The 55,917-nt window shown below is 68.6% G+C and carries 47 protein-coding genes and 9 pseudogenes (2 of these 56 cut by a window edge); 26 read left to right on the top strand and 30 right to left on the bottom strand.

Annotated elements, in window-relative coordinates:
- Together AAFF41_RS02765 and AAFF41_RS02760 are read right to left on the bottom strand one after the other, a co-directional pair.
- On the bottom strand, nucleotides 1-500 hold the 5' portion of the coding sequence (locus AAFF41_RS02765) for a TOPRIM nucleotidyl transferase/hydrolase domain-containing protein (protein WP_319752146.1). 118 nt of this gene lie to the left of the window's left edge; 500 of the gene's 618 nt are visible here — the first part of the coding sequence; it begins with the start codon at nucleotides 498-500; the stop codon falls past the left edge of the window.
- Nucleotides 501-822: 322 nt separating this feature from the next.
- The gene (locus tag AAFF41_RS02760; RefSeq protein WP_319752147.1) at nucleotides 823-1,842 is read right to left on the bottom strand and encodes a GlxA family transcriptional regulator; all 1,020 of its coding nucleotides are present in this window, start codon (nucleotides 1,840-1,842) and stop codon (nucleotides 823-825) included.
- Nucleotides 1,843-2,549: 707 nt separating this feature from the next.
- Between AAFF41_RS02760 and AAFF41_RS02755 the strand changes: the two are divergent.
- Together AAFF41_RS02755 and AAFF41_RS02750 are read left to right on the top strand one after the other, a co-directional pair.
- Nucleotides 2,550-2,772: pseudogene (locus tag AAFF41_RS02755) on the top strand (IS701 family transposase); the annotation flags it as partial.
- A gap of 460 nt (nucleotides 2,773-3,232) precedes the next feature.
- Nucleotides 3,233-4,315 (top strand): annotated as a pseudogene (locus AAFF41_RS02750) (right-handed parallel beta-helix repeat-containing protein); the annotation flags it as partial.
- 194 nt (nucleotides 4,316-4,509) lie between these two features.
- Here AAFF41_RS02750 and AAFF41_RS02745 read toward each other — a convergent pair.
- Nucleotides 4,510-5,529 carry a sigma-70 family RNA polymerase sigma factor gene (locus tag AAFF41_RS02745; protein ID WP_319752148.1) on the bottom strand — a complete coding sequence of 340 codons (1,020 nt, stop codon included), beginning with the start codon at nucleotides 5,527-5,529 and terminating at the stop codon, nucleotides 4,510-4,512.
- A 147-nt stretch (nucleotides 5,530-5,676) separates the two neighbouring features.
- Here AAFF41_RS02745 and AAFF41_RS02740 point away from each other — a divergent pair, with 147 nt between their 5' ends.
- On the top strand, nucleotides 5,677-6,270 hold the full coding sequence (locus tag AAFF41_RS02740) for a dihydrofolate reductase family protein (protein WP_319752149.1): 594 nt from the start codon (nucleotides 5,677-5,679) through the stop codon (nucleotides 6,268-6,270).
- A 237-nt stretch (nucleotides 6,271-6,507) separates the two neighbouring features.
- Here AAFF41_RS02740 and AAFF41_RS02735 read toward each other — a convergent pair whose 3' ends face one another.
- On the bottom strand, nucleotides 6,508-7,740 hold the full coding sequence (locus AAFF41_RS02735) for an NADH:flavin oxidoreductase/NADH oxidase family protein (protein WP_343323390.1): 1,233 nt from the start codon (nucleotides 7,738-7,740) through the stop codon (nucleotides 6,508-6,510).
- A gap of 89 nt (nucleotides 7,741-7,829) precedes the next feature.
- On the opposite strand from AAFF41_RS02735, the gene AAFF41_RS02730 reads away from it, so the two are divergent.
- Both AAFF41_RS02730 and AAFF41_RS02725 read left to right on the top strand, forming a co-directional pair.
- Nucleotides 7,830-8,453, top strand: a complete 624-nt coding sequence (locus tag AAFF41_RS02730) for a TetR/AcrR family transcriptional regulator (RefSeq protein ID WP_319752150.1) — start codon at nucleotides 7,830-7,832, stop codon at nucleotides 8,451-8,453.
- A gap of 655 nt (nucleotides 8,454-9,108) precedes the next feature.
- Nucleotides 9,109-9,234 (top strand): hypothetical protein, encoded by a 126-nt coding sequence (locus AAFF41_RS02725; protein ID WP_319752151.1) that lies wholly within the window; start codon nucleotides 9,109-9,111, stop codon nucleotides 9,232-9,234.
- Nucleotides 9,235-9,256: 22 nt separating this feature from the next.
- On the opposite strand, the gene AAFF41_RS02720 is transcribed toward AAFF41_RS02725, so the two are convergent.
- From AAFF41_RS02720 to AAFF41_RS02700, 5 genes are all read right to left on the bottom strand, one after another.
- On the bottom strand, nucleotides 9,257-10,195 hold the full coding sequence (locus AAFF41_RS02720; protein ID WP_319752224.1) for a L,D-transpeptidase: 939 nt from the start codon (nucleotides 10,193-10,195) through the stop codon (nucleotides 9,257-9,259).
- A 723-nt stretch (nucleotides 10,196-10,918) separates the two neighbouring features.
- The gene (locus AAFF41_RS02715; protein ID WP_319752152.1) at nucleotides 10,919-11,365 is read right to left on the bottom strand and encodes a class I SAM-dependent methyltransferase; all 447 of its coding nucleotides are present in this window, start codon (nucleotides 11,363-11,365) and stop codon (nucleotides 10,919-10,921) included.
- Between the two features lie 46 nt (nucleotides 11,366-11,411).
- Complete coding sequence (locus tag AAFF41_RS02710; RefSeq protein ID WP_319752153.1) at nucleotides 11,412-12,242, bottom strand: oxidoreductase; 831 nt, start codon at nucleotides 12,240-12,242, stop codon at nucleotides 11,412-11,414.
- Between the two features lie 15 nt (nucleotides 12,243-12,257).
- Nucleotides 12,258-13,133: an NmrA family NAD(P)-binding protein gene (locus AAFF41_RS02705; protein WP_343323389.1), complete on the bottom strand. Its 876-nt coding sequence runs from the start codon at nucleotides 13,131-13,133 to the stop codon at nucleotides 12,258-12,260.
- A 154-nt stretch (nucleotides 13,134-13,287) separates the two neighbouring features.
- Entirely contained in the window at nucleotides 13,288-14,709 is a 1,422-nt protein-coding gene (locus tag AAFF41_RS02700) for an MFS transporter (RefSeq protein WP_343323388.1), read from the bottom strand.
- Between the two features lie 110 nt (nucleotides 14,710-14,819).
- Between AAFF41_RS02700 and AAFF41_RS02695 the strand changes: the two genes are divergently transcribed.
- Nucleotides 14,820-15,446, top strand: coding sequence for a TetR/AcrR family transcriptional regulator (locus tag AAFF41_RS02695; protein ID WP_319752156.1), 627 nt, complete (start codon nucleotides 14,820-14,822; stop codon nucleotides 15,444-15,446).
- Between the two features lie 30 nt (nucleotides 15,447-15,476).
- Here AAFF41_RS02695 and AAFF41_RS51375 read toward each other — a convergent pair whose 3' ends face one another.
- On the bottom strand, nucleotides 15,477-15,713 hold the full coding sequence (locus tag AAFF41_RS51375; protein ID WP_415925978.1) for a hypothetical protein: 237 nt from the start codon (nucleotides 15,711-15,713) through the stop codon (nucleotides 15,477-15,479).
- A gap of 291 nt (nucleotides 15,714-16,004) precedes the next feature.
- On the opposite strand from AAFF41_RS51375, the gene AAFF41_RS02685 reads away from it, so the two are divergent.
- Complete coding sequence (locus AAFF41_RS02685; protein ID WP_319752158.1) at nucleotides 16,005-16,850, top strand: MFS transporter; 846 nt, start codon at nucleotides 16,005-16,007, stop codon at nucleotides 16,848-16,850.
- Between the two features lie 251 nt (nucleotides 16,851-17,101).
- The gene (locus AAFF41_RS02680; RefSeq protein WP_343323387.1) at nucleotides 17,102-17,722 is read left to right on the top strand and encodes a DUF2269 family protein; all 621 of its coding nucleotides are present in this window, start codon (nucleotides 17,102-17,104) and stop codon (nucleotides 17,720-17,722) included.
- A 282-nt stretch (nucleotides 17,723-18,004) separates the two neighbouring features.
- Here the strand turns inward: AAFF41_RS02680 and AAFF41_RS02675 are convergent, their stop codons facing one another.
- The 3 genes from AAFF41_RS02675 to AAFF41_RS02665 are packed head-to-tail and all read right to left on the bottom strand — an operon-like array spanning nucleotide 18,005 to nucleotide 22,238.
- Nucleotides 18,005-19,828: an RICIN domain-containing protein gene (locus AAFF41_RS02675; protein WP_319752160.1), complete on the bottom strand. Its 1,824-nt coding sequence runs from the start codon at nucleotides 19,826-19,828 to the stop codon at nucleotides 18,005-18,007.
- Between the two features lie 42 nt (nucleotides 19,829-19,870).
- Nucleotides 19,871-20,620 carry a carbohydrate-binding protein gene (locus tag AAFF41_RS02670; protein WP_343323386.1) on the bottom strand — a complete coding sequence of 250 codons (750 nt, stop codon included), beginning with the start codon at nucleotides 20,618-20,620 and terminating at the stop codon, nucleotides 19,871-19,873.
- On the bottom strand, nucleotides 20,562-22,238 hold the full coding sequence (locus AAFF41_RS02665) for a hypothetical protein (protein WP_343323385.1): 1,677 nt from the start codon (nucleotides 22,236-22,238) through the stop codon (nucleotides 20,562-20,564). Before AAFF41_RS02665 ends, AAFF41_RS02670 begins: the two co-directional genes overlap by 59 nt.
- A gap of 314 nt (nucleotides 22,239-22,552) precedes the next feature.
- Between AAFF41_RS02665 and AAFF41_RS02660 the strand changes: the two genes are divergently transcribed.
- From AAFF41_RS02660 to AAFF41_RS02640, 5 genes are all read left to right on the top strand, one after another.
- Complete coding sequence (locus AAFF41_RS02660) at nucleotides 22,553-23,593, top strand: LacI family DNA-binding transcriptional regulator (protein WP_343323384.1); 1,041 nt, start codon at nucleotides 22,553-22,555, stop codon at nucleotides 23,591-23,593.
- A 119-nt stretch (nucleotides 23,594-23,712) separates the two neighbouring features.
- Complete coding sequence (locus AAFF41_RS02655) at nucleotides 23,713-24,954, top strand: sugar ABC transporter substrate-binding protein (RefSeq protein WP_343323383.1); 1,242 nt, start codon at nucleotides 23,713-23,715, stop codon at nucleotides 24,952-24,954.
- A gap of 20 nt (nucleotides 24,955-24,974) precedes the next feature.
- Nucleotides 24,975-25,955 carry a carbohydrate ABC transporter permease gene (locus AAFF41_RS02650; protein WP_319752163.1) on the top strand — a complete coding sequence of 327 codons (981 nt, stop codon included), beginning with the start codon at nucleotides 24,975-24,977 and terminating at the stop codon, nucleotides 25,953-25,955.
- Nucleotides 25,952-26,803, top strand: a complete 852-nt coding sequence (locus tag AAFF41_RS02645; protein WP_319752164.1) for a carbohydrate ABC transporter permease — start codon at nucleotides 25,952-25,954, stop codon at nucleotides 26,801-26,803. The genes AAFF41_RS02650 and AAFF41_RS02645 overlap by 4 nt, the downstream gene beginning before the upstream one ends.
- A 50-nt stretch (nucleotides 26,804-26,853) precedes the next feature.
- Complete coding sequence (locus AAFF41_RS02640) at nucleotides 26,854-28,608, top strand: amylo-alpha-1,6-glucosidase (RefSeq protein WP_343323382.1); 1,755 nt, start codon at nucleotides 26,854-26,856, stop codon at nucleotides 28,606-28,608.
- Between the two features lie 740 nt (nucleotides 28,609-29,348).
- On the opposite strand, the gene AAFF41_RS02635 is transcribed toward AAFF41_RS02640, so the two are convergent.
- Nucleotides 29,349-31,520 carry a TerD family protein gene (locus AAFF41_RS02635; protein WP_343323381.1) on the bottom strand — a complete coding sequence of 724 codons (2,172 nt, stop codon included), beginning with the start codon at nucleotides 31,518-31,520 and terminating at the stop codon, nucleotides 29,349-29,351.
- 274 nt (nucleotides 31,521-31,794) lie between these two features.
- On the bottom strand, nucleotides 31,795-32,655 hold the full coding sequence (locus AAFF41_RS02630; protein WP_456302941.1) for a helix-turn-helix transcriptional regulator: 861 nt from the start codon (nucleotides 32,653-32,655) through the stop codon (nucleotides 31,795-31,797).
- A 161-nt stretch (nucleotides 32,656-32,816) separates the two neighbouring features.
- On the opposite strand from AAFF41_RS02630, the gene AAFF41_RS02625 reads away from it, so the two are divergent.
- Complete coding sequence (locus AAFF41_RS02625; RefSeq protein WP_343323380.1) at nucleotides 32,817-33,686, top strand: SDR family NAD(P)-dependent oxidoreductase; 870 nt, start codon at nucleotides 32,817-32,819, stop codon at nucleotides 33,684-33,686.
- Nucleotides 33,683-33,898, top strand: coding sequence for a hypothetical protein (locus tag AAFF41_RS02620; protein WP_319752170.1), 216 nt, complete (start codon nucleotides 33,683-33,685; stop codon nucleotides 33,896-33,898). The genes AAFF41_RS02625 and AAFF41_RS02620 overlap by 4 nt, the downstream gene beginning before the upstream one ends.
- A gap of 151 nt (nucleotides 33,899-34,049) precedes the next feature.
- On the opposite strand, the gene AAFF41_RS02610 is transcribed toward AAFF41_RS02620, so the two are convergent.
- The 3 genes from AAFF41_RS02610 to AAFF41_RS02600 form a co-directional block, all read right to left on the bottom strand.
- Entirely contained in the window at nucleotides 34,050-34,502 is a 453-nt protein-coding gene (locus tag AAFF41_RS02610; RefSeq protein WP_319752171.1) for a hypothetical protein, read from the bottom strand.
- 252 nt (nucleotides 34,503-34,754) lie between these two features.
- A complete protein-coding gene (locus AAFF41_RS02605; protein WP_343323379.1) occupies nucleotides 34,755-35,027 on the bottom strand; it encodes a VOC family protein in 273 nt (90 codons plus the stop codon).
- An 85-nt stretch (nucleotides 35,028-35,112) separates the two neighbouring features.
- The gene (locus tag AAFF41_RS02600; RefSeq protein WP_343323378.1) at nucleotides 35,113-35,583 is read right to left on the bottom strand and encodes a hypothetical protein; all 471 of its coding nucleotides are present in this window, start codon (nucleotides 35,581-35,583) and stop codon (nucleotides 35,113-35,115) included.
- Between the two features lie 484 nt (nucleotides 35,584-36,067).
- On the opposite strand from AAFF41_RS02600, the pseudogene AAFF41_RS02595 reads away from it, so the two are divergent.
- Nucleotides 36,068-36,664, top strand: a pseudogene (locus tag AAFF41_RS02595) (RNA-guided endonuclease InsQ/TnpB family protein); the annotation flags it as partial.
- Nucleotides 36,665-36,703: 39 nt separating this feature from the next.
- On the opposite strand, the gene AAFF41_RS02590 reads toward AAFF41_RS02595, so the two are convergent.
- The gene (locus AAFF41_RS02590) at nucleotides 36,704-36,952 is read right to left on the bottom strand and encodes a Rossmann-fold NAD(P)-binding domain-containing protein (RefSeq protein WP_319752174.1); all 249 of its coding nucleotides are present in this window, start codon (nucleotides 36,950-36,952) and stop codon (nucleotides 36,704-36,706) included.
- A gap of 171 nt (nucleotides 36,953-37,123) precedes the next feature.
- Between AAFF41_RS02590 and AAFF41_RS02585 the strand changes: the two are divergent.
- A pseudogene (locus tag AAFF41_RS02585) lies at nucleotides 37,124-37,641 on the top strand (TetR/AcrR family transcriptional regulator); the annotation flags it as partial.
- Between the two features lie 335 nt (nucleotides 37,642-37,976).
- Here AAFF41_RS02585 and AAFF41_RS02580 read toward each other — a convergent pair.
- Nucleotides 37,977-38,441, bottom strand: a complete 465-nt coding sequence (locus AAFF41_RS02580; RefSeq protein ID WP_319752175.1) for an SRPBCC family protein — start codon at nucleotides 38,439-38,441, stop codon at nucleotides 37,977-37,979.
- A gap of 121 nt (nucleotides 38,442-38,562) precedes the next feature.
- On the opposite strand from AAFF41_RS02580, the gene AAFF41_RS02575 reads away from it, so the two are divergent.
- Nucleotides 38,563-39,096 carry a TetR family transcriptional regulator gene (locus AAFF41_RS02575; RefSeq protein WP_343323377.1) on the top strand — a complete coding sequence of 178 codons (534 nt, stop codon included), beginning with the start codon at nucleotides 38,563-38,565 and terminating at the stop codon, nucleotides 39,094-39,096.
- 232 nt (nucleotides 39,097-39,328) lie between these two features.
- Here the strand turns inward: AAFF41_RS02575 and AAFF41_RS02570 are convergent, their stop codons facing one another.
- Nucleotides 39,329-39,781 (bottom strand): nuclear transport factor 2 family protein, encoded by a 453-nt coding sequence (locus AAFF41_RS02570; RefSeq protein ID WP_319752177.1) that lies wholly within the window; start codon nucleotides 39,779-39,781, stop codon nucleotides 39,329-39,331.
- Nucleotides 39,782-40,255: 474 nt separating this feature from the next.
- Between AAFF41_RS02570 and AAFF41_RS02565 the strand changes: the two genes are divergently transcribed.
- The 3 genes and pseudogenes from AAFF41_RS02565 to AAFF41_RS51370 all read left to right on the top strand — a co-directional run.
- Entirely contained in the window at nucleotides 40,256-41,449 is a 1,194-nt protein-coding gene (locus tag AAFF41_RS02565) for an RNA-guided endonuclease InsQ/TnpB family protein (RefSeq protein ID WP_343323376.1), read from the top strand.
- A gap of 1,008 nt (nucleotides 41,450-42,457) precedes the next feature.
- Nucleotides 42,458-42,730 carry a nuclear transport factor 2 family protein gene (locus tag AAFF41_RS02560; protein WP_343323375.1) on the top strand — a complete coding sequence of 91 codons (273 nt, stop codon included), beginning with the start codon at nucleotides 42,458-42,460 and terminating at the stop codon, nucleotides 42,728-42,730.
- 94 nt (nucleotides 42,731-42,824) lie between these two features.
- Nucleotides 42,825-42,914 (top strand): annotated as a pseudogene (locus AAFF41_RS51370) (MarR family transcriptional regulator); the annotation flags it as partial.
- A 135-nt stretch (nucleotides 42,915-43,049) separates the two neighbouring features.
- On the opposite strand, the pseudogene AAFF41_RS02555 reads toward AAFF41_RS51370, so the two are convergent.
- Nucleotides 43,050-43,309: pseudogene (locus AAFF41_RS02555) on the bottom strand (hypothetical protein).
- A 129-nt stretch (nucleotides 43,310-43,438) separates the two neighbouring features.
- On the opposite strand from AAFF41_RS02555, the pseudogene AAFF41_RS51365 reads away from it, so the two are divergent.
- Nucleotides 43,439-43,669, top strand: a pseudogene (locus AAFF41_RS51365) (MFS transporter); the annotation flags it as partial.
- On the opposite strand, the gene AAFF41_RS02550 reads toward AAFF41_RS51365, so the two are convergent.
- Nucleotides 43,646-43,921 (bottom strand): hypothetical protein, encoded by a 276-nt coding sequence (locus AAFF41_RS02550; RefSeq protein WP_343323374.1) that lies wholly within the window; start codon nucleotides 43,919-43,921, stop codon nucleotides 43,646-43,648. The pseudogene AAFF41_RS51365 and the gene AAFF41_RS02550 overlap by 24 nt on opposite strands.
- Before the next feature lie 237 nt (nucleotides 43,922-44,158).
- Complete coding sequence (locus AAFF41_RS02545) at nucleotides 44,159-44,776, bottom strand: Lrp/AsnC family transcriptional regulator (protein ID WP_343323373.1); 618 nt, start codon at nucleotides 44,774-44,776, stop codon at nucleotides 44,159-44,161.
- 608 nt (nucleotides 44,777-45,384) lie between these two features.
- Between AAFF41_RS02545 and AAFF41_RS02540 the strand changes: the two genes are divergently transcribed.
- A complete protein-coding gene (locus tag AAFF41_RS02540) occupies nucleotides 45,385-45,582 on the top strand; it encodes a hypothetical protein (RefSeq protein WP_343323372.1) in 198 nt (65 codons plus the stop codon).
- Between the two features lie 378 nt (nucleotides 45,583-45,960).
- On the opposite strand, the gene AAFF41_RS02535 is transcribed toward AAFF41_RS02540, so the two are convergent.
- From AAFF41_RS02535 to AAFF41_RS02525, 3 genes and pseudogenes are all read right to left on the bottom strand, one after another.
- Nucleotides 45,961-46,509 (bottom strand): DUF1062 domain-containing protein, encoded by a 549-nt coding sequence (locus tag AAFF41_RS02535; RefSeq protein ID WP_343323371.1) that lies wholly within the window; start codon nucleotides 46,507-46,509, stop codon nucleotides 45,961-45,963.
- A 211-nt stretch (nucleotides 46,510-46,720) separates the two neighbouring features.
- Nucleotides 46,721-47,066: pseudogene (locus tag AAFF41_RS51360) on the bottom strand (hypothetical protein); the annotation flags it as partial.
- A gap of 667 nt (nucleotides 47,067-47,733) precedes the next feature.
- Nucleotides 47,734-48,099: a hypothetical protein gene (locus AAFF41_RS02525; protein ID WP_343323370.1), complete on the bottom strand. Its 366-nt coding sequence runs from the start codon at nucleotides 48,097-48,099 to the stop codon at nucleotides 47,734-47,736.
- Nucleotides 48,100-48,584: 485 nt separating this feature from the next.
- Between AAFF41_RS02525 and AAFF41_RS02520 the strand changes: the two are divergent.
- The 3 genes and pseudogenes from AAFF41_RS02520 to gap all read left to right on the top strand — a co-directional run bounded on the left by AAFF41_RS02520 (nucleotide 48,585) and on the right by gap (nucleotide 51,972).
- Nucleotides 48,585-49,742, top strand: a pseudogene (locus tag AAFF41_RS02520) (RNA-guided endonuclease InsQ/TnpB family protein).
- Between the two features lie 164 nt (nucleotides 49,743-49,906).
- Nucleotides 49,907-50,863 (top strand): GlxA family transcriptional regulator, encoded by a 957-nt coding sequence (locus AAFF41_RS02515; RefSeq protein ID WP_060894525.1) that lies wholly within the window; start codon nucleotides 49,907-49,909, stop codon nucleotides 50,861-50,863.
- A gap of 110 nt (nucleotides 50,864-50,973) precedes the next feature.
- Complete coding sequence (gene gap / locus AAFF41_RS02510) at nucleotides 50,974-51,972, top strand: type I glyceraldehyde-3-phosphate dehydrogenase (RefSeq protein WP_343323369.1); 999 nt, start codon at nucleotides 50,974-50,976, stop codon at nucleotides 51,970-51,972.
- 402 nt (nucleotides 51,973-52,374) lie between these two features.
- Here the strand turns inward: gap and AAFF41_RS02505 are convergent, their stop codons facing one another.
- From AAFF41_RS02505 to AAFF41_RS02495, 3 genes are all read right to left on the bottom strand, one after another.
- Nucleotides 52,375-53,940, bottom strand: coding sequence for an MFS transporter (locus AAFF41_RS02505; RefSeq protein WP_319752186.1), 1,566 nt, complete (start codon nucleotides 53,938-53,940; stop codon nucleotides 52,375-52,377).
- Between the two features lie 57 nt (nucleotides 53,941-53,997).
- A complete protein-coding gene (locus tag AAFF41_RS02500; protein ID WP_343323368.1) occupies nucleotides 53,998-55,350 on the bottom strand; it encodes an alpha/beta fold hydrolase in 1,353 nt (450 codons plus the stop codon).
- A gap of 172 nt (nucleotides 55,351-55,522) precedes the next feature.
- A protein-coding gene (locus AAFF41_RS02495; RefSeq protein WP_319752226.1) for a PaaX family transcriptional regulator crosses the window boundary here: on the bottom strand, nucleotides 55,523-55,917 show its final stretch. The gene runs 466 nt beyond the window's last position; the window shows 395 of its 861 coding nt (coding positions 467-861); its start codon lies beyond the right edge, outside the window; the stop codon is at nucleotides 55,523-55,525.

Genomic DNA, 55,917 nt, shown 5'->3' with positions numbered 1-55,917 from the left:
AACTGCTGCTGCCGGGGCCGACCGTGGTGTGCGGGCTGGTGCAGGAAGGTCTGCCAGGCCCGCAGGTCGCCCTCGGCCCGGATGATCTCCTCGACGCGCGCCGTGCCCAGCGCGCGGATGAGTTCGTCCTCCAGGTCCGCCACGCACACGAAGAAGCCCCGGTGCGGCGCCCGGGCCCGCTTCAGGCCGCGCTCGTAGAAGCGCCGCTCGCCCTCGTCGCACAGTCCCCTCAGATGCAGGCCAAGACCGGGTGGTCCGAGGAGACCGGCGTAGTGGCCGACACTCATCGCCCCGCCCATCGATACGACGCACACCCCTTCGGCGGTCAGGTCCCGGCCTCGTCGTGCGGCCAGCGCCTCGACGGCCGCGAGGTCACTCGGTCCTTCCAGGAGCACCGCCGTCCGCAGCCCCAGTTGCACCACCAGGTCACTAGCCGGTCCGCCGGGACCGCCGGCCGCCCATCGGCTGACCGCGTCCCGGAATGCGCTCATGTCCGCCATGAAGCGAGTCTGCACTCTCATCGACCGGCATGGCACGGGAATATTCGACGGCCCCGCTCGAGATGTCCGGCATCCTCGTCACCTGGGCCTGCTGATCCACACCATCGCTTGCGGACTGAGCCGGCGGCACTGAGCCGACGGAGGCTCGGGGTGCCGACGTCGCCTGAGCCCGGACGCTGACGCAGGCGTCGGCGGCGAGGGGGAAACTCGGCGATGCCGGACGGGACGACTGCTGTCGGTGCGGTGGGCTACGTCGGATGATCCGGCTTCAGGGATCCGGCAGTCCGCCGTCGTCGGCCGCTTGTGCCTCGGCGTGGCTTGGTTACGGGGACACCGCTGCGGGTGCCGGATCCTTCGTGCCCACGCCGGTCGTGCGGAAGCTGGTCCGGAATGCGCCCGGTGTCACGCCCAGGTGTCGTACAAACGCTCTACGGAGCGACTCGGGTGAGCCGAACCCGGTGCGCCGTGCCACTACCGGCAGGGAGTCGTCCCCCGTCTCCAGCAGCGCCTGGGCGGCTTCCAGTCGGACCTGCTCGACGTAGCGGCCTGGAGTGGTTCCCACCTCTTCGTCGAAGAGCCGGGTCACGTGCCGGACGCTGACGCCTGCTCTACGGGCCATGGCCGTGAGTGTGTGGTTGGCCCCGGGGTTCTCGGCGACGCTGTCCAGGACCCGGCGGAGCATCTCCTGGCGTGTGTGCGGCGCTCGGGAGCGAACGCTGAACTGGGACTGGCCGCCCGGCCGTTGCATGAAGACGACCATGTCCTTGGCGACCGACCGGGCGACCTCCGCACCGTAGTGATCTTCGACCAGCGCCAGGGACAGGTCGATACCGGCGCTGACACCTGCCGAGGTCATCATCTGCCCGTCCCGTACGAAGATGGCGTCCGGCTGGACCCGCACGGACGGGAAACGAGAGGCCAGTTGCCGTGAATGCCGCCAGTGCGTCGCGGCGCGTCGGCCGTTGAGAAGTCCGGCTGCGGCCAGCAGAAATGCTCCTGTGCACACCGACGCCGTGCAGCGGCTCTTCTCGTTCAGTTGCCGGACCGCATCCAGCAGGGTGTCGTCCTTGATCAGCGTCTCCCATTCCGGGCCGCCCGGGATCACCAAGACGTCGTACGGTTCTTGTACGTCGTCGGCGGACAGGTCGGCGCTGAGGCGGATCCCGGCGGAGGTGATGACCTCCGCCCCGTCCTCGGACGCGATCCGCACCCGATAACGCCCGCCGAACTCGTTAGCCGTCGTGAACACCTCGATGGGGCCCGTCACATCGAGCAGCCGCACGCCCGGAAAGACAAGCACGGTCACGATGAGCGGATCCGTTGCCGGGCGCTTGTGGTTCATCGGATGCCTCCGGGCTGTGCGCGGTGCGGACACTGGATCGGCAGGGTGTTGGCGATGGCGTACCCGTCGGCACGCCGCCGCCGTATCCCCTCGGGATCGGGGCGAGAGCCTGGCGGACGGCCCAGGCGCCGACGTGGTCGACCCCGATCGCCTGGCGCGCATCGCCGCGTGTCCTGCGGAACGCCGGAGAGCGTGGCCTGACAGATGCGGCGGGCCGTACGAGCCCGGTCAAGCGGCCGTAACCGCCCCCGGTCCGCCCAGTCGTCGGATCTCCCTGCAGTCATCATCTGCCGGTGACCCGGGCCGAAGCCACGACCGGTTTGCTACCTGCTGGGAGCCACAGCCTCTCAGTCCGCCTTCCGCGGCGGCTGATGGACCCTCCATGTCTCCGGGCAGGGCGCCGATGGTCTCCACGGCGACAGACCCGGATACGCCACACCGGTCGAGGCCATGAGCGGCTTCGCGCACCTGGTGGCATGGAGACGCCCCGGTCGGCGGGCCCGGTCACCACGATCGAGCTGTGGCAGGGCTCCTCAGGTCGACCGACCGCTGACCGCACGCCTCCGCGCGCAGACTCTTCCGCTCCCGAGCCGGACTGCTGTGCCCCTGGCGGCCCCGGTCTCACCACCGCTGTCAGGGCAGCCTGTGGCAACGGGCTGGTGCTGCAACGGTGCTTGCCATGGCCACTGGGTGGGTCCGTTGTTGGCCTGGTTACGGGTGGGCATCTTGCTGATGCCACTCTTCGGACGGGCGAACTGAGTGCGGTGCGCGAGCGGTTCGTGCGTCGGTTCAGCCGGGAGGGACCGCGTCAGTCGGCGTTGGCTTATTTTACGGGGACTGCCTGCTCAGCCGGGGCGGAAGAACGGCTGGACGCTCGCGGAGGAAGCCGGGCACGCCGGTCCCGATCGCCTCCACCGTCTGCTGAACCGGCATCAGCATGGGCACCCTCCCCGGGCTCCGCCCCCGCGACCGTCCGGGCTCCGCCCCTTGCGGCGCCTCCGTCGCCGCTTCGCGGCGATCCCAGGCGCACGCTGATGGCGTGCTGGTGCTCTGCCGCCGCGCACCGGCGGGCCTGGTCGTGGAGCCGCTCTCATGCGTTCAGGCCTGGGTTTCACCCGGACCCCGTGCGCCCGGCCAACCCGTCCGGACGCCCCGACGGTTGTTCGCAAGCATGAATAAGAATCACGTACCCATCTATTGACGCGTTCATAGCAAGCGCTTACGGTCCCCTTCGAGAACGCGGGAAAGCGCTTTCTCTTGCACGGCACCCCTGGTCACGGACGAACCTGGAGGCAGAACGATGCAAGTGAGACCCGTCATCGCGTGTGTAAGCCTGCTGGCCGGCGCGCTTGTCGCGCTGTCCGGCACCCCGGCCCAGGCCGCGAGTACCACCCAGTACGTGTCGCCGAGCGGCACCGACAGCGCGGCCGGCACGCAGTCCGCCCCGACGACGCTCACCACGGCGATCAGCCGCATCGCATCCGGCGGCACCATCTACCTGCGTGGCGGGACGTACGACTACGCGTCGACGATCACGATCCCGGCGGGCAACAACGGCACCTCGAGCGCCCGCACCACCCTGTCCGCCTACCCGGGCGAGACCCCGGTGCTGAACTTCTCGGCGCAGAGCGAGAGTTCGTCGAACCGCGGTCTCCAGCTGTACGCCAACTACTGGCGTCTGTACGGCATCACTGTCCAACGCGCCGGCGACAACGGCATCTACGTCGGCGGCAGCAACAACGTCGTCGAGCGGACGGTGACCGCGTACAACCGCGACACGGGACTGCAGTTGGGTCGGATCTCCTCCAGTACTCCCAGCAGCCAGTGGCCGTCGAACAACCTGATCGTGAGCTCGGAGTCGCACGACAACGCCGACTCCGACGGCGAGGACGCCGACGGCTTCGCCGCGAAGCTCACCACCGGCACCGGGAACGTCTTCCGTTACGACGTCTCCCACAACAACATCGACGACGGTTGGGACCTGTACACGAAGACCGACACGGGCGCGATCGGCCCGGTGACCATCGAGTACTCCCTGTCCTACAAGAACGGGACGCTGAGCGACGGCACCGTGAACTCCAACGGCGACCGCAACGGCTACAAGCTCGGCGGTGACGACATCGCGGTCAACCACGTGGTGCAGCACGACATCGCCTACGGCAACGGTCACCACGGATTCACGTACAACAGCAATCCGGGCAAGATGACGATCTCGAACAACGCGAGCGTCGACAACCCCCAACGCAATTTCTCCTTCGACGCGGGCACTTCGGTCTTCCGGACCAACACCTCGTGCCGCTTCAGCGTCAGCGGCTCGAACGACAAGACCATCGGAGACGCCGACAGCTCGAACCAGTTCTGGACCGGCACGAACGGCTCCCGCTGCTCCTCCTACAGCGGAACCCTGGGCTGGTCCTTCGCCTCGGACGGGCACCTCGCCGTGACCTTCGGCGGGAAGGTCGTGACGCCCTAACCACGACCGAGGCGGGGGCTGGGCGCTCGCGTTCGGCAGATACGCGAACGACGTGTCCAGCCCCGCGTCAGCACCCCTGCCGTTCTCGACTCAAACCCGCCTGGACACATCGGAGATAACGACGCGCCAAGTTTTCTGGCGAGTTGCCGGGGCGCGCGCAGCGTGCTGTGCATCACCCGCCCCGTCAGCAAGAGTTATCCCAGCTTCGGGAGATGAGGGAGCGATCGGGGTAGCCCGAATGATGGCAGCACGCCGTTTTCGAAGCGGGTCATGGCGCAGATCCGGTCGCCGGTGAGGGTCAGGACGTAGAGACCGGTCCCGTGGCTGATGCCGTTGCGGGCGCGCAGGTAGGCGCCGAACGCCGGCTGACCGTTGGCTCGTGTCGGGATGAGGTCGAACCTGCGATCTGCGCGGAAAATGCTGGCGCAGAAGCGGGCCACGACGTCTCGGCCCTGGTATTCGAAGGGCATCGGTGGCATCGACATGAAGACGTCCTCGGTGAGAAGGGCCACCAGTGCGTCCAGGTCGGCGGACTCCCATGCGCGGACGAATTTCGCCACGATCGCGTCCTCGGAGGGTGAGTCGGAGGCGGGCGGCGGTTCGGTCGCTGGACGTCGGTGTTGCAGGCGGGCGCGCGCCCGTTTGAGGGCGCTTTTGACCGACTGGATGCTCGCGTCCAGCATGTCGGCCACCTCGGCGGCATGGAACCCGAGGACGTCGCGCAGGACGAGCACGGCGAGCTGGCGAGGCGGCAGGAGCTGGAGGGCGGTCATGAAGGCCAGGGAGATGGATTCGGTCTGCTCGTAGCGGGCCTCCGGGCCGAGCGGTGCGTCGATGACCCCCTCAAGCAGGGCGTTGGGAATGGGCTCGAGCCAGACGACCTCACCCAGCCGGGTGGGCGCGGGCGGTTCCACATTGGGCACGTCCCACTCCTTGGCCTGGCGTCGGCCGGCCGACCGGCGCGCGTTGAGGCACCGGTTGGTGGCGATCCGGTACAGCCAGGTACGCAGCGAGGCGCGTCCCTCGAACCCTGCGAAGCCTTGCCAGGCGGCCAGCAGCGTGTCCTGCAGGACGTCCTCGGCGTCCTGGAACGATCCGAGCATCCGGTAGCAGTGCACGTGCAGCTCCCGGCGGTACGGCTCGGTCAGCTGCCGGAACGCCTCGCCGTCCCCGGCCCGCGCCCTGGAGATCAAGTCGGCTGCCGCTTCGCCCATTCTCGGGTCACCTCTTCCCGCATCTTGTCGCCCTTCTTGTATGGACACCGGCGGAGGGGCGAAGGGGGCGGTTGGCGGGCGCCCCTTTCTCGGTTTCTCGGTGTCTACCTCAGTGGCAAGTGACCACACAGCACAGGGAGAAGCGCCATGGGAAAGATCATCATCAGCGAGAACGTCTCGCTCGACGGTGTCGTCCAGGATCCGACCGGTGAGGAGGGCTTCAGGCCGGGTGGCTGGTACCTCCAGATGGGAGACAACGACCGCGAGGCGTGGGCGAAGCTCTTGCTCGCCGAGGCCCTGGGCGCCGAGGCCCTGCTCCTCGGTCGGCGGAGCGACGAGTGGTTCGCCACGCGGTGGCTGTCCCGTACCGGCGCGTGGGCGGACAGGTTGAACAGCCTGCCCAAGTACGTCGTGTCCTCCACCCTCCAAGAGCCCAAGTGGAGCGACTCGACGGCATCCAAGGGCAGGGTGCTCAAGGGGGACGTGGTGGACGAGGTCTCGAAGCTGAAGCAGGAGCTGGATGGCGACCTCGTCGTATACGCAAGCAGCCGGCTCGTGCACACGCTGATGGAGCACGACCTCGTCGACGAACTGCGGCTCACCGTGTTCCCGGTCGTGCTCGGGGCCGGCGAGCGCCTCTTCGGCGAGACCAGCGACGAGAAGCCCATGCGCCTCGTCCACGCCCGGACCGTCGGCGACGGCCTCGCCTTCCTCACCTACCAGCCGGTCCAAGACGCCTAGCTGTCGCTGCGTCGACGTCGGCCGGCGAGCACCTCCGTGGAGGGTGAGGGGGGCCGCCCTCCACGGGGCATGCTGGTGGGACCGGAGGGCGGCGAGTCTGTTGTTCCCCCAGGCTTCGTCGCCGGGCGGCCGGCTCCCGGGCCCGGCTGGCGATGGAGAGCCAGGAGTACGTCCGAGCCCGGCACGACTCGGTGTGCGTGGAGCAGAGGGTGTCGGCCCGCTCTGCCACCGCCTGTTCTAGGACGCCGACAGCCACGCGCGGTAGCGGCGCAGTGCCCGTCGCTGCTGACGCTGCTCGGCGACAAGCGCGTACGCGGGGCGGGTATGGGGCTTGGGACGGCTTCCGCGGGCGATGCGGCGCAGCTGGTGACGGACCTGCGCCGTGCTCGCGGCGGAAGCGAGGGCCTTGTCGGACCAGGTCACCGGCCGCAGTTGCCGGTCCGCCTCGCGGCCGTGGCGCCAGCGGTCGGGCAGGTCCGGGGTGACGGCGAGGGCGGTGCCCATCCCGACGAGTGCCACGCCACTGGCGAGGACCAGTTCGGCGGTATCGCGCCGGGTGATGCCGCCGGTGAGCATCAGCGGGAGAGGACTGGTCTTGACCAGGTCCTTCGCCAGGTCCAGGAAGTACGCCTCACGGGCCTGGGTACGCGCATCGGCGGGGCGGCCGGACATCGCGGGGCTCTCGTAACTGCCGCCGGACAGTTCCACCAGGTCGACGCCGAGCGGTTCGAGCATCGCGATCACCTGCCGAGCATCGTCGGCGTCGAATCCGCCCCGCTGAAAATCCGCGGAGTTGAGCTTCACCGCGACCGCGAAGGACGGCGAGACGGCGGCGCGCACGGCCCGGACGACGTCCAACAGCATCCGAGCCCGGTTTTCCAGGGACCCGCCCCACTCGTCGGTGCGTTGGTTGACCAGCGGGGACAGGAACTGTGAAAGCAGGTAACCATGCGCGGCGTGGACCTCCACACCGTCAAACCCCGCCTTCTCGGCGCGGTGTGCCGTGACCGCGTACCGCGTCACCGTGGCCTCGATCTGCTCGGGGGTCATGGCGACAGGTCGACCGAAACGGCTGCTGTGCTTTCCCAGGTCGACCCCCACCGCGGACGGGCCCCACACGACGCCGGGCATGTCCGCCTGGATCTGGCGGCCGGGGTGATTGATCTGCATCCACATCGCTCCACCGCCGGACTTGCCGGCCTTGGCCCACTCGGTGAACGGCTCCAGCGGCGCGGCATCGTCGAGTACGACCCCGGCGGGACCGGTCAGTGCTTCGGCGTGGACCATGACGTTGCCGGTGATCAGGAGTCCGGTGCCGCCGGTGGCCCAGCGCCGGTACAGCGACAGCAGCTGGCCATCGGGCAGCTGGCCGTCGCCGGCCATGTTCTCCTCCATGGCCGCCTTCGCGATCCGGTTGCCCAGTACCTGCCCAGAGCGCAGGGACAGCGGTGAGAAAAGCTCGCTGGCCATCCGGATTCTCCTCTCCGTCGATTACAATGTGTGCACCGTTCACATTAGGCGGGCCATGTGCGCGGTGTAAACATGAGGGAGGGTGTTCCGTGCCACAAGCGAATGACTCGTACCACCACGGCGATCTGCGCGCCGCCTGCCTGCGCGCTGCGCGGGAGCTGCTGGAGGAGGACGGCAGCGCCGGACTGTCCCTGCGGGCGGTCGCACGGCGGGCCGGTGTGTCGGCGACGGCCCCGTACCGCCACTACGCGGACCGCGACGCGCTCGTCTCCTCCGTTGCAGCCGAGGGCTACCGCGAACTCGCCGGATACCTGACCGCGGCGCATCCCGCGCCCGCGACGCCTGACGATCTCACCGCGGTCGCCGTTGCCTACGTCCGATTCGCGCTCGATCACCCGGCGATGTTCCGGGTGATGTTCGCGGAGCCCTGCGACCCGGGCAACGAGGAGCGGGTGGAGGCGACCGCCGCCCTGTCGGAATACGTCCGCGGCATCGTCCGGGACACCTTTCCCGACGCCGATCCGGACGCGCTGTCGACCACGGTGTGGGCCCTGGTCCACGGCTTGGCCTTCCTGCACCTGGACGGCAAGCTCGACGCCTCCACGCCCGAGGTGGTCGCCGACCAGGTCCGCACGGCCGTCCACGCGCTGTTCACCGCATCCCCGGTGGCGTCGAAGGCGGCGACCGAGCCGTCCGAGCGAGCCAGGGCGTAGCGGCCCCCGGGTGGTGCCGGGAACGGCGTGACGGGCGGGCCGCGGCCGGGAGGGCGGTCGGCCTCAGCGATAGGTGAGCACATGCGACGGTCGCCGGTGACGTGGACAGCGGGGCGCCGCAGAGCGTGGCGAGACTGCCGCCGGACCTGAGGTGACGACGACCGCGTCCTCGTTCCTGGGGCGGTGGTGCGTCACGATCCGGCAGAGCGACTGGCCGTACTCGTTCCAGCGCGGATCCTGGCCGAGCGGCTGCTTGAATCCGGCCGCCTCCGCGACGAGTTGCTCCGTTTCGTGGTGGCGCGCGAGGGCCCGACACGAGGTGCGGATCGCGCAGATCACGATGGGTCGACTCCCGGCCGACACGGCGGCCCGGAGGGTGGGAAAGGCCGGATCACGGGTCCGGCGCGGTCATCGTTGGGTCGGTCTCTGGCCGGGGGAGAGGCCGGGTGCGACCGGTTTCGCGGAGCTGATCGCGCAGCCACCCAACCCTGGTGGACGAAGAACCGCGCCCGCCACCCCTCCCACCTGGCCTATGCGCTGTTGAACTGTCCGCGGATATTGTCCGGCGCCATGTCGATCACGGGACGGCGAGTGCACGCGACGCGCCGGGAGCAGGCGCGGCCACGCAAGGCGACGGCGCTCATGTGGGAGTTCCGTGCCCCTGTCCGCTGACGTCGACCAGCGGTTGGACGAGTGGGGCGTGCCGGAGGGCTGGACGTTTCCGGCCAGCCCAAGGGCGAGTACGGGGCTGGGCCTCGCGGTCGACACCATCGACTGCTGACTGGCGCCGCCACCGCAGCGCGTCACAGCGTCGCGGTCGTCCCCTCCCCGGACGCGCTGCCCGCGAGCCACTGGTCCCATCCCAGGTTGAAGTCGGCGTAGCCGTTGTCGGCCGGCGCCTTGGCACGGGGCGAGCCGGTGATGGTGACGGGGTCGCCCTGCTTGACCTGGCCGTAGAACCACTTGGCGTCCGACATGGACAGATGGACGCAGCCGTGCGAGCCGCGGGCGCTGCCGCTGCCCGGGTTGGGGTCGCCGGTCGAGTAGTGCACGTATGTGCCGGACTGGGTCAGGTGCACGTCCCAGGGCAGCGTCAGGTCGTAGTAGTTGGGGCTGCCCTTTGCGCAGCTGATGCCGACGCTGCAGGAGGTCATGTGGACCTTCTCCTGCTTGTCGATGACGGCCATCGTGCCGTTCCACGTCGGATACTGGGCGCTGCCCGCGTTGATCGACAGGGTGCGCACCGCCTTGCCGTTCCGGGTCACCTTCATGGTGTGGCCGGTCACCGAGACGTCCGCGCGCACGTCGTCGCCGATGTTGAAGGTGTGCGTGTAGTTGTGCACGCCGTAGCGCCCGTTGCCGTTGCTGACGCCGTTTATGTCAGCGTCGATCTTTACCTTCGTGCCGGACGGCCAGTACGTCTTGGGGCGCCAGTCGGCGCGCTGGTCGCCCATCCAGTGCCATGCGCCGGCCACCGGTTGGGAGGCGCTCACCTTCATGTGCTTCTCGACCGTGGCCCGTGCCTTTGCCGCCACCGGGTTTGTGAAGATCACCGAGATCGGCATGGCCACGCCGACCGTGGTGCCCGTCTGTGGGGTGATCGTATCCAGCAGCATCGGCGGGCCCGCGGGCTTCGTCGGTGACGGAGAGGCGCTCGCACTCGGCTTTCCCGACGCCTTCGCGTCGTCTCCGCCCGCCTTGTTACTGCCGCCCCCGCCGCAGGCACTCGCGCCCACCAGCATCACACCCGTGACGAATGCGATCCCTATGCCGCCCTTGCGCCGTCCCACGATCTGCCCCGCTCTCTCGCTCTTCGGCCCTGATGAGCCCGACTCCCTGTCAGACAACGAGAAGGTGGGCCGCAGTTGCGCGCATCGCGTAAAGCATGTCTCAAGATTCGGTGCGCACCGCCGGATCGGGGACGATGAGGGGCGCGACATCGTGCCTGCCGACTTCGCTCGATCACGGCCGTGGTGTCCGCGTAGGAGCCCGTGCGTATTCCAGTTGCGACGTGGACGGTGGAGTCGGCCCCGCGCCGCGGGTCGCGGCGACCGACCCGGTTCTGCAGCCGGTCGAAAGTCCGCGGACTGTCGTTCACCGTCATATCTGTCAGAGGTTGGCGGGTGCACTTTATCCACCGGGACCTGGCCTGACGCGCGAAGAGGCCCCGTTCGTACGGGGGGTTCAGCGCCCTGTCCGCCGGTCTCGATCTGCGACTGGACGACCTGGGTGTGTCCGAGGGGCAGCCCTTCCTGATCAGTCCGGCGGGCCAGTACGACGTGACGTTGAACCGCTCCTTCTCGGTGTGGCTGGCGTCGTCACCGTGGAACACGCAGGCCGCGCATGCCCGGGATCTGCGCGCCTTCTTCGACTTCCTGTGGTTCGCGCGAGGTCGGTGTGACCGGCGTGAGGCGACCGTGGACGATGGCGCGGTAGACACCGATCGAGGTGCGGTCCTCGTGAGATCAGCGGAGACGGCAGATCATCTCGGTCGGAGCAAGGAGACCCTCCTCGATGTTCTGGAGCACCTTTGCGACCTTGATCGATGCGTCGGTGCCCATCGCCACGTTGATCGGGGCAGGAGGCGTATCCCCGCCCGCAGGGTTGTGCGGTGTGCTGATCCGGCGGTGCGCATCGCCCGCGTCACGAAGCGACTGGACGGCTCGAGAGCGGTGATCGTGCGCGGCGACGATGTCGAACCCGGCCTTGCGCAGCAGGGAGCGGTATTCCTGGGGGCGGGCCAGGAAGCTGTGTTCGGGCTGCGAGGCCCACGGCAGTGGGTAGCGGACGAGGGTGGGGTCGCCGAGGAGCATGACGTCGTACACGATGAAGAGGCCGTTGTCGGTCAGGACGCGGCTGATCTCGGTGAACAGGCGGCCCTTGTCCTCGATGTTCATGCCCACGTGCAGCATCCCTTCGGACCGTGGTGGCGAAGAAGGCGTATTCAGGGGTGTTGTCCTAGTCGTGATCGGTGGTGAGGGCGACGTACCGCCAGGCGTCCATCTCCTTGCGGAAGGTGTCCAGTTTGGCGTCGAAGGCTTGCAGGGTGTCGGCTCCGAGCGGGAGGCGCAGGGGCGGCTCGGGGGCGGCGGACATCTCGACTATGGCGCGCGCGGCCTTGACCGGGTCGCCGGGCTGGGCGTGGTTCAGGCTCGCGGCGGCTGCACGCATCGCGCCGACGGTGGGCGCGTAGTCGTCGATCGTGTCGGGGCCGGTGTGCAGGCTGGCGGGGTCGAGGAAGTCGGTGCGGAAGAAGCCCGGCTCCACGAGCGTCACGTGGATGCCGAGGGGGGCCAGTTCGGTGTGGAGGGTCTCGGTGAAGCCTTCGACGGCGAACTTCGTGGAGGCGTAGATGCCCCAGCCCGGCGCGGTGGCGAAGCCCACGATGGAGCTGATGTTGATCACGTGGCCAGAGTGCTGGCGCCGCAGTGCCGGCAGTACGACGCGTTGGACGGCGAGTGGGCCGAACACGTTGGTCTCGAAGACCGCGCGGACCGCGGCGTCGTCGGACTCTTCGACGGCGGCGAGCAGTCCGGTGCCGGCGTTGTTGACCAGGACGTCGATCCGGCCGAACCGCTCGACCGCCGCGTCGACGGCCGCTTGGATGCACTGCGGGTCGGTCACGTCCAGCGGCACGGTGAGCAGCGCGTCACCGGCGTCGGGAAGCTGCTCGCGGACGGTTTCGGCCTTCCGCGCGGTCGCGACCACCTGGTGGCCGGCGGCGAGGGCGGCACGGGTGATCTCCAGGCCGAAGCCCCGGGACGATCCAGTGATGAACCAAACGCTCATTGTCTTCTCCAGTGTTCAGGCGGTGGGCAGGTCGAAGGCCGCGCGGTTCTGGGCGATGAAACCCTCGACGTCGAGGGGATCGCTGCCGCCGATCGTCTTCACCACGTCGTTGGTGCCGGCGAAGATGCCGTTGCGGTAGTCGACGGCCACGGCGAGCAGGTGCTGGATCAGGTGGTCCGGCGCGCCGCGCCCGTGCAGGATGGCGGCGAATTCGTCGAGTTCGATGGGCACGTAGGTGACTTCGCGGTCCAGCGCCCGCGACATCTTCTCGGCGATCTCGTAGTGGTTGAGCTCCTCGGCTCCGTACAGGGGATAGATCTGGCCGGCGTGCGGAGCGGGGTCTTCCAGGATGGCCGCGATCACCTTCGCCTGGTCGCTTTCCGCGATGGGGGCGTGGCGTCCGTCGGCGAACGGCAGGCGCAGTTCGCCGGTTCCGCCGGCCCAGGTGTCGATCAGCCACTGGGCGAAGAAGGTCGGGCGGATGTGGGTGACGGGGACCGGGGAGTGGTCCAGGACGCGTTCGGCGACCCAGTGCTGGCGTGCCGCGTTGCTGGCGGTGTTACGACGGGCGGAGACCTGCGACATGTTCACGATCGCCTGGACCCCGTTCTCCTCCGCCGCCTGGGCCACGTTCGCGGTGGCGTCCATCAGGCCGGGGCGGATCGGGTAGGTGAAGTACAGGGCATCGGTCCCCTTGGCCGCCTGGGCCAGGGAGTCCAGGTCGAGGACGTCGCCTTCCACCAAGTCCGCTCCGAGGGCGGCGAGCCGCTCGGCGCGCCCGTCGAGACCGCGGACGAGTGCGCGGACGCGGTGCCCGCGCTGGAGCAGGAGTTCGGTGGTGTGCCGGCCGGTTTTGCCGGTGGCCCCGATCACGAGGAGGTTGCGTTCCATGGTGGTGATCTCCGTTTCTTGAGAGGGAGCTGGTGGAAAATCCAGCGTCAGTCCTTCGAGCGGGCGCCGCAGAAGATGAGTGGGAGGCGGTGCGACGCCCGCCCTGCAGGGGGCTGTGGTTGCGGGCCCGGTCCGAGTGGCCGAGGCCGCGTGGTCAGGGTGTGTGGCGGGGCCGGAGGGCGAGCAGCGCGGCGGCGGCGGCGATTCCGGCCCCGGCCTGGACGGACCAGGCGTGGCCGAATCCGGTGGTCGTGGCCTGGGGGGTGAGGGCGACGAGCAGGGCCACGCCCACGGCGCTGCCGATCTGCCGGCTCATGTTGAGTACGGCGCTGCCGGTGGTGGCGCGTTCGGGTGCGAGGGTGCCGGCGGCGGCGAACAGCGGCGCCTGGGTCAGACCGCCGGCCAGGCCGACCAGGATCAGGCCCGGGAACATGCCGCCCCAGTAGTCGGGGGTGGTGTGCACGGCCGTGAGCCAGTAGCCGGCGGCGAGTGCCATGGCCAGCGTGCCGGTCACGGCGGGGGCGGTGCGTCCGAAGCGGTGCTGGATGGGGCCGGCGTTCATCGCGAAGGCGATCGAGGTCAGGGGGGCCGGGGCGATGGAGACGCCGGCGCGCTGCGGGCTGAAGTGCCAGACCTCCTGCATGAACAGGGCGGTGCTGAGCAGGACGATGGCGAAGCCGGCGGAGAACAGGAAGAGGGCCGCGGTGGCGGCGGTGAACGGCCTGTCGGCGAACAGCTGTTTCTCGATCACCGGCGCCTTGGCGCGGAGGGTGCGCTCGATGGTCGCGGCAGCGGCCAGGGCGGCTGCGGCGAACAGGGCCACGGTGCGGAGGTCCGTCCAGCCCCATCCCGGCCCCTGGACGGTGGCGAGCACCAGCAGGCTCACGGCAAGCAACAGTGCGAGGGCGGAAGCCGCGTCCGGCACGGCGGCACCTTTGGGCTGACGTACCTCGGGCAGCAGCAGCGCGCCGGCGACGAGGGTGGCGATGCCGACGGGAACGTTGATCAGGAAGATCCACCGCCAGTCGAGGGTGACGAGCAGACCGCCGACGGGTGGGCCCGCAGAGGCCGCGATCGCGCCCACGCCCGCCCACAGGCCGACCACCAGGGTGTGCTGGCGCTTGGGGAAGCTCGGATAGAGCAGGCCGAGCGAGGTCGGCACGATCATCGCCGCGCCGACGGCCTGGAGCGCCCGGGCGCCGACCAGCACGCCGAGGCTGGGTGCGGCGCCCGCGACGGCGGAAGTGAGGGTGAAGAGTGCCACTCCGGACAGCAGCATCTTCTTGCGCCCCCAGTGGTCCGCGATCCGGCCCGCGGGCACGAGCATGGCGGCGAAGACGATCGCGTAGGCCGACAGAATCCACGACACGCTCGCGACGCTGGTGTCCGGGAACGAGTGCCCGATTCCGTCGAGGGCGACGTTGACGACGAAGAAGTCGAGCTGTGCCATGAAGGCGACGGCTCCCAGCACCGCCATGATGCTCCATCGGCGCGGGTGACCCGCCTCGGTGGCGGCCGGGGCCGGGGCGGTTCGCGGTGTCGTGGCGACCGCCTGCGGTGGAGCCTGTGTGGACATCCCGTCTGCCTTCCCAGAGGAATGGGCTTGACAGCCCTTTTTAGGTCTGTCTCCAGGAGACACCTCGCAGAATGGGTTGTCAAGCCCCTTTTTACGGTACGATGGCCACCATGACCACCACCAGCGAAGCGACGGGTCGGAAGCTGACCGCCAAGGGCCTGGCCACACGCGAACGAATCGTCAGGGCGGCCGCCGAGCTGATGTACGAACACGGCGCGCAGAACACCAACAACGAGCAGATCCGGGAGGCCGCCGGGGTCAGCGGCTCGCAGCTGACACGCCACTTCCCCACCAAGGAGTCCCTGGTGCGCGCGGTGCTCGCCTGGCAGGCCGACAGCATCGTCGCCCGCCACCAGGCGCCCGAGCTGGGTGAACTGGACAGCTTCGCCGCCCTGTACCGGTGGGCCGACATGTACGTCGCATCGCAGGACATGCTGCGCGGCGGCTGCACGTTCGGCTCGCTGGCCGCTGAGGTCGTCAAGACCGAGCCCTCTCACCGGGGCGCGGTGGCAGACGGCTTCGGGCGGTGGCAGGAGCTGTTCAAGCGCGGCCTGAGCAAGATGCGCGAGCGCGGCGTGTTGCGGCCGGAGGCCGACCCGGCCGCGCTCGCCCACCTGCTCGCCGCCGCATTCCAGGGAGGAGCACTACTGGACCAGGCGGCCGGTGAGTCCACACCCCTGCGTGACGCGCTGTACGGGGTCCTGGCCTACATCGAGTCATTCGCCGCAGAGCGCTGACCGTACTGCGGACCCTCTGGCAAGCAGCGTTCAGGGAGCGTTGGAGGCGACTGGTCGGGGCGTCTGATGGGACCGGGCCCGTGCCGTGAGAGGGAGTCCTTCGAATGCCTGATCGGCAACGCGCTCCAGCGCGGCTGTGTCGAGCCCGGCCTCGGCCATCACTTCCCCGCCGCGATTGACGGCCATGAGCAGTTGGCTGATTTCGGAGGCGTACGCCTCGGATTCGAGGTCCCCATGGCGCTGTGCAGCCTGAACGCACTCGGGCAATGAGCCCTCGATTCTCCTGAGGGCCTGTCGGACTCGTTCGTTGGCCTGCGGATCGTGGTCGACGCCAGTCGTCGGGTTGCTGGCGTTTCTGTTCCGCTCGTTGCGGCAGCAGGTGCCTGTAGTTCACCTGTCTCTCTTCCGTGACCGGATCTTCGCCTCGGCGAACCTCGCCGGCAACTGGCCTCGTTCGCCGGCCTCCTGCTGTCGACGATCCTCTGGCTGCAGAACCACTGGCACTACTCCGCCATCAAAACCGGATGCGCCAGTCCTCCCGGACCGATCGGCTTCGCGGTGGCTGCTACCGCCAGTGAAACCCTCCAGCGTCGATTCCGGATCCCGGCCGGTGTCATCGCGGCGGTCGGCAGTGCGATCGCCTCTGCCGGCATCCTTCTCTTCGCCGTTCTGCTGCACAACGACCCGAACTACGCCTCCGGGGTCCTCCCGTGCCGGCTGCTCTTCGGGTTCGGCGCCGGCTTGACGCTCCCGACCGTTGTCTCCTCCGCGACGGTCGGTCTGCGCCCCGAGCAGGCCGCTACCGGCAGCGCGATCGTGACCATGTCGACTCAGATCGGCTCGGTCGTCGGCATCAGCATCCTGGGCGCCATGCTCGGCACCGCCTCCGGCGGAGCCTCCCTGAAGACCTATCGGCACGCATGGCTGGTCACGATGGCCGTCATGGCTGTCGCGGGTGTGGTGTCTGTGGCGGCCATCGGCGCGGGCCTGTTGACGGCGCCTTCGACGGCTGCCGCGGTCAACAGTGTGCCGCCGCAGCAGGAGGGCATGGCGGCAGCAGCGGTGAACATGGCTCGTCAACTGGGAACCGTACTCGGCCCCAGCGTGCTCGGAACGGTCGTCACCAGTCGCTTCCCCCGGAACCTGCATGACCGTCTCGTCGAGGCAGGCATCCCCTCGCCGCGGGCGGACAGGATCGTGGAGGGCGCACCACACGGCGGCGGCGCGACGGACCTCCCCGCATCCCTTGCTCGCGCGGTGGGAACGGCGGTACCGAAGGCGTTCACCGACGCCGTGCACTTGGGCAACGTCATAGGCGGAGTCGTACTGATCGTCATGGCCGTGCCTGCACTGCTGTTCGTCCGCCACAAGGTTCACAGTCCTCGGACATCCGCCGAGGCATAAGCACCACGTCAACGGGACGGTGCGAGGCGGCCACAGAACCTTCGGCCGAACAACGTCCCTCAAACAGCCGGTGCTGATCGCTGAGCACAGCCATCAACACCGGCACCCACCGCCCGCGAACTGAGCACCGGTCAGACGGACTGCCGGACCCCCGGGCGACGCCGTGATCAACCGTCGGGCCACTTCAAGCCCGACTGAAACCGTGCGCCTGACGCCCCGCGGCGGCGTGCGTGCGAAAAGGAGACACCGCCATGGCCAAACTCCTGCTCAGCATCCACGTACTGGCGGCGATCCTGCTCATCGGACGGGTCACCATTGCGGGGAGCTTGTTCCCGCGTTTTGCGCGCCAGGCACTGGCCGCCGGCCCGGAGCGGCAGCCGGCCAAGGGTTCGGTCCGGCTGCTGCACCGGATCTGCCGGGTCTACGCCGTGGCCGGCGTCTCGGTCCCGGCCTTCGGTATCGGCACCGCCGAGGTGATGGGTGTGATGGGCAGCACGCGGCTCATCGTCTCCAGGGCTCTGACAGCGGTGGCCGCCGTACTGCTGGGCATCGTGGTGCTCGGCACCCAGGACGACGTGGTCACCCAGCTCGACAAGCCCGAACAGGCGTCGGCCGCCGCGGAGCCCCTGATCGCCCGGCTGCCCCGCCTGTCGATGATCACCGGCCTGCTCGCCCTCGCCTGGCTGATCGTGGTGGTCCTGATGATCGTTCGCCCGGGCTCGACAGCAGGCGCATCACGGCTCAGCCACCGCAGCGAACCCCGCGCTCTGCCCATCACTGTTGACGCGGTCGTGCATCGGTGTCGTCGCGCCCCGCGGCCTCCGCGACCACGCATCCGAAGGCACAAGAAGCCGAGGACAGCGTGGTGCTGACAGGGGTGCGCATGACCGCCGGCGTCGTCCGCGTCGGTGAGACGGTGCGCCGGCCTGCGACTCCAGCCGCAGGCTTCGTCGCTGACCTTATTGACGCCTTCTTGGAACGGCAGAGCCGTAATACCCGTTTGTGGACCGAGTGGGTCCCTCCGCCCGACGGCTTCGGTGAACGGCTTCCTCACCGGCTTGGCCGACACCCCTCTGATCTTTGTCGGCTGCCGACGGCGTCCGGCGAGGTATCGCCCTCTACTCGCCCATTGACGGAGAGTAGAGGGCGGAGGCTCAGCCCTTGCCCTGCAGACGCCAGATCTGGTTCTTCTTGGTGCCGAGGGTGCTCGCGGCATCGCAGGTCCACTGGTGGATCAGGGCCCGCGGCTGGGTCGAGACGTTGGAGACATCGACGCACTTTCCGCTGTGCACGGCCACGAGTTGGTAGTCGTGGCTGTTGCCGAGTGCGGTGACGGGGCTGAGGGTGAACATCTGGTTGGTCTGGCCGTTGCAGGTGTACTGGTCGACGGCGGCGCCGTCGAGCGTAGAGGCGCCTGAGACATCCAGGCACTTGCCGCTGAGCTCGTTGACGATCGTGTACGTGCTCGTCCGGCCGGCAACCGGTTTGAGGTCGAGCATCTGCTGGTAGCCGCCCTCGCAGTAGTACTGCTGGTACTGGGTGCCGTTGGCGGTGCTGAGGTCGGTGTCGTCGAGGCACTGGCCGCTGTTCTGGCCGACGGCGACCGTGGAGATGGTGGTGTTGGACGGTGGCAGCAGGGTGATGGTGTAACCGTCCTTGGCGTTCGACCAGGGAACGCTCACCGATGTGGAGTTGTTGCTCACCGTCAGGGTGGTGTCGGAGATGGTCTCCGGTCCGGTCACCGCGGCCCCGTTGTTGTAGGGGACGCGCTGGAGAACCGCGCGGACCTTGCCGCTCTCCACGACCGACGTGGTGTTGAGGCCGGTGAGGTTGACGGTGACGGTGCCGGTGTTCCCGTTGCTGCCGAGGAGGATCTTGGCGTTCTTGGCGGTGTTGTCCTTGGTCGCCAGGCCGTCGGTTCCGGTGCCGGGGATCAGGCTGACGACGTTGCCGTTCTGCGAGCCGTAGTAGCGGTACATGAACCACTCGCCGAGCGGCACGTACTGGCCGGCGCTGTTCTTGGTGAGCAGGTTGGCCTCGTAGTCGTGCAGGTTCGTGCCCCCGCCCCAGTTGCCGCGCAGGCCGTCGGCGCCGGCCCGTTCCAGGCGCCCGATGAACCAGGCGCCGCCGCCCGGGGACTGCATGGACAGCGTGGCGTACTCGTTGATCTGGTACGGCCGGGAGTTCGTCAGTCCCGCCGCGGTGAGGGTCGAGTCGGCGCGGCCGACGTCGGTGACCGGGTCGCCCGGTTCGTCGTGCCAGCTGTAGATGTCCGGGGCGACGTTGTTGGCCTTGACGTAGGACAGGTAGGCCGTCCACCAGGTGTTGGAGGCGTTGGGCTGGCTCGCGGTGCTGGGTCCGACGATCATCTGGTTGGGGAAGGCGGCCCGTACTTTGGCGTAGAACCGGGACCACATCTGCAGGTACTGGCTCTGCGAGGCGCCCCAGAAGTTGCTGCCGTCGGGCTCGTTCCACAGGTCCCACTGGACGGTCATGTTGTTGGCTTTGACGTCACTGATGAGCTGAGTGACGAAGTGGTCGAACTGCGTCCAGCTGCCGCTGTCGCCGGGCCAGCCCTGGCTGGTGGTGCCGTCGGCGCCCCACAGGTCGTGCGGGAGCAGGACGAAGGTGCCGCCCAGGGCAACCGTCCGCCTGTACTGGGCGAGGGTGGAGTTCCAGCGGGTCTGGTAGTCGGCGAGGCTGGTGGCGTAGCCGCCGCCGTTGAGCTGGGCGCCGCCGGCTCGCATGAAGTGCCACTTGATGTCCTGGAAGAAGTGGTCCTGGGGCAGTGAGCCGTCCGGGGCCATTCCGTAGATCGTGCCGGAGGCGTGGTACGTCGGGGCGCCTCCGGAGGTGGCGAAATCCACGGTGACGCTCGTGTCGGCGGCATGTGAGGCGGTGGCGGGCAGCAGGCTCGCAGCCAGAGTCGCCAGCAGGACGGCGGCTGTGGAAAGTGGGCGTGGTGAACGCAGGCGCATGTGCGGCTCTTTCGTCGGGGGAGGGGGAGGGACCGTCGCCCGCTACTTCACGGCGAGCGGGGTGACGGCGATCCGGTCGATGACCGGCGTGTACGGGGACCGCTGGTCGTACTGGTTGTAGGTGACGCCGTTGAAGTCGGGCAGTTCCGCCGCGGTGAAAGACAGGCGGTTCGTGCCCCTTTTCAGCGTCACCGGGACGGTCAGTTCCCAGAAGTTGTTGAAGTGGAAGGTCGTCGGGAACAGCACCCTGCGGGCCGGTCCGCCGTTGACCGAGAGGTCGGTGTGCCGGGCGATCGGGTCGGGGTTGTAGTGGGTCGCGGGTGCCTGCTCGCCGTTGGAGTACCGGATGGTCACCGCGTGCCGACCGGAGTGCCGGGCGGTGACGTCGACGGTGAGGGCGTTGGCCTTTCCGTCGCCCATGTCGGTGACCGCCTTGCCGGCGGAGGCGAAGGTGTAGCCGCCGGTCACCTTGGTGGCGCCGGTCACGGTGCCGTCCTCCGCCTGGTACACCTTGGTCGTCAGGGTGCCGCTGGACGGGGTGACCCGTGGCGGGTCGAGGGCCAGTTCATGTGAGGCGCCGGTGACGGTGATCTTGTTGATGCCGCCGGACAGGAACATCCGGACCTGGTCGGTGCCCTTCCTGCCGCCTCCGACCTGGGGCACGTCGAGCTTCTCGCCGTTGAGGGAGAGACTCGCGCGGCCGACGCCCAAGTGGTCGACGGACACGGTTGCTTCACCGTCGGTGCGGGAGTAGACCCAGAAGGTCGCGGAGTCGCGCTTGGCCAGTGGCACGGTACCGGCGCCCGAGGTGCCGGGGCAGGTGTAACCGGGCCGGGTTCCGGAGAGGGTGGCGTATTCGGCCTCGTGGACCGCGGGCGCGGTCACAGGCCGGTCGCGCAGCGACAGATCCATCTTGTCGACGATGGCGTCGCCCTTGGTGACACCGAGAGCCGGAATCTTCGCGGCGAGCGTGATGCGGTGCTTGCCCGCGGTCAGCTTCACCCGGGTGTCGCGCCTCGTAGGTCCGGCGCCAACTGACGGAGGGCGCGTCCGGTACACCGCCGTTGCCGCCGGGGGAGAGGATGACCTGGTACGCCGACATCTCGTTCATGCCGGTCATGGGCAGGGTGACAGCGCCATCGGCACCGACCTTGAGCTCCTGATCGGCCAGCCGCAGCGGTGGGGCCGAGTCTCCGACCTGGCCGGTCCACGGGACCTCCTGCACGGTGGCGTGCACGGTCGTGCCGAACAGGATGGGGTCGATGTTCTTGAAGACCACGTCCGCGTCGCCGCCCTTGCCGCCGAAGGGGGTCCTCGACTGCTTCTTGCTCTCGTCGAGCGTGGCGGCGCCCTGGAGGGTGTACTGCTGGTTGGGGCGCGGGGCGGTCACCTGCACCGTGTGGCCGGACATCTGACCGTAGGCGTTGAACAGCCACCACTGTCCGTTGCCCTTGTCGGCCTCGACGGCGGAATCATTGAGGTTGCCGTCGATGTTCCAGTACGCCAGGTCGGCATCGATCTTGGACTCCTCGATGGCGGAGACCCATTGGACCACCTGGCCGGGCACGGAGAGGTGGTAGTTGTGGCCGCACTCGTTGACGTTGATCGGCAGTGGGCCGACCCCGACGTCCTTCTCCATCTGCCGGTACTTCGCCACGTTCGTGCGGATCGGGGCGGGGCTGGACAGCTCGTGCCAGGTCATCACGTCGGGGACGACGTCGTTGGCCTTGGCGTACTGAAGGAGGCCCTTGACCTGGTTGTAGAGGACGCTGGTGTTGGGTCCGGCGGTGAGGGCGTCCGGGTCGAGGGCCTTGATGAGGTGGTAGACCTCCCTCCAGGCCTCGAAGTAGTACTGCGGGTCGTTCAGCCAGGAGACCTTGCTGAAGCTCCATCCGCCTGTGCCGAACATGTTCCCTTCGGGTTCGTTGAAGGGGACGAAGACGACATGGTTCTTGTAGTCGCCCATGGTCAGGACCTGCTGGACCTGCTTCTTGATCTTCGCCTCGAAGTCGGCGAGCCGCGCCGGACCGTCGGTACCCGGCCACTCGTACGGGAAGCCGCGATAGATGTCGGTCATGTAGATGTAGACGTCCTCGCCGCCGGAGACCACGAAGGGCGGCAGCATCTCCAAGGCGTCCGCCCCCGGGTGCTGGGGTCCGTTCTGCGCCTTCGTCGACCCCGTGCGGATGTGCATGCCCTCGAGGACGTTGCGGCTGGGCACGCCGTCACCGTAGACACCGTAGAGGGAGCCGGAGGCGCCGCCGTGGAAGGCGCCGGTGTCATCGGCCAGGTCGATCGCGAGCTGCTCGGGCTCGGCCGCTCGGGCCGGGCCGACGGCGGGTGCGGCGAGTGGGGCCGCGACGATGATGACGCCGGCGCCGGCTCTTCTTCTGCTGCGTCTCGATCGCACTGAGGTCTCCGTGGGGTGATCCGTGCCGTCCGGGATTCGAACCGGTTCGATGGGTATCGAGCCGGGTGCGTGCCTGGTGTCATGCCGTCAGACTCGGGATGGCGCAGGGCAGATGAGGCGGCCTGTATCGAACCGGTTCGCCGGAAGCTAGCACCGGTGGAAATGGGCCAGCAATACCTCCGACGCGGACTGGCCGCTGTTTTCCTGAACTGCGCGCCAAGTATTGACAGGCGACCCGCCCCCTCCTAACTTCCCTTCACGCGAACCGGTTCGACAACTGGCTCGCCATCGAACCGGTTCGAATAAGGAGTCCCGTGAACATCGGTGAGATCGCCCGGCGGGCCGGTGTCTCCCGGAGCACCGTCTCGTACGCGCTCAGCGGTAAGCGTCCGGTGTCCGACGACACCCGGCAGAAGATCCAGCGGGTCATCGACGAACTGGGCTACCGGCCCAACGCCAGCGCCCGTGCCCTGGCCAACGGCCGGACCAGCACCCTCGGCCTGGTCTTCCCTCCCGCCGGCACCCACTACACCGGCATGCAACTCGACTTCATCGGCAGCGTGGTGGAGGCCGCGGCGGCCTACGACTACGACGTGCTGCTCTCCCCGAGCGGCGCTGACAGCGACCGTTCGTTCCAGCGGCTGCTGGGCGAGCGGCGGGTCGACGGCGCGATCCTGATGGAGATCAGGCTCCAGGACGACCGGATCGATCACCTCGTCGCCGAGAGCTTTCCGGCCGTCTGCATCGGCCGCACCGCACAGCCGGACGGCGACTGGTGGGTGGGCCTGGACCACACCGCGCTGGCGGCGGCCTGTGTCGACCACCTCGCCGACCTGGGCCACCGCCGGATCGCCCTCGTGAACCGGCCCGAGCGCATGCTGCGCGCCGGCTACGAGTCGGCTCACCGAGGCCTGGACGGCTTCACCAAGGCTGCGGCCGAGCGAGGGCTCACCGCACGGACGTACGACTGCGGCGACGACGCCCCCTCCGGCCACGTGTGCGTGGAGCAGATCCTGCGTGACGACCCGGCCACCACGGCGCTGGTCACGCTCAACGAGGCCGCGCTGGGGGGTATTTACCGCGGTCTGGCCGCGGCGGGCCGCCATGTGCCGCGCGACTTCTCCGTCACCGGGGTCGTGGCCGGCCGGTGGGCGGAGACGGTGACGCCGCAGCTCACCGCGGCGGATGTGCCCGCGGAGCAGATGGGACGCCTCGCCGTCGAGCTGCTCGTCGAGCGGCTGGACCATCCCGAAGCGGCGCCACGCCACCACCTGCTCGCCCCGCCCATCTCGCTGCGCGCGAGCACCGGCCCCGCCCACGCCCACCCGGATGCCGGGCTCGGCTCGAACGCCTGACCTTCACCCGCTTTCCCTCCCACGTCCACAGCTCCGCTTCTTCACCGGCCGTGCTCGGCCGGCTGCTTCCCGACCCGCAGCTTCGGCATGCCCTTGCCGAAAACACGAAGGAACGCGCCATGAACGGATCCACCGGACGGCGGCTCACCGCCGCGGCCCTGACCGTCGTCGCCCTCACCACAGGTACCACCGCATGCTCGTCCGGCGGCAGCTCGTCCGCGAAAGGGGAGAACGGAGGCACCTACACCCTCTGGGACCCCTACCCGCAGTTCGCCAAGGACTCGGCGTGGGCGAAGTTGCTCGACGGCTGCGGCACCAAGGCGGGCGTCAAGATCAAGCGGACCGCGTTCGACACCAGCGACCTGGCGAACAAGGCGCTGCTGGCGGCCCAGCAGGACAACTCCCCGGACGTGCTCATCGTCGACAATCCCGTGGTCTCGACCCTGGCGGAGGCGGGGGTGCTGACCACGACGGCCGACAACAGGGTGGACACCTCGAAGGTCGACCCCAACCTCCTCGCGGCAGGCCAGTCGGCCGGGAAGACGTACGGAACACCCATCGGCGCCAACACCCTTGCCCTCTACTACAACAAGAAGGTCCTCAAAGCCGCGGGCGTCGACATTGCTTCGGTCAAGGACTGGCCGTCGCTGACGGCGGCCCTGGAGAAGGTCAAGAAGGCGGGCAAGAAGGGCATCACCTTCTCCGCGATCGGCACGGAGGAGGGCAGCTTCCAGTTCCTGCCGTGGTTCTGGGGCGCGGGCGCGAAGCTCGCCCAACTCGACTCCACCCAGGGCGAGTCGGCGCTGTCCCTCTGGAACGGCTGGCTGAAGAACGGCTACGCGCCCAACTCGGTGCTCAACAACACGCAGACCACCAGCTGGCAGGAGTTCGCCACCGGCGACTACGCCTTCGCCGAGAACGGGACCTGGCAGCTCGCCAACGCCGAGAAGGCCGGATTCGAATACGGCGTGCTCCCGATACCCGGCTCTTCCGGTGGCAACGCCGCGGCCCCGACCGGCGGTGAGTTCGTCACCGTCCCCGTCCAGGGCGACACCGGCCGCTACGCCACCACACGCAAGCTGGTCGCCTGCCTGACCAGCACGGACAACCTCTATGCCACCGACACCACCCTGTCCTACGTGGCCCCCACCAGCGTGGTGCAGGACAAGCAGGTGGCGTCCGACGCCACATTGAAGCCGTGGGTCGAGGCGGTCAAGGCGGCCAAGGGACGCACCAGCGACGACCTCGGCACCAAGTACCCCAAGATCTCGGAGCAGATGTGGAAGGCGGTTCAGACGGCCCTCAGCGGGTCCAAGTCCCCGAAGGGCGCGCTCACTGCGGCCCAGAACGCCGTCAAGTAAGCGGAACACAAGGGTCGTTGATGAACCACACGACACATCTGGCGGACCGTGGGCCCCTGCTCGACCGGAACGGGGCGGCCGCCGCCCCGTCCCCGGCCCGCACGGCGCCCCGCCGCCGTCTCACCTCCCAGCAGTGCGCCGCCTGGGCCTTCCTCGCCCCGGTCACCCTCTACCTCGGCCTCTTCTACGCCTATCCGCTGTACCGCAACCTCGACCTGAGCCTGCGCCACTACACCGTCCGCTCCTTCGTCCAGGGCAACGCCCCCTTCACCGGCCTCGCCAACTACCGCACCGTCTTCGACGACCCCACCTTCGCTCCGGCACTCACCCACACTCTGGTGTTCACCGCCGTCTGTCTGTTCTTCCAGTACGCCATCGGCCTGGCCCTCGCGGTCTTCTTCAACCAGCACTTCCGGCTCTCCGCCACCCTGCGCGCCCTGTTCCTCGTACCGTGGCTGCTGCCGCTGATCGTGTCGGCCTCCACCTGGTCGTGGATGCTGAACAGTGACTCGGGTGTGGTCAACGCCGCCCTGCACGCCGTGGGCATCGGTCCGGTCAACTGGTTGACGTCGCCGTCGTGGTCACTGGCCTCGGTGATCATCGCCAACGTCTGGATCGGTATCCCGTTCAACCTGGTCGTGCTGTACAGCGGCCTGCAAGCGATCCCCGGCAGCCTGTACGAGGCGGCCGCCCTCGACGGCGCGAACGCCTGGCGGCGTTTCCGGCACATCACCTTCCCGCTGCTGCGTCCGGTCTCCGCCATCACTCTGCTGCTGGGTCTGGTCTACACGCTCAAGGTCTTCGACATCATCTGGATCATGACCAAGGGCGGCCCGGCCGACTCGTCCACCACCTTCGCCACCTGGTCCTACCGGCTCGGCTTCGGCAACCTGCTGCCCGCCTTCGGTCCCGGAGCGGCCGTCGGCAACCTGCTCGTCGTCGCCGCCCTGGTCTTCGGCCTGGTGTATCTCAGGGTCCAGCGAAAGCAGTACGCCCCATGACGACCATCGCGACAGCACTCCGCCCGCGCCGAGCCCGCCGGACCACCTGGTGGAAGACCGCAACCGGCCTCGCCCTCACCGCGATCATGCTGTTCCCGGTCTACTGGATGCTCAACGCGTCCTTCACCCCCGACCAGGACCTGCGCAAGAGCCCGCCCGACCTGTTTCCCGTGCACGGCACGCTGGAGGGTTACCGGGCCGTCCTGGACGACCAGTTGCCTTACCTCGGCACCAGCCTCGTCATCGGCCTGGGCACGGTCGTACTGACGGTGGCGCTCGCCGCACCCGCCGGCTACGCACTGGCCAAACTCCGCCCGCGCGGCGGCGGCGTACTCAGCTTCCTCTTCCTGGTCGCCCAGATGATCCCCGGCATCATCATGGCGATGGGCTTCTACGCCATCTACCTCAGCCTCGGACTGCTCCAGTCGGTGCCCGGGCTGATCGTCGCGGACTCCACCCTGGCCGTCCCGTTCGCCGTACTGATCTTCACCGCGTTCATGTCCGGCATCCCCGACGAGCTACTCCAGGCCGCGAAGACGGACGGAGCCGGACCCCTGCGCACCTTCTGGTCGATCGTCCTGCCCATGAGCCGCAACGCCGTCGTGACGGTGTCCCTGTTCGCGTTCCTGTGGTCCTGGTCCGACTTCGTCTTCGCCAGCACCCTCGCGGGCGGCGGCACACACGAACCGATCACGCTCGGCATCTACCACTACATCGGCAACAACAACCAGCAGTGGAACGCGATCATGGCCACCGCCGTCGTGGCCTCGCTGCCCGCGACGGTCATCCTCGTCCTCGCCCAGCGGTACGTCGCCGCCGGCGTGAGTGCCGGAGCGGTGAAGGACTGACCCCGTCCGCTCAGCGCCGGTGACCCTGCCGAAGAAACGAGTACCGCTTGATGACCGCCGCCCGATCCGGCCCGGCCTTCTCCATCCACGACATACCGTTCAGCACGCACGGCTCCTGGTTCGGCATCTCGCCCGTGCTGGGCGAGAAGACGCGTGCCGACGATCTCCACCTCGTGTCCCACCAGAACGGCATGCACGCCGTCCTGCGTTTCGTCCCCGTCGATGCCACGACGGGCGAGCGGGTCGAGACCCGCGTCACGGCGACACCGAGTCAGCTCAGCTGGACCCACGAGAGCGGGCACATCGACCTCGCCTACGAGTCGCCGGACACGGTCCGCCTGCGCGGCAAGAAGGCGGGCCTGCGCATCACCGCAGCGGCGCAGACGCTGACGCCCTTCACCGGCACGTACTTCTATCGCGATCCGGTGGACGGAGCTCACGTCTTCACCTCGTACGAGACCGGCCGCCGCTACCGGATCACCGTACTGTCCGGCATCGTTCGCGAGATCTCCGGCGGCCAGTCCCTGGGCGACGCCGAGCGTGGCCTCACGGTCACCGCGGAGGCCGACGCCATCTGGGAGGCGGCCGTCCAGGAACTCGACAGTGGACGCCGGCCGTATAGCTCATCGACGACGTTCGACGAGGTCGTGGCCACGGCGGAGCGGGCCATCGGCGCCTTCACCGACGCGGTCGCCCCTTGGCGATCGCCCGGCACCCCGGCCGCCGAACTCGCCGCCTACGTACTGTGGTCGGCCACCGTCGACCCGGCGGGCCTCGTCCACCGGCCCGCCGTGCTGATGTCCAAGCACTGGATGGACAAGGTCTGGAGCTGGGACCACTGCTTCAACGCCCTCGCCCTGGCTCCCGGAGCGCCCGCGCTGGCCTGGAACCAGTTCGCTCTGCCCTTCGACCACCAGGACGAAAGCGGCGCCCTGCCCGACTCCGTGACCCACTCGGAAGTCCTCCGCAACTTCGTCAAACCGCCCATCCACGGCTGGACCCTGGCCCATCTGCGCCGACGGCTCTCCGAACCCCTGAGTCGCGCGCAACTCGCCGCCGTCTACGACATGTTGCGGCGCTGGACGGACTTCTGGCTCACCGCGCGCCGCGCACCTGGCGCCAACCTGCCCCACTACCAGCACGGCAACGACAGCGGCTGGGACAACGCCACCACCTTCGACCCCGAGCGCGTGGTCGTCACCGCCGACCTGGCCGCGTTCCTCGCCCTCCAACTGCGTGAACTCGGCGCCCTGGCCACGGAACTCGGCCTCCCTGTAGCGGCCCGTGACTGGTTGCGAGCCGCGGAGGCGACCCAGACCGCGATGCTCGACGAACTGTGGACAGGAGAGAAGTTCCTCGCTCGGGGCGCCGACAGCGGCGACACCTGGAGCAGCTCCAGCCTGCTCGACCTGATGCCGATCGTGCTGGGCGAGCACCTGCCCGAGAACCTGGGCAAGGCCCTGGCCGTCCGGATCGAGGCACACCTCACCCCGTACGGCCTGGCCTCTGAACTGCCCACCTCACCGCACTACCGCCCCGACGGCTACTGGCGCGGCCCGATCTGGGCGCCCGCCACCGTCCTCATCGAGGACGGCCTTCGCCGCGCCGGCCACCACCGCCTCGCGGATGAGATCAGCGCCCGTTTCCGCGGACTGTGCGAAACCCACGGGTTCGCGGAGAACTTCGACGCCCTGACCGGTACCGGCCTGCGCGACCGGGCATACACATGGACCGCCAGCAGCTACCTCCTCCTCGCCGAAGCCCATGAACTCCGGAACACGACACCCATACAGAACGGCAGATGAAAGAGGCCATGGGCGTGTTCGCTCGGGGGCGGCCCCAGGCATCCTGCACCCGCCCCCCTTCATGTGCGGGCCGGCCGGCCGAACGCGTTCGGCCAGCGACGCCGTCTCGGCGACGCCCCTGTGGACATGGAAGTAGTGTTCCCGCGCTGCGGCGCCAGCGGTCGGCGAACGCGGTCGAGCACGGATCGCCGCCGGTGCCGGTGCCGTGGTCCCTATCGTTCAGGCCCTGGCACACCCGAGCGACTCGGTCGGGCGCAAGGCCCAGAGAGCCGTCGAGCCCGCAGCGGGAAGACTCCGCGGGGTGACCTGCGAGACGAGTTGATGCGAGGAACTGTCGCGCCCACTACGACGTGTGCGTCGAGAACGTCCCCGGACGCAGAAGCGTCCACGCAAGCCGGGACACGCGATCCGTGGTACGGGGGTGGTCAAGGCCCCGTTCCCGGTGGCGCACACCTCGGCGATCCATGAGAGCGACACGGGCGGACATCGCAGTGCCGACGGCCAACGGGGCGACGCGGAGGTGGTCGGCACTCTCGCTCTTCCCGCCGCTGGTGCACACCGTGCACTTCGGCCGCGGCCACGCGGAACAGGCCCTGATAACGGCTCGGGCGGTGTTCACGCGGTGAGCGCGCGCACCGCCCGGAGCGACGTCAAGGGCGAGGAAAGCGAAAGAACTTGTTTTCGTTACAGGAATTGAGAAGGAAGCCCCTTCATGGCCTCGCCGTGGGCAACGCTAGCACTCAGTCCGGGATCAAGTCGCGGAGATTTTCGAGGGTGATGACTCGGGAGTCCGGGTGCAGGCCCTCGGGACGTTCGAGACCGATGTACGTCACGGGCACGTCCGGGACCGGCTCGCCGTCCCACAGGTCCACGGTCGTGGTGTCGCCGGACATCAGGTCGATCAGGTACCGCACCGTCAGATGTTCGCGCTCTACGATGGCGCGTACCACCTTGGACACTGACACCTGGTTCTCCTCGACCCGGTTGGCCGACGAGATGCCCTTCAGATACAGGTGCAGCCATTTCGCGCGCCACCGGCCGTCGTCCTCGCGCCGGAACACCAGGGGCAGCGCCACTCGACCCACCCCGCGAAGCTCCGACTTCATCCGCACCGTGCGCGGCTCGAACGGTCGGCCGTTCTGCTCGCCGTCGCGCAGCATGAAACCGAAGAACGACTCCTCGACCTCCTCGAAGCTCTCGCCGGCGAAGATGTTGACCTGCGGAACGATGAATGTGCTGCGTACCCGGTCCAGGGACAGGTTGATGAATTCCGAGGCCCCGTCGGGCGCCTCGGTGACATCGCCCGAGTGCTCGCCCCCTACAGCCTTGAGGGAGGTGTAGGAGAGCCAGGAGTCGGTGCTGTAGTCGGCGTGGAGAAGCAGGGCCGAGAGGTCGAAGTCTGTCCGGTTCTCGGTCTCCTTCCAGTACACGAAGAAGCGCAGCTGTTCGCCGTCGACCGCCGAGACCGAGCCCCGCGGCAGTACGCCGAGTCCGGCCGCGGTCGCCCTGCCGCTGAGCGGGAGCGCCACGTCGAGGACGTCGGGGTCGAGCAGCAGCCGGCCCGACGCCGGGAGCCTGCGGCGCAGCTCGGCGTCGAGGGCGGCGATCAGACGATCACGGTCGGCGGCGGGGACGGGCGGCCGCACGTCGCGGGCGACCCAGGCGCGGCCCCGGCGGTTGACGAAGATGCGGGGTTGGTCGGTCTCCCGCTCCCGGTTGTGGAAGTGCTCGCGGACCGAGAGCACGACGCGGCCGGAGACCTCGGGAGCGACCCGTACCGCGGCGGCCATCACCGCGTCCCGCTCCGCCTGGTCGGCGGCGATACGCAGCAGGAGGTCCATGGAGCGGAACAGCTTGCCGGGAGCGGACTCCAGCAGCTGCACCGCACCGAGGACATCGAACTCGTCGAGCAGCTTCTCGACACGGCTGTCGAAGGACCGCGCCTCCTTCTCGCCCCGCGCCACGGCGAACACATCGGCGGCGTGCGGCCAGCGTGGGTACTCGTGCGGGTGGAGACGCTCACCGAGCCGCTTGAAAGGCTCGCGGTGCGCGTGCACATCGGCCAGCTTGGCGGGGTTCGCCGCGACCACGGCATCGAGGCCCGCCAGCAGCGCACGGCGAGCCGCCCGCGAGAGTGCCCGAAACCGGGTCGGCTCCTGCAGCGTCACGTCGCCGCCGGACAGTGCGCAGGCCAGCCGCAGCACATCAATGACGGTGTCCAGAAGGAGGTCCGCGCCGACAGCGAGACGGGCCTCGTTGACGACCGCCCGGTTCTCCCGGACAGGGATCGACTCCGGCTGGGGGCCGAGCGCGCACCGCCCGGCGAGGGCCTTGAGGTCGCGCAGGTGGTCCTCGCCCAATGGCGTCGTGCTGCCCGCCAAGGCCAGGTACAGGTCCGTGAGTTCGTCGTCCAGGTCCCGCCCGAGGTGCAGGACGGTCACCCGGTCGCCCGCCGAGGCGATCAGCTCGTCCTGCGCCGCGAGCATTTCCTCGTAGGAGTGCTGGTAGCGGCCGTAGGTGGGGAGACTGAGCAGGTCCAGCACCCCGTGTGCCAGCTGCGTCAAAACGTTCTCGCGCGACGTGTCGTCACGGAGCGCATTCGTCACACATTGCATCCAGAACTCTTCGGTGTCCGGCACGTTCGCTGGAAAATCGATGAAGTACGCGTTGTGCCGGGCGTGGTCGCCCACCATCTCGCTCACGGTACGCAGCGTCCGCTTGGCGGTGTGCACGACCGCGGCCTCGGACAGCCCCGACAGCCGCTCCAGCAGTTCCGCCGAGAGTTTGAAGCCCACGGATGCCAGCGCCGCGTCGAACTGCCGTGCGGCGGCGGCTCCTTCCCCGGCGGAGCCCTCGGGGGAGGAGAGGCGGTGGGTGTGCCGGATGACCAGCGATTCGAGACTGTGCGCCATTGGGGGATGATCGCAGAGGTGTGCGAGCCGACGCACAGGAGTTTCTTCGCATGCGCTCCGACGCCGTGATCAACCCGGCCACAGCGAGATCATCTTTCCTGCGACCGACGGTTGCGGGACAGCCCTCACGACCTCGAGCACGGTTGCTTGTGGCACGTCGAGGCCTGTGACGCCGGCGGAGTTCACGTGCGAAGGCCGGCGGAGAGGGGGACGGTCTGCTGGTGTGAGTGCAGTCCGGCGACGGCTTGGACGTTCGTCGACGCCGCGGAAGGCGTCACCGGGTGTCGGCGGCGAATTGGTCGGTGCCCAGCACGGTGAGCAGGGCGAGTTTCTCGTGGCTTTCCGTGCCCGGGGTGGCGGTGAATATGAGCAGCGACTGGCCCTGGTCCGGCTCCAGCAGGAGTTGGCAGTAGAGGTCCAGCTGTCCGACCTGGGGATGGACGAACCGTTTGGTCTCGCTCCAGCGCAGGCCCACCTCGTGGCGCTCCCACAACCGGGCGAACTCCTCGCTCGTGCGCAGCAGGACGTCCGCCAGGTCCGCCGCCGGAGACCCGGGCCCGTCCCGGGCGACGGCCGCGCGCAGCAGCGCGGCGTTGGTCCGGCTGTTGTCGTCATGCTGCTCGGGGTGGTACCGCTCACGGGCGGCCGGATCGGTGAACCAACGGTACGTCGCGCTGCGGGCCTCGCCGGTGTACTGGGTCTGCTCGCCGAGCAGTGCCACCGCGGACGACGTCTGCAGCAACGTCTCGCCCAGCGGGCCCATGACCTGCGCGGTGGTGCCGGCCAAGCCGTCCATGACCCGCATCAGCCCGGGGCTCACATGCTGAAGCCGCAGGTCACGGCGGGCGGTACGGTAACCGGCGAGCAGGAACAGGTGATCGCGTTCGTCGGGGGTCAGCCGCAGGCCGCGGGCGATGGCCGCGACCATCTGCTCCGACGGCTGCGGCCCGTCGCCGCGCTCCAGCCGGGCGAAGTAGTCGGCGGACATGGTGCACAGCTCGGCCACCTCCTCGCGGCGCAGGCCAGAAGCGCGTCGGCGTTGCCCGCGGCGCAACCCGACATCCTCCGGTTGCAGCGCCGTACGACGGGTGCGCAGGAAGGCACCCAGGGACGAGCGGTCGAACTTATGGTCCATGGTCCCCATCGTTGGCCATCCGGCGCGGCTTAGCCACGACCCGCCAGTCAGTGGTTGAGCGTGTCCTTCCAGCGCCCGTGGTGCGGCGAGTTCACTGGCGATGCGATCACCGATCGCCGCGAACCCACAACGGCGAACCACGAGCCACGGAGCCAAGTCCCATGACCAGCATGACCAGTTGGACAGCGCACGACCTCCCGGACCTGACCGGCCGTACGGTGGTGATCACCGGTGCCGGCCGTGGCCTCGGCCTGATCACGGCGCGCGAACTCGCCCGTGCCGGTGCCCACGTCGTCCTGGGGGTACGCGACCCAGGGAAGGCTCGCCACGCCGTCGCAGACCTGCCCGGCACCTTCGACATCCGACCGCTCGACGTGTCGGACCTGACCTCGGTGCGAACCTTCGCCGACGCCTGGTCCGGCGACATCGACATCCTGATCAACAACGCCGGTGTGATGGACATCCCCGCCGCGCGCACCCCCGATGGCCTCGATCTACAGACCACCACGAACTACACCGGCCCCTTTCTGCTGACCACCCTGCTGCTCGACCACATCACCGACCGCGTGGTCCACGTCACCAGCGAGCTGCACAAGCAAGGCAAGATCGACCTGGACGACCTCGACTGGCGGACGCGCAAGCACAACGGGATGCAGGCCTACCAGGCGTCGAAGCTCGCCGTAGTCCTGTTCTCGCTGGAGCTGCAGCGCCGACTGACCGCCGCCCAAAGCCCGGTGCGCTCGGTGCTCGCCAGTCCGGGCATCGCCCGCACCACCCTGGCGGCCCACTCCCGGTCGAACGTCATCAACCGACTCACGTTCCTCACCAACGCCCCGGAGCGCGGAGCGCTGTCGCTGCTCTACGCCGCCACCCAGGACGTCCCCGGCAACTCCTACGTCGGGCCGGACGGCCTCGGCGGCTTCCGGGGCTCCCCGGCGGTCCGCCGTCAGGGCAAGGCCGGCCTCGACCCGGCCATGGCCGGTCGGCTGTGGGACGTGACCGCCGACTTGGTCGGGGCGGTCGCCCGATGAACTCTCCGGAGGCTTACCTGAAGGCATACCTGGAGGCCTTCGACCATGCCGAGATCTACGTGCCGCACGGCTATCCGGAACAGACCGTCGACCTCGGCGAGATCCGGATGAACACGCCATGGCCGGTGATCCCGAACTCCCGGGCGGCAGGATTCGCCACCTGGACCGTATCGCCTTCAGATGGCGGCGCAGCAGACCGGCGAGGTGGTTGACGGTGTGCGTGGACAGCGGCAGACGGCACTGGTAGACAAGCGGGCTGGTGTCCTCGGCGCGTCCTTTGGTTTTCGTCACACCATTCCAACGTCCGCCGGGCGCACCGCGGTTACGCTCGCACCGGACTTCTCCGGGCGACAGCGTCCCCGGTCACAGGCGGGTGGTGAACCGGCCGTCGGGCAGTTTGCGCAGCCAGCCGCGATCAACGAGTCTGACCAGTCTCCCGCGCAGCGGTTCCAGCTTGGCCCGCACGCTGACGTCGACTCCCAGCATCTCGCCGACATGCCGGGCCATGACGGGTCTGGCAGCCTGCCGCACAGCGGCGAGGATGCGCTGGTAGTCCGGCGGGAGCATGGTCTCCTCCAGGTCCGGCTCGCGGTGCGGAATCAGCATCACCGACCGCCCACCCACCTGCCCGGGCATCGGCGCGGCTGAGGCGCGCTCGTCGGCGAGTTGTTCGCTCACCCGCTCCAGGACCCGCTCGGCGACGGCAAGTTCGTCCCGCTCGGCTCGCACCTCCGCCAACTGCTTGGCCAGCTGTTCTTCGAGTTCGTCCAGTTCGGCACGCCGCGCGGTGATCCGTTCCAGCAGCTCGGGATCCATGCACTGGATCGTAGAAGACCGCCCGGCCTCAGCGAGCTGGCTGTCGGCGCCCTCGCGTCGTCGTTGATTCACGTGGCGGTGCAGGCCGTCTCCCAGCGTCATCCGGCCGCCGAGAAAGCGACCTGGATTGGCCAGCAGGTTCCGTCGGCCTCGACGTCGGAGCGACGGTGAAGGCGCCCCACACCGGATCGTCCACCCGGCGCCGTTGAAGGGCGAGTGCCGTACGCCGGGCCACATCCACGCTGGACAACGTCATGCTTCGTGATCGGGGTCGAGCACCACCATAAACCTGTTGCCTTCCGGATCCGTCATCAGGGCGTGCATACAATCGTGAGGTTCCGCCAGAGAGGCGCCCTTGGCGATCAGCGTCTGAACCTGTTCGGCGATCGTTCCGACAAGGATGGTGACGACCGGTAGCACAGCCGGAGACTCCGCTTCGCCGACGCTGAACCCACCCCAACCCGGGATGCCGCCCCAGAACCTGATCATTTTCTCTGGGTCTACTGCTTCAAAATGAACGTGCATGCTAGTGTCTCTCTTTCATCTGTGCGACCGATGCCGAAAACGGCCTACCGAATCAATCCGGCAGGCCGTCACGGGTGAACGGACTTCAGCAGTCGATCACGGTGTTGTGCGTGTCTGAGATTCCGGGTTCGCTGAAGCGTCCGTGGTACTCGACCTGAAGGGTCACCTGAGTGTTGTACGTCTCCTTCTCTCCATCTTGCACGCACGTGAGCGGCGGAGTGGTGTAGCGCCCGCTGCAGTTCGTCCACCCGCTGTCCTTGTGCTTCACCGCGCGCCAGTACCCGCCGTACTCGTATTGCTGAAGATCGACCTGGGCCCGGCATTTGTCGGGTGCCGGAGTTGAGCAACCCGTGTAATGTCCCTGGGCGTACAGCGGGCCGTTATGGGTGACCTGGAACGGTTTCTCACCCTGGAACGTGCACCACACGGCTTCGGTAGGGCTCTTCGCGACGGCCCTTCCCGTGCTGCCGCTCGGAGCTGCCGCAGCCGACGCCGTGGCAGCCGGAACCAGTAGGGCCCCCGCCGCGAGAAGCGGAACGACAAAACGTGCTTTCACTTTTCCCCCTAAGAAAAATCGAACACGTGTTGCGCCACCGACCACCCTCATGGGTTCACAGGCGCCACACAAGATCCGTGGCGCGAACTTTCCGCTGTTTGTCCGGTTCTCAGTCGTGGAATTGGCCGTTCCCTCCCGTCCACTGGCAGCGGGCCGGTAGAAAACGACGAAGCCCCCGCCGGACCAGCGTGAGCACCCTGATTAGCGGTCACACCAGCTCTTTGACCTGCGACTTCAAGTTAGCGGAGGCTCAGCGCCCCGCACCGCCCGGTGGAGCCGGGGAATGCTTCGTCCGGGCCGGTGTTGCCCGCATGACGGCGGTGCAGCACTGCAGCAGTGCGGAAGTGTCCGGGTGGGGCTGGGTTGGGCTGATGGGGTCGGGGTTGTCGGTGGTGGGTGTTGGCGTCCGGATCATGCAGGTTGGGTATGTCTTCCGTCTCGACCCGGGGTCCGGTCGGCGCGTTGCGCTGGCGCGGGCGTTCGGGTGTGCGAGAGCGACCCGGACGCCGACCTGGCGCGGATGCCGGATGCCGATGGTCTGCCGTCTGTGGGGATCGATTTGGGCCTGACCCATTTCGCGGTCCTGTCGGACGGGACGAAGATCGACTCCCCGCGGTTTCTGCGCCGGGCGGAGAGCTCTCCACCCGCCTGATCCGTGAAAGCCAAGCGGTCGCGGTGGAGGACCTGGCAGTGAAAGCCCTCGCGCGCACCCGGCTCGGCAAATCCGTGCACGACGCCGGCCGGGCGCGGTTCCTCGCGATGCTGGAGTACAAGGCCGGCCGGTACGGGCGCGTCTTTGTGAAGGTCGGCCGGTTCGAGCCCACCAGTCAGGTGTGCTCGGTCTGTGGAGTCAAGGACGGGCCCCAACCCCTGCACGTGCGTACCTGGACGTGCACGCACTGCGGCACGGTCCATGAGGGACCACAACGCCGCCAAGAACGTCAGACAGGCCGCCGGACTGGCGGTGACAGCCTGTCGAGCGCAGGTAAGACCGGGACTCGTTCCGGCGCAGCGCGAAGAAGCAGGAAGCCACGGAATCCACACCGGAACCCGTGCCGCGCAGCGGCACAGCACCGGGTGAGGAAGGCCAGACTCTCCCTGCTTCAGCAGGGAGAGCAAGTCACCAGGGTACTTCCCCGTTTTCGTCCTGGAAGGTTCCCGTCGGGCCGTCCCCGTCGAGAATCGCGAGACGCACGACGACCCTGGCACTCTCCTCCGGCGTCCGTCCGATTCCGAATGCCGCGGTCAGGTCGGTCGCGGTGGTGCCGGGCTCGACGGCGTTGAACTTGATGCCCGGCTGGGACTTGGCGTACTGGACCGTGAGCATGGTGGCTGCGGACTTGGAAGCGGAGTAGAGCGCCAATGGCAAGTTGAACTCCGGCCGGTCCGGATTGGCGCTGCCCGGAAGGACCCGGCACTGCTGGAAACGGTGACCACGGTCGGGTTCGAGGACCTGCGCAGCAGGGGGAGCGCCGCCTCCGTGACACGCACGACTCCCACCGCGTTGGTGTCGAAGGCCCGGAGTGCCGTGGGTCCGTAGCATGGCTACGAGGGGGCCAGCACGGCTAGCCTGACGAACCCGATGGGCACCTCCACCACCAGCATGTACGCAGCCTTCGGCAACAAGGAGAAGCTGTTCCGCAAGGCCCTGGAGCGCTACACCGAAAGCCCGAGCGCATATCTGGCCCGAGCCATGGAGGTGTCGACCGCCCTCGGCGTCGCCACCGCAATCCTGGCCGGCACCGTTCGCACCACCATCCGCCCGGCCCATCCCCATGGGTGTCTGGGCGTCCAGAGCGCCCTGACCACCAGCGACTCCGGGCAGGAAGTCCGTGACCTCCTGGTCGCCTGGCGCGACAACGGCTACTCCTGCGTCCGGGAGCGGTTCCAGCGCGCCGTCGACGACGGCGACCTGCCTCCGCGGACCGATCCGGGGCTACTGGCCCGCTACCTCACCACCTTTGTTTACGGCATCGCCGTACAAGCCGCGAGCGGTGTCGACCGCGACGAACTCCAGGAATGGCCGACGCCGCCCTGCGCAACTGGCCACTCTCCTGAGACCCGCCCGGCGTGCGTCTTGCGGCCACCCTTGGAGGGCGACCGTCACTCCCTTCCGGGACCGTCACACCTTTCAAGTGATCACCGGCCTGCCGAGTGTGAGCCCCATCCTGGGCGCCGAGTTCGCGGCCGCGACCTGCGGAGACGTGACGGTGTTCGGCACTCCCGACCGCCTCGCCGACTGCGGCGGCAGGGCGGCGGGCCCGCCATCTGCTGTCCACCCGTCAGGGGTGCAAGAAGACTGTCACCGATGCTCTCCGCTGTGCCGCCTCGGGCGTCAGTCCGCCACGGGCCCCGGGTCCTGCGTCGGGCAGAAGAACGGACATGTGCCGACGTCAGGATCCGGCAGCGGACACGTGGCGAGCCAACTCGGTGGCCAGGCGTCGCATGACCGTGCGGTTCGCGCGCCGTATCGTCGCCCGAACGACGGGTCCCAGCAGACGGTCGGCGAGCGGGACGCGGGCCCAGGCGTACGTGAACGACACGTGACTCCCGCCGGTCCGCAGCGGTTCGATGGTGTAGGTGCCCTGGGCCAGGCGTCGGCCGCCCGCGCTGACGTTCCGTTCGACGATGCGCCGCGGCGGGTCGGCCTCGATGACCTCGATGGTGACGTCGGTCTTCACGCCGCCCAGCGCGGCGGTGACCGTGGCGCACGATCCGATGCCCCGGCCGGGGCCGCTGTAGCGCCATCCGGTCAGGTAGTGGTTGGTGAATCGCTCGTGGTGAGCCATGGCATCGAGGAAGTCGTAGACCTGCTCGGGCGTCTGCGGTACGTCGATCGACACGGTGACAGACTTCATGTACCACACGGTACACAGGGCATGTACCAATTGGTACACTCGTGACGTGGTGAATACGGACGGCCCACATCCTGAGGGGGAGGCAGTGCCCGGCACGGACGGGGACCGGCGCGCTCAATTGGTGAACGCGGCAGTCGACTACGTCGCGGCACACGGCATCACAGATCTGAGCCTGCGCGGTCTGGGTGCCGCGATCGGCGTCAGTCACCGCATGCTGATCCACTATTTCGGCAGCAAGGAACACCTGCTCGTCGAGATCGTCCGGACGTCGGAACAGCGCCAGCGTGATCTGCTGTCCCGGCTCCGCCTGGAACCCGGTCTCTCACCCGCCGATGCTGCGCGGCTCCTCTGGCAGCAGCTGACGGACCCTCGACTGGCCGGTCAGGAGCGGCTCTTCTTCGAAATCTACGGGCACGCGCTGCGGGGCCGCCCCGAGGCTGCCCCGCTCCTCGAAGGGCTCGTGTACGACTGGCTGGAACCGCTCGTGGCCGCCGAGGTCGCCGCAGGGGCGGACCCTGCCGTGGCCCGGAACCGGGCCCGGCTGGGACTCGCCACCGTCCGCGGTCTGCTGCTCGACCTGCTCGCCACCGGCGACCGCGCCGGCGTCAACGCGGCCATGGAGGACTTCCTCCAGCTGTACTACGGCTCGAAGTGACGCAGTCGCCAATGAAGCCGAGCGGCCGGGCCCGCTTCGCAGGCTTCTCGAGACACCTCCGAAGCGTCTGGAGAATCTTCGAGTTTCACCTCGTAGCTCCAGTCCGCGCCGGTGGGCAGTTCTGGTACGGACTGGGCGATGGAGAGGGGCGAGCCCACCCGTCCAGCCTGCGGCGAAGTCGGCGGTGGTGCGCGTCGTAGTTCCCAGACTGCTGGGGTGCCGGGTGGGCTGGTCACGAGTCCTCAACCGGGCGGGGTGGTGAGCCGGGCAGCGGCGAGGAGTCTTCGTATCGGACCTCGTAGACGCGCTCGGCGAACTTCCAGCCGTCGCCGGTGCGCTGGTAACGGTCATGGTAGATGGCATAGTTCAGCCCTCCGCGGCCGTCGCGGCCACGCCCGACCTCTGACATATACGCGCGGCCCGACGCGGTGTCGCCGTCAACCCGGATCACGCCCGGGTGCGTGTTCTGCACAAGAAAGTCCACGACATCCGGCACCCGCCTGCCCCATGCGCGGATCGGCTCCTGCCCTTCGAGTTCAACGGGGATGTTGGGCATACGCCATACGCCGTCCGGTGTGAACAGCAAAGCGATACGGTCGTAGTCGCGCATCATCACCGCGTCGGTGAACTCACCGCGCAGCGCCTCGATCTCGACGCGATCCGCGATGGCCTGAAAGTCACTCATCGATTTCCTCCTCATCGCCTTGAACTCGGTGCACGAACGACACCGGTCCGCCCTGAGACGGAAGCCTCCACGTCGGCGGTACAGCCGGTGCCGCCGAGCGTCTCCTGCTCGCTGGACGGTGTGTTCGTCTCAGCAGTACGACGACAGGGCCTTCCGGAATGTGACACGTCCCCGCTCAGGGCGCACCGCAACGAGGATCCGCCGGCACGAACGAGAACGAATGAGAATCCGCACAGGTGTAGGTTCTCACCGGCCGTGCCCCCGACGCGCTGCTGATCAGTGGTTTCGCGGCGGTCGCAGCGCGCAGGGTGGTGTCTCATCTGATCCCTCCGTGGATACTTCGCCCTTCAGGGCGGAGAGGAATCGGACTCCTGCGGAGCAGGGCTGGGAAGGACGATCCGCCGTCAGGGCGGATCGTCGTTCGCGGCCAACTTCCCGCAGACAGCCACTAGTTGATGCGACAGTTTGTGAGTTGTGAGCACTCGCGTGAAGCGGGCGTATCGGTACCGCTTCTGTCCGACGGATGCGCAGGCGGCCGAGCTGTCGCGCACGTTCGGGTGCGTGCGGAAGGTCTACAACCTGGCGCTCGCCGCGCGGACGGAGGCGTGGGTGACCCGTCAGGAGCGGGTCAGCTACCACCAGACGTCGGCGATGCTGACAGCGTGGAAGAAGACCGGGGAACTGGCCTACCTGAACGAGGTGTCCTCGGTCCCGCTCCAGCAGACGCTGCGGCACCTGCAGACGGCATTCACCCACTTCTTCGGCAAACGGGCCAACTACCCGCGCTTCAAGTCGCGGAAGACGTCGCGCAGGAGTGCGGAGTACACCACCAGCGCGTTCCGCTCCCGCGACGGGAAACTGACACGGGCGAAGATGACCGAGCCGCTGGACATCGTGTGGTCGAGACCGCTGCCCGGGGGAGCGAGCCCGTCCACCGTGACGGTCTCGCAGGACAGCGCGGGCCGCTGGTTCGTGTCCCTGCTGTGCGAGGACCCGTCCGTCAAGCCGCTTCCGGCCACCGGTCAGGCCGTCGGTGTCGATGTCGGGCTGGAGCATCTGCTGACCCTCTCGACCGGGGAGAAGATCGCCAGCCCCCGGCACGAGCGCCGGGACCGTGCCGTTCCGGCCAGGCAGCAGCGTCGTCCGGCGAAGAAGGAGAAGGGCTCGGCGAACCGGGCCAGGGTTCGGCTGAAGGTCGCGAAGATCCATGCGCGGATCGCTGACCGGCGCCGCGACAGCCTGCACAAGCTGGCCACTCGGCTCGTTCGTGCAAACCAAACGATCGTGATCGAGGACCTGGCCGTGCGCAACATGGTCAAGAACCGGAAACTGGCCCGCGCCATCAGTGACGCGGCATGGGGCGAGTTCAGGAGGATGCTGGAGTACAAAGCCCCGTGGTACGGGCGCGAGGTGATCGCTGTGGACCGGTGGTTCCCCTCGTCCGGGCTGTGCTCCGCCTGCGACACCCTGCGGGACACGATGCCGCTGTACGTCCGCACGTGGACGTGCGACTGCGCAACGACCCACGACCGGGACGTGAACGCGGCGCACAATCTTCTGGCCGCCGAACCGGCGGTGACAGTCTGTGGAGCTGGTGTAAGACCTCAACGGAGTACTCCGGACGGGCAGTCGGCGACGAAGCAGAAACCCTCACGGCGCGAGCCGTAAGAATCCCCCTCCGTCAGGAAGGGGAGAAGTCAATTTCAGACCGGTGTCATTTCCTCACCGGCCGATGGCTCCGCACACCACGTCTCGCGACGAGGGTTTGGGTCGGCACGACACACGTCGGCTGGTCCAGAGCCAAGGCTTCGGCGGTCTCGCTCGGCATGCGCCTGTTCGCACGATCACAGGCTCGGGGGAGTTCGGGCAATTGGAGTTCCATCGGTGGGGCGTACTGCTGGCCGACGTAGCAGTCGCTGGTCTCGTCCGCACCAGATGCGCCATGGCCCGATGAGGGTGGCCGTGTGCTGGATGCGGCGAAACCGAGGCACAGCAGCGGAGATGCCGGCCGGTGGCAGGCAGGCGCCCAGTCCGGAGTCCCAGACAGGAAGCGGGAGTGGAGACGCAGTGTCGGTTGTGGCCGTTCTGTCAGGCCTGGGCCATCTGGCGGTGTATCCTGATCGGCGCCGTGCCTGCCGTGTCGTACCCGAGCCTGATCCCCGCCATGGGCAATGCGGGCTACGTTTTCCGGGGCCTTCAGGCATGCGCCAGACTCTCGTCATGAGTACCACGCGACGCCGACTCGGCACGGGCCCGACCGCCATCAGCAGCACACCGTCCGCGGAGGAGTCCCCACGGCTTCTGCCCGCCGAACGAGTTGATCCCGGGGGACTCTTGAAGGCTCCCGAGCAGAGCGATCCGGAGCTGACGCGGTCGCGCCGACGGCCGCTTCGGTCTCCTGAGGTGGGGGACTGACCGACAACTGGTGCGGGCCGGCGACCTGCGGGCGCGAGCCCGGCGAGTACACCATCAGCGCCGAAGGCGGATCCGTGACCATCACCGTGTGCAACTTCGTCTGACGTTCCAGCACGCCGCTGCTCTGGTGTCCCGGGGAGACGCGTCTGCCCCGGGGCACCAGGGCAGCCGGGCGCCGAACCGGCTGACGGCCGTGAGGCCGCGCCTCTGGCCCAGGGCGGCCGGATCTCACACTGCCTGCAGGGCTGACTGCGGGCGTGCATGGCTCCTGCCCAACGCCACTCCAAGCACAACCCCAGCATGCCCAACGGACTTCAGACGCTGCGCGACCTACTCAGTGAGGCCGCGGACATCCACCACGAGATGCACGGGGTCCTCGCCGACGGTGATCTCGTCGCTGTTCACGACCGTGTCACCGGCTGGGGGCCGAAACCGGTCATCGTCGAGGGCATCTTCAGGGTCGACCGGGGCAAGATCGTCGAGCACTGGGACGTCGTACAGGACGCGTACCGGCCAGCTCTCTCGTGCCGCTGATCATTGGGTTGCCACTGACGGCCTCGGAGGCGGGTACTTCGTAGACTGCCCCGACGACGGACGCGGAGCGTTCATCGTCGCCACCCCGGCCGGCCTGGAACTGGCCAATCTGGTGGAGTGGGAGAAGAGCCGGATGTCCCACCAGGTCACACGGATGGTCAAGCGCGGACTGGTGGTCAGGGAACCGCACACGGTTTCGGCGATGCGCGGGACCGCGGACGTGCGGCGCGCCGTCGACTCCGTTTCCGCCCGACGCCGCGTACGCAACGGCGTCCGGCGGGCGGGGGCTCATCATGAGGTCGACCCGTCCGTCCGTCGGTCAGTCCGGCTGCTTCTCCATGTGCTCCAGCACGCGGTTCGAGATCTGGGCGAGCGTGCTGAGCTCCTTTGGCGTCAGGGCGTCGATGAAGAGTCGGCGGACGTGCTCGACATGGAGGGGAGCGGCGGCTTCGATCGCAAGCGCAGCCGTCCGCCGGCTTCGGTGAGCTTGACGAGCACGACGTAGTCGGCGGCGGACATCTTGGAGTCGGTCTGCACCTGGCGGGACAGTCGGCCGATGAGTTTCTCCTGCATGCGGATGAAACTGTCCCAGGCAGCCTTCTGCTCGGGGTCGAGCCTCTCGCTCGGAAGTCGGCGTCGTTGACGTGGCCGAAGAGGGGCGAGCCGGCGTCGATCGCGCGGCCCGGGACGGAGGTGCGGGCGGTCGACATGTCGGCCGTGAGGTGGATGGATACCGCACCGCGCAGGGGATCCTGCTCCCGCCAGGGCATCGACGGGATCCTCGACGCCACCGCCACCGCCACCGGCATCCGAATCCACGTGAGTGTACCGACAGACGCCCTGCTGCCCGTGATCGCCAGTGAGCAGCTGCATCAGGGCTCCGGCGGCTACGGCCTGCTGCTCGCGGCGCTTGGGTCAGGCGCGGTCGGCGGAGCGCTGGGCATGGAGCCGTTGCGTAACGCGCTGACGGCCAATCAACTCCTGCTGTTCTCGGGCCTGCTCCACGGCGATGGCGCCGAACTTCCGTCCGCGACTCCCGCCCAGGTTTTCACCGCACTGCAACCAGATGAGCTTTTGCGCAACGGCGCCCTGCAGATGGCCGACCACCACGCCGCCGGGGGCAACGCCACGTACGTCTACCGGTTCGACTTCCACCCCGCCCAGGATCCCGACCGTCTCGGTGCCGCGCACTGCGTCGAACTGCCCTTCCTCTTCGACACGTTCGACAGCTACTCCGACGGCCCGATGTCGGGGACGCCCTCTGACACCGCGCGGGCACGGGGACGGTCCTTCGCCACCGCTGTCGCCGCATTCGGCGCCACCGGCTCCGCGAGCGGCTGGCTTCCGTGCGCCCCCGCGCCGGCGCAGCGCAGCGAGGGACGGCGGGCCCGTTGCCCCTGGCCGATCCGCGTGCAGTGGAAAGCGCCATCACGACGAAAGCGCGGCGGGATGTACCAGGCCTGTGCGCTTGACGCCGGTGAGAATGGGCGTCACCTCAATGTCGGAGATATGCGGCATGGCCCCCACCGTGCCGGTCAGGAACGCATAGAGCGCGCTCAGATCGGCGGCGGCCACGGCCACCAACAGACTGCTGGAGCCCGTTGTGGCGGCGGTGAAGCGCACTCGTGGATGCCGGCTGAGGATCTGCCCGGTCTCCTGCAACGCCCCTGGCATCGCCTTGATCCACAGCAGTGCCTCGGCATGCACTCCCAGCAGAGCGAGATCGACTTCGGTGGCCAGTCGGACGGCATGCGCCTCCACCAGGGCGTCCAGGCGGCGACGTACGGTCCGTGGAGTCTTACCGGTGCGGCCGGCGAGTTCCTCGTACGTCATCCGGGAGTCCTCGATCAGCGCATCGATGAGTGCGTCATCTTCCGGCAGCGGAGACAGGGGCTCGGGGGAGGCGTCGAAGCCGGGCCAGAGCTGCGCGGACTCCTCCTGGGTCAGCAGTCCCGCGCTCCAGGCAAACCCTGCGGGAAAGACTTTCAGCAGGTCGTACGACGTCCAGGACTGCACGGCCGGGGTCGCAGGCAGGTCGCGCAGCACAAGCTCGGCCGCTTCGCCGACCTCACCGTCTGGGACCGGGACCCCGCCCACTGCCCCAGCGACGCGCCACGCGATCTTCGTCGGCGGCCTCCTCGTCACACCCGCCGATGCCCACTAGGGGACCGCGCACCGCAGAGGGAAGAAGCGCGCGACTCGCCCGGCACGCAGCAACTACAGCGACCGGGCGAGTCGTGCGAACAGGTGCGATGTGTGTCCCGGCGGCAACCCAGGTGCCGGCCCTGCCGATCACGGAGTTGCGGCGTTCTGTGATCAGGAGGGGACCTGAGCCCGTGTCGTCGACGCTACTAGTTTCGACGACGTGGACGATCAACGCCTGATCGAAGTCTGTGATGTGCGACTTGCCTGCCGCACCTGGGGGGATCCGAGCGCCCGCCGGTCGTCCTGTTGCATGGTCTCGGCTCGGACGGGTCGACGTGGGACGAGACAGCGGGCGGTCTCGCGGATCGGTGGTATCTGTATGCGCCCCGGCCTTCGAGGTCACGACCGAAGCAGTCGGCCTGGCGCGTACTTGTTTGAGTTGATGCGCGATGACGTGCCACACCAGGTGGTCGAAGCCCAGGCGTCTGATCAAGGGCCCCCAGGAGACGGTGAAGCAGGCCAGGGCATCCGGACGGCCGTCCATCGCCCTGACCGGCGCCTGCCTGGGAGAGAACGCTGATCTCTACGTGGCGGTCGACGCCGCCGCGAGCAAAGAGCTGTTCGTTGACGGTGCCGGTGACCGTGACGAGAACATGGACGCGCTCGAGTACTTGGGCGTCGAAGAAGAGCCGATCACCTCCGGATGACGCGGGCGACGACGCTGGCGAATGCGCTCACGACGGCGACTCCTACGCCCAGAGACGCCGCGGCCGTCCACGAGGCCCGCATGTGTGTTCAACAGTCCCACCAGCAGCGCGAGGAGGATCACCAGACGCAGTTCCTGGTGGTCGCGGTCCTGAAGACGGGGTCATCGGAGGTGCTTCGTCTGCCGGTTCGGGCGTGCAGCAGTGATGCCCGGGAGGGGGCTCTGCTCTGCAGCGGTTCAAGTGCTTTCCAACGCCGCTGGTCGGCGACGGAAGGGACGACGTCCTGTCCCCGAAATGGTTCCGAACGTCCCAACGCAGCTGCGAACCAGGGCCTGTCCGGCGGACCTTGCCGGCCAGGCCCTTGGTCCCGAGGAGGGCTCAGCGCTTGAGCGTGAAGCTGAAGTCGCCGGAGAGCTTGCCGCTCAGCCGGACTGCCGACACGAGTTTCCCCTCCGTGATCAGTCTCTCGACCTCGGCCCGCGAAAGACCGCACCCTTCAGCGATCAGTCGCACCGGCCGGACAGGGATCCGCGCCGCAAAGCGGACCGAGACGTCGATCACCTCGCGGTCCAGGCGATCCGATCCGCCGGTGTCGAGGCGCCAGGCATTGTCCCAGTCGAGGGCGATGCAACTACGGCGCCGCACGACCGGATCCTGGAGCAACTCAGCCGCCAGACCAGGGTCGTTGTCATGCAGCCGGTCCAGCAGCTCAGGTCGTACGGAGCGCACATTCATCCGCTCCAGGACCGCGAGCTTTGCCGTTACCCCGCAGGCGGTACAGAGCGCGAGGAGCCAGGCGTCGATGAGCTTGTGGTTGGCGTTGACGCGAAATTTACCGCTTGTCCGGAATCGCTCGGACACGCACGCGTGGCAACGGCGGCGAACGAGCGGCAGGCAGGTGGGCACGACCACCCAGTTTTCGAGCACAGAAGTACACCGGTTTCAGTGAGAAGTCCGCAGCAAAAAGGAGCGCGGCGCACATGCGCGACGCGCGACAAATCAGCGCTCGGGAGGTCTCACAGGGTGTACAACGGCACGTCCTTGACCAGACGACTTGGTTCGGCAGCACGGTAATGGCGTAATGCGGCGCTGTTCCACTGGTTTTCGAGCGCCTCAACGCCAGGTTTCATCCAGCGGATCACGGACGAAGCCAGAGCCGGATCGTGGCAACGGTGACGGTGCCGTGGAAGACGCAGGCCCGCTTGTCGTGCCTCGCGGCCACGGCCCGGAGGTTCTTGAGCCTGTTCATCGTCCGTTCGATCTCGCTCTTACGTCGGCGGCAGTCCGCCCCGGAGGGTCCGAGTCCCTCGTCGGGGAGGTGCTGTCGGGGCGTGCGCCTTTCCCCGTCACTTGCGGCGGCTTCTTGCGTGCTCCGACGGCGTGTTGGTGGGCGCGAGAGGAGGTGGTTCCACGCTCGCCATGGACTGGGCGATGCGGCTTGCCGCGTCGGCGTCGGCTTGGACGGTCCGCAGGATCCTGTCCCACGGGGTGGCCGTACGACTGGTCGGACGCCCCGTGTGGGTGGAGCTGAGCCAGGGGCTACGGGTGTCGTCCGGGCCGTGCGTCACCGGCCTGGTCCGAAGCGCCAGACAGGTCAGGAGACACCGCTCCCGGTAATCGGTCCACGACTTCTCCAACCTCGTGGCCGCCGTCTTCTCCAACCTCGTGGCCGCCGTCGCGCGCCGCCGGGTCAGCACCCCCCAGGTCGGCGTCGCCGTCGACAACGCCTGACGGGCGGCGGCCCTGATGCACGCGGTCATCCGGCTGCGCCCGGCCCGGCCCGCAACGCCTAAAGCCGGCCAGCCAGCTGGACCGACGGGAGCGGAGGACCGACGCCATGACGTCCATCGTCACGGTGTACATGGGCGCCGCGGGCGAGGCCGTGGACCCGCCGTACGGTGCCACAGCCGCTCCCCGGTGCGGCCGGGCCGGTCGTGTGTGCCTCCGTCGTGGGTGAGACGCAGTTGTACGGCGAAGAAGGCCATGGTCGTGGCGAGGTCGATCAGCGCACGTGCCGCTCGACGTTCTCGCAGCCCGTTTCCCTGGCGGGGCCGATCGGTGCCGGCCCTCGGGTGTGCCACGCCGGTCGTGACCGTCGTCGGCTCGACGCTCGCACCGCCTGTGTGATCCTCCAGCACCACGCGCACGGCATCAGATACAAGGACCTGGGCTACAGAGCCGGTCCGTACCGCTACGAGTACATCGTTGATTCTTCTCCCAGAAAAAGACAGGGAAGCCCAGCAGCAACAGGACAGGGCCCGAGCCCTGCAGCCAGAGGATCACCTTGCTGCGACGGGCTGCGTGCCGTGGCCCGCTGAGCGACTGTCCCGCCCAGCCAAGCACCAGCAGCACGATCAGCCCGCACACGAGCAGGAACCACAGCGGCAGGAAGACGGCGTCCGGGCTCTCGGCCAGCATGGCCTGTACGGAGAACTGCAGATCTTCGGGGATCACCCCGAGTGTGGTGTAGTACGCGCGCTGGTAGACGTTGCCAAAGTAGGACAGCAGCCTGGCCACAGTCCCGGCTGCCGCGATGTGTGCCGCCTTGTCCAGAAGACCGGACTTCGGCGGCCGTGGGGGAGGCTCGGTTGTCGACCTGGGTGGCGGCTCCTCGGGCGCGGGCATGGCACCCGTCTGTTCATCAGCTGCCCTGCCCGCACGTGAGGGGAGTCCGCTCGAATGACCACGCGCTTCAGTCGTGCTCCCGAACGGATCTGCCCGAGCGCCTCGCCCGGCGCGACCTTCCCGCACCGGAACCGCCATGAGACGCCGCGGGGAGGCGGGTGGGGTTGTGGAGCCGCTCTGATTCCTTCAGCATGATCTAGCGCGGAACCCGGGGCGTTCACGCCCGGGAGGAAGCGCTTCTTAACACTGCTCTGACCCGCACGGGCGCACAGGTCTGCACTATTGACCTCAGCCGGGACGTTTGCCGCTATGGCCCCTGCGAATCTCGGGGTTTGGTTCCCTGCGTGGTGACATAGATCAACGTTACGATTACGCTCATGAAGATCGTGACGCAGGTCAAGCTCATGCCGGACGCCGCGCAGGCATCCGCGCTTGAGCGCACCCTGGGCACGGTCAACGACGCCGCGAACTGGGTGTCGGAGGTGGCGTTCGAGCACGGCGTGCCGCGTGAGTACGAGCTGCGCAATCACACTTACGCCGAACTCAAAGCCCGTGGGACGGGAGCGCAGGCCGCGCAACACGTCATCAAGAAGGTGCGCGACTCATATACCGCGCTCAAGGCCAACTTCCGGGCCGGGAACCTCGGCAAGGACGGTTCCAGGCGTCGCCGCAAGGCTGAGTCCAAGCCGGTCACCTTTCGCCCCGAGGCCGCCCAGCCGTATGACGACCGGTGCCTGAGCTGGCAGTACGACCAGCGGACCGTGTCCATCTGGACCGTGGACGGCCGGGTCAAGAACATCCGCTTCGTCTGCTCCGCCGACGCGCTCAAGATGCTCCAGGTGCACCGGCAGGGCGAATCCGACCTGATCGAGCGCGACGGCGTGTTCTACCTCGTCGCCACCTGTGACGTGCCCGAGGCCGAGCGGTACGAGCCGGACGGCTTCATCGGGGTGGACCTGGGCATCGAGAACATCGCCACCACCTCCGCCGGCTACCTCGCCGCCGGGCGGGGGCTCAACCGGTACCGCAAACGACAGCTCGCCCTGCGGGCCAAGCTCCGGAAGAAGCGCACCAACAGCGCCAAGCGGCGACTCAAGGCCCGTGCCCGCAAAGAGGCGCGGCACGCCGCCAACCAGAACCACATCATCTCCAAGACGATCGTGACCGAGGCTGAACACACCGGGCGCGGCCTGTCCCTCGAAGAACTCAAGGGCATCCGCAACCGGGTACGGCTCCGCAAGCCCCAACGGGTCGCACTCCACTCCTGGGCCTTCGCCCAGCTGGGAGACTTCATCGTCTACAAGGCCAAGCGGGCCGGTGTGCCTCTGGTCTTCGTTGATCCCGCGTACACGTCGTAGACGTGCGCCGGGTGCGGCCACCTCGACAAGCGCAACCGTGTCGACCAGGAGCTTTTCATCTGCCGGGGGTGCGGGGTCGTTGCCCACGCCGACCGGAATGCTTCCCACAACATCGCCACCCGTGGCGGGAGCGTGTGGAATGCGGGGCGTGAGTCACGCGTCCCTGCCACCCCATAACGGGGTGTCTGAACGGAGGAGTTCACCCCAGCAGCCAGTTGGGCACTACCTCCAAGCCCGGTCCTTTAGGGCCGGGTCAAGTTGACAGCTGGGCTCCACCCGGACCCTGCGCGCCCGACCACCCCATCCGGACGCACGGACGCACCCGTGCGTACTCTGTCTCCGTGTCAGCCTCCCGCCTGCGTCGCGTCGCCGTCCTTGTGCTCGAGGGTGCGAAGCCGCTCGATGTCGGAATCCCCGCACAGGTGTTCACCACGCGCGCGAGCATGCCGTACGAGGTGCGACTGTGCGGCGCGGCGCCTGGTCTCGTGACCGGTGGCGACGGCCTTTCGTACCACGTCGCCGACGGCCTTGACGCACTTGCGTGGGCCGACATCGTCTTCATCCCGGGCTATCGGTTCCCGGACCGTGACGATCCGCCGCAGGCCGTCGTCGACGCGCTGATCGCTGCCCACGACCGGGGCGCGCGGCTCGCCGCCATCTCGACGGGCGCCTTCGCGCTCGCCGCGACCGGCCTGCTCGACGGCAGGCGTGCCACGACGCACTGGCACTACACACGGGCGCTGGTGGCGAGGCATCCGCTCGTCGAGGTCGACGAGAACGTTCTGTTCGTCGACGAGGGCAGCGTGCTGACGTCGGCCGGCGCCGCCTCGGGCATCGACCTGTGCCTGCACATTCTGCGCGGCGACCTCGGGGTGGCCGCATCGAACCACGCGGCCCGGCGATTGGTCGCAGCCCCCTACCGCAGCGGCGGTCAGGCGCAGTATGTGCCGCGCAGCGTGCCTGAGCCGCTCGGTGAGCGGTTCGCCGACACACGCGAGTGGGCGCTGCACCGGCTCGACGAGCCTCTCACCCTCGAGGTACTGGCGCGGCAGGCAGCGGTCTCGCCGCGCACGTTCTCGCGGCGCTTCGTAGCGGAGACCGGGTACACGCCGATGCAGTGGGTCATGCGGGCCCGCATCGACATGGCCCGCGAGCTGCTCGAGCGTTCGCAGCGCAGCGTCGAGCAGATCGCCACCGACGTCGGTCTCGGCACCGGTGCGAATCTGCGACTGCACTTCCACCGCATCCTCGGCACCACGCCGAGCGAGTACCGGCGCACCTTCGCCCAGGGCGAGTAGCCCCGCCACCGGGGCCCTTGGCGCGATCCTTTTGAACCATGGCTATCTCGCCACTGTCACCGGTGAGGGCCCCGAGCGAGCCTTGGTGGCGAACCGAAGGGACAGCACTTATGACTCGCATCGCCATCAACGGATTCGGCCGCATCGGACGCAACGTGCTGCGCGCACTGCTCGAACGCGACAGCACTCTTGAGGTCGTCGCCGTCAACGACCTCACGGAGCCCGCCGCTCTCGCGCGACTGCTCGCCTACGACACCACGGCCGGCCGACTCGGTCGCCCGGTGACCGTCGACGGGGACGCCCTCGTCGTCGACGGCCGTCGCATCAAGGTGCTCGCCGAGCGTGAACCGGCGCAGCTGCCGTGGGCCGAACTCGGTGTCGACATCGTCCTCGAAGCGACCGGCCGCTTCACGTCGGCGGAGGCGGCCCGCGCCCACCTCGCTGCGGGCGCGAAGAAGGTGCTGGTCAGCGCGCCGTCGGACGGCGCGGACGTCACGCTGGCGTTCGGGGTGAACAGCGACACGTACGACCCGAACCTGCACACGATCGTCTCGAACGCCTCATGCACGACCAACGCGCTCGCGCCGCTGGCCGCGGTACTCGACGAGCTCGCCGGCATTGAGCACGGCTTCATGACGACGGTGCACGCCTACACGCAGGAGCAGAACCTGCTGGATGGTCCGCACCGCGACGCCCGTCGCGCCCGAGCTGCCGCCGTCAACATCGTGCCGACCACGACGGGCGCCGCCAAGGCGATCGGCCTCGTGCTGCCGAACCTGGCCGGCAAGCTGTCGGGTGACTCGATCCGTGTGCCGGTGCCGGTGGGCTCGATTGTCGAGCTCAACACGACCGTCACTCGTGACGTGACGCGCGACGACGTGCTGAGCGCGTACCGCGCCGCGGCGGATGGGCCGCTCGCCGGCATCCTCGAGTACGCGGACTTCCCGCTCGTGTCCTCCGACATCACGGGCAATCCGGCTTCGTCGATCTTCGACTCGGCCCTCACCCGGGTCGACGGCCGGCACGTGAAGGTGGTCGCCTGGTACGACAACGAGTGGGGCTTCTCGAACCGCGTGATCGACACACTCGAGCTCATCGCCACCCGCTGACCGGAGCGTGTCCGGCGACTGCGGGACAGGAGCGCGTCGGTACCCGACCGGTCAGGACGCGCTCCGCACGCGGACCCGCGCAGTGCCGGACCGCCCTGGGGCCGGCTCCCATCGGCGGAGGGCAAGACCGCCCGCCACGAAGGAGGGGGAGATACGGCCGGATCATCGGGCTCCACCGCGCGAGGCCTGCGGATGCCTGGCGTGCCACCCGTGCGCGGCAAGCGATTGCGGCCGTGACGGAGAACCACCGGACCCAAGCGGGGATCTGGCCGGTATGGGGGAGTCTTGGCGAAGCACTGGTGGACAGGTTGATTCGGCCGACCGCCTGACCACGTGGAGCCGTGATTTCCCTGTCATGTCGTCCTGTGTCGGCTCGGAGAAGCGAGATGTTCGGCTGCTGTACTAGCGCTCTGCGGGATCGGCGTGTGGGGTGGCTCGGCTGTGGAGTGTGATGAGGGCCAGTAGTGCGGAGAGCAGTGCGGCTGAGCCGCAGACGATGAAGCCGATGGAGTAGCCGTGGCCGAGGGCGTCCAGGGCGAGTGGGTGCAGGTCGGCCAGTTTTGGTGACGCTGTGGAGGCGCCGTTGACCGCGAGTGGGCCGCCCTCTTGGAGTACGGCGGTGCCTGCGCCTTTCAGTGCCGCGGGGAGGGCGGAGTCGTGCAGGGAGCCGGAGAAGTTGTTTGCCGCGCGGCTCAGGGCCACGGCGCCGATGACGGCGGGGCCGAGGGTGAAGCCGAAGTCTCGCAGCAGGTTGGTGGTGGCGCTGGCCATGCCGGCCAGGTGTACTGGCACGGTGTTGACAGCTGTTGCCGTGATCGACGAGACGGTGATCGCGAAGCCCAGGCCGACGAGTCCGAGCGGCAGGATCAGCGAGGTGAAGGTGCTGTCGGTGATCGGCAGTGTGGCCGCCCAGTAGTCTCCCGCCGCGATCAGCAGCAGTCCCGCGCCGAGCAGCAGCCCGGGTGCCGCGGTTGTCAGCAGCCGTTCCGTCAGTGGCAGCATGACCAGCGTGATGCCGTTGAGCAGGACGAATGCCAGCGCTGTCCGCATCGGGGCCTGGTCCTGTACCGGGCCGAGCCGGATGCTGACGGCGTAGGCGGTGCCCAGGAAGGCGAACATGCCCACCACGGCCACGACCGAGGCCACCGCGAAGGCGCGGTTGCGGAACAGGTCCAGGCGAAGGAGCGGGGACTTGGCGCGCTTCTCCGCCAGGACGAAGGCGGCGAGGAACACGGCCGCCAGGACGAAGGCGATGACGATCGAGGGTGAGGCCCAGCCGTCCGTCGGGCCCTGGATGATGGCGTAGAGCAGGGAGAACAAGCCGAGACCGATGGTCAGCTGGCCCGCTACGTCGAGTGAACGCCCTCCGGGGGCACTGGAGTTGACGGCGAACAGGGCGCTGACGGCGGCGCTTGCCGCTGCGATGGCGGTGACCACGACGAAGGACCATCGCCACGAGCCGTAGGTGGCGGTGATGCCTCCGAGCAGCGGAGCGAGGAATCCGCCGGTGGAGAGCAGGGCTGCCCACATCGCGATGACCCGGGCCCGCTGTGCGGGCGAGGTGGTGCCGGCGGCCAGGATGGCCAACGATGTCGGGAACAGGGCGGCGGCGCCCAGGCCCGCCAGAGCCTGTCCGGCCCAGAGTTGGTGGATGCCGGAGGCGGTGGCGCTGACCAGCTCGCCCACGGCCAGCAGTGAAGCGCCGCCGACCAGCAGCCGCTTGCGGCCGAAGAGGTCGCCGAGCAGGCCGAAGGTCAGCTCCAGTACGGCGACCGGGAGCAGGAAGGCGTCGGAGATCCAGGTGAGCTGCGAGCCGACCGGGTGCAGGTCGGACTGGAACAGCCCATTGAGGGTGGCCGGTATGGCCAGACCGATCTGGGCGAGGCAGACGGCGAGGAGACCGGCGACCAGGGTGCCGGTGGTCAGGCTGCGGCCGGTGGCGGTTCTGGCGGCGGGTTCGGTCGTCATCGACACGGAGGGCTCCTGAGGTGCGCGAGCTTGGGACGGGGAGGGGACGCTTCGGGATCAGCGGGTACCGGTCAGACGATTCGGCCGGTAGTCGGCGAAGGCGGCGCCGTCGAGGCCCAATTCGTCGGCGCTGTGCTGGAGTTCGGCGCTGGTGGCGGAGTTGTCCCAGTGCCCGGTCTTGAGCCGGTGCTCCACGGCGTGCAGCCCGGCGAGCACTTCGGCGGTGGCGAAGTTGCAGTGGCTCTGACGTGCCACATAGGCCTGTCGCAGCAGCGCGGAGTCTCCGGCCCTGCGCACCCGCCCGGCGAAGGCCGATTCCTGTTCGACGGGCACCAACTGGTCGGCGGTGGTGTGGATGTCCAGCAGCGGTACGGCCAGGCCCTGTCCGGCGGTGGAGGTCCGCTTCAGATGAGCCATTGCGGTCGGGTCGGCTGTGACGTCCGCACCGCGGGTGAGCCGGTTCAGGTCGTTGCGCAGGTCGAGCCCGGCCTCGCGGTAGAGCGCCTCGACCTGCTGGGCGTGGGCGGACTTGCGCAGCAGCCCGGCGTAGTCGACGCCCTTGTTCCAGGACGTGTTGCCGCCGGCGGACTGCTCCACCGACCAGCGCGCCGGGACGATGAACCCGAGCAGGCCCTGAGCCAGCCATGCGTACTGCTGCTCCTCCTGGCCCGCGAAGTCGTCGCGCGCGGGCGGCTGCCGGCCGGGAGCCCAGTCGGCCAGATTGAGGTAGGCGGCAGCCAGGGCGATCCGAGCGCGTCCCGCCGGGGTCTGCTGCGCCGTTTCCACCGCCTTCGTGAGCCGGTCGGCGAGGGCGCCGGCGTCGGTCTGGCTGTCCAGGTTCACGAGCTTGTCGGCATCGGCAGGGTCGAAGAACGTGGCCAGGGTGTACTCGGCGTCCAGCTGGTAGTTGTCCAGATCTACGCCGCCTGCGACCAGGCCGCACAGGCCGAGCGAGCCGTCGACGCGGCCCGCGCCGTCGCGGGCGACCTGAGCGTTGATGAGGCCGCCCATGGACTGGCCCACCGAGATGACCCGAGTCGGTGTGCCGACCTGTCGGCGGAAGGCGGTGAGTGCGGCGAACTGATCCCGCTCGGCAGAGTCGAGCGCCCACATCGAGCCGTTCGGGTCGTAGGAGGAGCCGACGAGCGCGTAGCCGGAGTTCAGCAGGGCCTGGCGCACCGCGGTCGACGGGGCGTCGGCGGCGGTGGTCGGTCCGAAGCCGTGGCTGAACAGCAGCAGGCTGCCGTTCCACCGCGTGGGCTTGTCCGCGATCCAGGTGGCGCCGTCGGACAGGGTGCCGGAGTAGTGATCGGCGGTCGTGGCGTGGGCGCTGATCGCCGGCCCGATCAGGGCGGTCGCGAGGGCCGTCGCGCAGGCGGCGGCGAGGGTCGAAAGACGGGGTCGGGGCATGGCGGCGGCTCCGCGAGTCGAGGGGGACCGAGTGAGGGAGCGAGCGGGAAGAGCGCTGTGAATGTAGGGCTCTTTTTTCATCGCCGTCAATAGACTGCCCAATAATGCGGCAGACGGGTCCGTGTGTGGACGCACGGGATTCGAGGGCGGAGGGGCGGGGGCCGGGCGCGGATCAGTCCAGCGTCAGGGTGTCGAGCAGTCGGGCGGCCGCGAGCGCGGCCGGGCGTTCCCAGCGGCTGGCCAGGCCTCGGAAGACTGTCTCCGCCTGCGCGGCGGGCCAGTCCGCCGGAAGGTGCTCGGCGGGCAGATGGGGGTCCCGTCGCACCAGGTCCAGCCAGTCGGTGTGCAGCAGGAGCTGGCCTGCGAGTTCGTCGCCGGAGACCGCTGCGGGAAGCGGGTCGGTGCGGTCCCAGCGCTCCAGGAACGCCCGGTACCGTGCACCGATGGCCGACACGTCGAACGCCTGCTCCAGCACCTCGCGGACGTCGGTCGGCGTCTCCACTTCCGCCCGGAACACCCGCAGATACGGCTCCAGGCCGAGACCCGCCACCATCTCACGGACGTCGA

The organism is Streptomyces mirabilis (genome assembly GCF_039503195.1).
In the GTDB taxonomy this organism is placed as follows: domain Bacteria; phylum Actinomycetota; class Actinomycetes; order Streptomycetales; family Streptomycetaceae; genus Streptomyces; species Streptomyces mirabilis_D.
The sequence above is the reverse complement of the archived record's forward strand: the minus strand, read 5'-3'. Positions and strand labels throughout refer to the sequence as shown.

What these genes read in the sequence shown, in the direction of transcription:
- AAFF41_RS02605 (WP_343323379.1), bottom strand. Translation starts at nt 35,027, where the DNA reads ATGCACGTTCATTTTGAAGCAGTAGACCCAGAGAAAATGATCAGGTTC.
- AAFF41_RS02760 (WP_319752147.1), bottom strand. Translation starts at nt 1,842, where the DNA reads ATGAACCACAAGCGCCCGGCAACGGATCCGCTCATCGTGACCGTGCTT.
- AAFF41_RS02635 (WP_343323381.1), bottom strand. Translation starts at nt 31,520, where the DNA reads ATGGCGCACAGTCTCGAATCGCTGGTCATCCGGCACACCCACCGCCTC.
- AAFF41_RS02650 (WP_319752163.1), top strand. Translation starts at nt 24,975, where the DNA reads ATGAACCACACGACACATCTGGCGGACCGTGGGCCCCTGCTCGACCGG.
- AAFF41_RS02700 (WP_343323388.1), bottom strand. Translation starts at nt 14,709, where the DNA reads ATGTCCACACAGGCTCCACCGCAGGCGGTCGCCACGACACCGCGAACC.
- AAFF41_RS02610 (WP_319752171.1), bottom strand. Translation starts at nt 34,502, where the DNA reads ATGGATCCCGAGCTGCTGGAACGGATCACCGCGCGGCGTGCCGAACTG.
- AAFF41_RS02625 (WP_343323380.1), top strand. Translation starts at nt 32,817, where the DNA reads ATGACCAGCATGACCAGTTGGACAGCGCACGACCTCCCGGACCTGACC.
- AAFF41_RS02715 (WP_319752152.1), bottom strand. Translation starts at nt 11,365, where the DNA reads ATGCTGCACGTGGGCATGAACATCGAGGACAAGGGCCGCCTGTTCACC.
- AAFF41_RS02680 (WP_343323387.1), top strand. Translation starts at nt 17,102, where the DNA reads ATGGCCAAACTCCTGCTCAGCATCCACGTACTGGCGGCGATCCTGCTC.
- AAFF41_RS02560 (WP_343323375.1), top strand. Translation starts at nt 42,458, where the DNA reads ATGGCTCCTGCCCAACGCCACTCCAAGCACAACCCCAGCATGCCCAAC.
- AAFF41_RS02655 (WP_343323383.1), top strand. Translation starts at nt 23,713, where the DNA reads ATGAACGGATCCACCGGACGGCGGCTCACCGCCGCGGCCCTGACCGTC.
- AAFF41_RS02570 (WP_319752177.1), bottom strand. Translation starts at nt 39,781, where the DNA reads ATGAGTGACTTTCAGGCCATCGCGGATCGCGTCGAGATCGAGGCGCTG.
- gap (WP_343323369.1), top strand. Translation starts at nt 50,974, where the DNA reads ATGACTCGCATCGCCATCAACGGATTCGGCCGCATCGGACGCAACGTG.
- AAFF41_RS02705 (WP_343323389.1), bottom strand. Translation starts at nt 13,133, where the DNA reads ATGGAACGCAACCTCCTCGTGATCGGGGCCACCGGCAAAACCGGCCGG.
- AAFF41_RS02720 (WP_319752224.1), bottom strand. Translation starts at nt 10,195, where the DNA reads ATGCTGGTGGGCGCGAGTGCCTGCGGCGGGGGCGGCAGTAACAAGGCG.
- AAFF41_RS02505 (WP_319752186.1), bottom strand. Translation starts at nt 53,940, where the DNA reads ATGACGACCGAACCCGCCGCCAGAACCGCCACCGGCCGCAGCCTGACC.
- AAFF41_RS02645 (WP_319752164.1), top strand. Translation starts at nt 25,952, where the DNA reads ATGACGACCATCGCGACAGCACTCCGCCCGCGCCGAGCCCGCCGGACC.
- AAFF41_RS02675 (WP_319752160.1), bottom strand. Translation starts at nt 19,828, where the DNA reads ATGCGCCTGCGTTCACCACGCCCACTTTCCACAGCCGCCGTCCTGCTG.
- AAFF41_RS02500 (WP_343323368.1), bottom strand. Translation starts at nt 55,350, where the DNA reads ATGCCCCGACCCCGTCTTTCGACCCTCGCCGCCGCCTGCGCGACGGCC.
- AAFF41_RS02630 (WP_456302941.1), bottom strand. Translation starts at nt 32,655, where the DNA reads ATGGACCATAAGTTCGACCGCTCGTCCCTGGGTGCCTTCCTGCGCACC.
- AAFF41_RS02735 (WP_343323390.1), bottom strand. Translation starts at nt 7,740, where the DNA reads ATGGCCAGCGAGCTTTTCTCACCGCTGTCCCTGCGCTCTGGGCAGGTA.
- AAFF41_RS02695 (WP_319752156.1), top strand. Translation starts at nt 14,820, where the DNA reads ATGACCACCACCAGCGAAGCGACGGGTCGGAAGCTGACCGCCAAGGGC.
- AAFF41_RS02580 (WP_319752175.1), bottom strand. Translation starts at nt 38,441, where the DNA reads ATGAAGTCTGTCACCGTGTCGATCGACGTACCGCAGACGCCCGAGCAG.
- AAFF41_RS02710 (WP_319752153.1), bottom strand. Translation starts at nt 12,242, where the DNA reads ATGAGCGTTTGGTTCATCACTGGATCGTCCCGGGGCTTCGGCCTGGAG.
- AAFF41_RS02740 (WP_319752149.1), top strand. Translation starts at nt 5,677, where the DNA reads ATGGGAAAGATCATCATCAGCGAGAACGTCTCGCTCGACGGTGTCGTC.
- AAFF41_RS02640 (WP_343323382.1), top strand. Translation starts at nt 26,854, where the DNA reads ATGACCGCCGCCCGATCCGGCCCGGCCTTCTCCATCCACGACATACCG.
- AAFF41_RS02745 (WP_319752148.1), bottom strand. Translation starts at nt 5,529, where the DNA reads ATGGGCGAAGCGGCAGCCGACTTGATCTCCAGGGCGCGGGCCGGGGAC.
- AAFF41_RS02620 (WP_319752170.1), top strand. Translation starts at nt 33,683, where the DNA reads ATGAACTCTCCGGAGGCTTACCTGAAGGCATACCTGGAGGCCTTCGAC.